Annotated in this window: 59 protein-coding genes, 1 tRNA gene, 1 pseudogene and 1 riboswitch (2 of these 62 only partly in view); of the genes and pseudogenes, 35 read left to right on the top strand and 26 right to left on the bottom strand. The window is 60.2% G+C overall.

Translation table 11 applies throughout. From position 1 onward, the window contains the following. From ACOQFT_RS12335 to ACOQFT_RS12320, 4 genes are all read right to left on the bottom strand, one after another. Positions 1-610 carry the 5' portion of a trypsin-like serine peptidase gene (locus ACOQFT_RS12335; protein ID WP_421598211.1) on the bottom strand. 128 nt of this gene lie to the left of the window's left edge, so 610 of the gene's 738 nt are visible here — the first part of the coding sequence; the start codon lies at positions 608-610; its stop codon lies beyond the left edge, outside the window. A 32-nt stretch (positions 611-642) separates the two neighbouring features. Then, positions 643-1,197 carry a polyhydroxyalkanoate synthesis repressor PhaR gene (gene phaR, locus ACOQFT_RS12330; RefSeq protein ID WP_421598210.1) on the bottom strand — a complete coding sequence of 185 codons (555 nt, stop codon included), beginning with the start codon at positions 1,195-1,197 and terminating at the stop codon, positions 643-645. Positions 1,198-1,331: 134 nt separating this feature from the next. Beyond that, positions 1,332-1,778 carry a phasin family protein gene (locus ACOQFT_RS12325; protein ID WP_421598209.1) on the bottom strand — a complete coding sequence of 149 codons (447 nt, stop codon included), beginning with the start codon at positions 1,776-1,778 and terminating at the stop codon, positions 1,332-1,334. Positions 1,779-1,908: 130 nt separating this feature from the next. Then, a complete protein-coding gene (locus tag ACOQFT_RS12320) occupies positions 1,909-3,711 on the bottom strand; it encodes a PHA/PHB synthase family protein (RefSeq protein ID WP_421598208.1) in 1,803 nt (600 codons plus the stop codon). Between the two features lie 113 nt (positions 3,712-3,824). Between ACOQFT_RS12320 and phaZ the strand changes: the two genes are divergently transcribed. Together phaZ and ACOQFT_RS12310 are read left to right on the top strand one after the other, a co-directional pair. After that, complete coding sequence (gene phaZ, locus ACOQFT_RS12315; RefSeq protein WP_421598207.1) at positions 3,825-5,096, top strand: polyhydroxyalkanoate depolymerase; 1,272 nt, start codon at positions 3,825-3,827, stop codon at positions 5,094-5,096. A gap of 29 nt (positions 5,097-5,125) precedes the next feature. Beyond that, positions 5,126-5,686, top strand: coding sequence for a DUF6151 family protein (locus ACOQFT_RS12310; RefSeq protein WP_421598206.1), 561 nt, complete (start codon positions 5,126-5,128; stop codon positions 5,684-5,686). On the opposite strand, the gene ACOQFT_RS12305 is transcribed toward ACOQFT_RS12310, so the two are convergent. The 4 genes from ACOQFT_RS12305 to ACOQFT_RS12290 form a co-directional block, all read right to left on the bottom strand. Next, positions 5,677-6,393 (bottom strand): alpha/beta fold hydrolase, encoded by a 717-nt coding sequence (locus ACOQFT_RS12305; protein WP_421598205.1) that lies wholly within the window; start codon positions 6,391-6,393, stop codon positions 5,677-5,679. The two genes, ACOQFT_RS12310 and ACOQFT_RS12305, sit on opposite strands and share 10 nt — an antisense overlap. Positions 6,394-6,478: 85 nt before the next feature. Beyond that, a complete protein-coding gene (locus tag ACOQFT_RS12300) occupies positions 6,479-7,093 on the bottom strand; it encodes a hypothetical protein (RefSeq protein WP_421598535.1) in 615 nt (204 codons plus the stop codon). Positions 7,094-7,113: 20 nt separating this feature from the next. Further along, entirely contained in the window at positions 7,114-8,106 is a 993-nt protein-coding gene (locus ACOQFT_RS12295; protein WP_421598204.1) for an alpha/beta hydrolase, read from the bottom strand. Next, on the bottom strand, positions 8,106-8,855 hold the full coding sequence (locus tag ACOQFT_RS12290) for an alpha/beta hydrolase (RefSeq protein ID WP_421598203.1): 750 nt from the start codon (positions 8,853-8,855) through the stop codon (positions 8,106-8,108). The genes ACOQFT_RS12295 and ACOQFT_RS12290 overlap by 1 nt, the downstream gene beginning before the upstream one ends. A gap of 212 nt (positions 8,856-9,067) precedes the next feature. On the opposite strand from ACOQFT_RS12290, the gene thrS reads away from it, so the two are divergent. From thrS to ACOQFT_RS12265, 5 genes are all read left to right on the top strand, one after another. Continuing rightward, positions 9,068-11,026, top strand: coding sequence for a threonine--tRNA ligase (thrS, locus tag ACOQFT_RS12285; RefSeq protein ID WP_421598202.1), 1,959 nt, complete (start codon positions 9,068-9,070; stop codon positions 11,024-11,026). 222 nt (positions 11,027-11,248) lie between these two features. Continuing rightward, the gene (locus ACOQFT_RS12280; protein WP_170325388.1) at positions 11,249-11,536 is read left to right on the top strand and encodes a DUF2282 domain-containing protein; all 288 of its coding nucleotides are present in this window, start codon (positions 11,249-11,251) and stop codon (positions 11,534-11,536) included. A 70-nt stretch (positions 11,537-11,606) separates the two neighbouring features. Next, positions 11,607-12,464, top strand: coding sequence for a DUF692 domain-containing protein (locus tag ACOQFT_RS12275; RefSeq protein ID WP_421598201.1), 858 nt, complete (start codon positions 11,607-11,609; stop codon positions 12,462-12,464). Further along, positions 12,461-13,222 carry a DNA-binding domain-containing protein gene (locus ACOQFT_RS12270; RefSeq protein ID WP_421598200.1) on the top strand — a complete coding sequence of 254 codons (762 nt, stop codon included), beginning with the start codon at positions 12,461-12,463 and terminating at the stop codon, positions 13,220-13,222. The genes ACOQFT_RS12275 and ACOQFT_RS12270 overlap by 4 nt, the downstream gene beginning before the upstream one ends. Continuing rightward, positions 13,219-13,737 (top strand): DoxX family protein, encoded by a 519-nt coding sequence (locus tag ACOQFT_RS12265; protein WP_421598199.1) that lies wholly within the window; start codon positions 13,219-13,221, stop codon positions 13,735-13,737. The genes ACOQFT_RS12270 and ACOQFT_RS12265 overlap by 4 nt, the downstream gene beginning before the upstream one ends. A 1-nt stretch (position 13,738) precedes the next feature. Here ACOQFT_RS12265 and ACOQFT_RS12260 read toward each other — a convergent pair whose 3' ends face one another. Next, a complete protein-coding gene (locus tag ACOQFT_RS12260; RefSeq protein WP_421598198.1) occupies positions 13,739-14,107 on the bottom strand; it encodes a hypothetical protein in 369 nt (122 codons plus the stop codon). A 41-nt stretch (positions 14,108-14,148) separates the two neighbouring features. Next, positions 14,149-14,466, bottom strand: a complete 318-nt coding sequence (locus ACOQFT_RS12255) for an ArsC/Spx/MgsR family protein (protein ID WP_421598197.1) — start codon at positions 14,464-14,466, stop codon at positions 14,149-14,151. Positions 14,467-14,682: 216 nt separating this feature from the next. On the opposite strand from ACOQFT_RS12255, the gene ACOQFT_RS12250 reads away from it, so the two are divergent. Then, positions 14,683-14,889, top strand: a complete 207-nt coding sequence (locus ACOQFT_RS12250) for a cold-shock protein (RefSeq protein ID WP_138839651.1) — start codon at positions 14,683-14,685, stop codon at positions 14,887-14,889. A 426-nt stretch (positions 14,890-15,315) separates the two neighbouring features. Here ACOQFT_RS12250 and thyX read toward each other — a convergent pair whose 3' ends face one another. Further along, positions 15,316-16,227, bottom strand: coding sequence for an FAD-dependent thymidylate synthase (thyX, locus tag ACOQFT_RS12245; protein WP_421598196.1), 912 nt, complete (start codon positions 16,225-16,227; stop codon positions 15,316-15,318). Positions 16,228-16,403: 176 nt separating this feature from the next. Here thyX and ACOQFT_RS12240 point away from each other — a divergent pair, with 176 nt between their 5' ends. Next, the gene (locus tag ACOQFT_RS12240; RefSeq protein WP_421598195.1) at positions 16,404-16,832 is read left to right on the top strand and encodes a VOC family protein; all 429 of its coding nucleotides are present in this window, start codon (positions 16,404-16,406) and stop codon (positions 16,830-16,832) included. Next, positions 16,829-17,563 (top strand): DUF1194 domain-containing protein, encoded by a 735-nt coding sequence (locus ACOQFT_RS12235; protein ID WP_421598194.1) that lies wholly within the window; start codon positions 16,829-16,831, stop codon positions 17,561-17,563. Before ACOQFT_RS12240 ends, ACOQFT_RS12235 begins: the two co-directional genes overlap by 4 nt. On the opposite strand, the gene ACOQFT_RS12230 is transcribed toward ACOQFT_RS12235, so the two are convergent. From ACOQFT_RS12230 to ACOQFT_RS12220, 3 genes are all read right to left on the bottom strand, one after another. Further along, positions 17,564-18,055, bottom strand: coding sequence for a MarR family winged helix-turn-helix transcriptional regulator (locus ACOQFT_RS12230; protein ID WP_421598534.1), 492 nt, complete (start codon positions 18,053-18,055; stop codon positions 17,564-17,566). A gap of 83 nt (positions 18,056-18,138) precedes the next feature. Next, a complete protein-coding gene (locus ACOQFT_RS12225) occupies positions 18,139-18,396 on the bottom strand; it encodes a succinate dehydrogenase assembly factor 2 (protein ID WP_421598193.1) in 258 nt (85 codons plus the stop codon). Then, positions 18,393-18,785, bottom strand: a complete 393-nt coding sequence (locus ACOQFT_RS12220; RefSeq protein ID WP_421598192.1) for a helix-turn-helix domain-containing protein — start codon at positions 18,783-18,785, stop codon at positions 18,393-18,395. The genes ACOQFT_RS12225 and ACOQFT_RS12220 overlap by 4 nt, the downstream gene beginning before the upstream one ends. Before the next feature lie 92 nt (positions 18,786-18,877). Between ACOQFT_RS12220 and ACOQFT_RS12215 the strand changes: the two genes are divergently transcribed. Together ACOQFT_RS12215 and ACOQFT_RS12210 are read left to right on the top strand one after the other, a co-directional pair. After that, positions 18,878-20,080 (top strand): pyridoxal phosphate-dependent aminotransferase, encoded by a 1,203-nt coding sequence (locus ACOQFT_RS12215; protein ID WP_421598191.1) that lies wholly within the window; start codon positions 18,878-18,880, stop codon positions 20,078-20,080. A gap of 13 nt (positions 20,081-20,093) precedes the next feature. Next, positions 20,094-20,495, top strand: coding sequence for a hypothetical protein (locus tag ACOQFT_RS12210; protein WP_421598190.1), 402 nt, complete (start codon positions 20,094-20,096; stop codon positions 20,493-20,495). Positions 20,496-20,502: 7 nt separating this feature from the next. Here ACOQFT_RS12210 and ACOQFT_RS12205 read toward each other — a convergent pair whose 3' ends face one another. Both ACOQFT_RS12205 and ppk2 read right to left on the bottom strand, forming a co-directional pair. Then, on the bottom strand, positions 20,503-21,855 hold the full coding sequence (locus ACOQFT_RS12205) for an MATE family efflux transporter (RefSeq protein ID WP_421598189.1): 1,353 nt from the start codon (positions 21,853-21,855) through the stop codon (positions 20,503-20,505). Positions 21,856-21,966: 111 nt separating this feature from the next. Then, a complete protein-coding gene (gene ppk2 / locus ACOQFT_RS12200) occupies positions 21,967-22,887 on the bottom strand; it encodes a polyphosphate kinase 2 (RefSeq protein ID WP_421598188.1) in 921 nt (306 codons plus the stop codon). Positions 22,888-23,010: 123 nt separating this feature from the next. On the opposite strand from ppk2, the gene ACOQFT_RS12195 reads away from it, so the two are divergent. After that, a complete protein-coding gene (locus tag ACOQFT_RS12195) occupies positions 23,011-23,886 on the top strand; it encodes an alpha/beta fold hydrolase (RefSeq protein WP_421598187.1) in 876 nt (291 codons plus the stop codon). A 4-nt stretch (positions 23,887-23,890) separates the two neighbouring features. Here ACOQFT_RS12195 and ACOQFT_RS12190 read toward each other — a convergent pair whose 3' ends face one another. Beyond that, complete coding sequence (locus ACOQFT_RS12190) at positions 23,891-24,499, bottom strand: peroxidase-related enzyme (protein WP_421598186.1); 609 nt, start codon at positions 24,497-24,499, stop codon at positions 23,891-23,893. A 129-nt stretch (positions 24,500-24,628) separates the two neighbouring features. Between ACOQFT_RS12190 and ACOQFT_RS12185 the strand changes: the two genes are divergently transcribed. The 4 genes from ACOQFT_RS12185 to ACOQFT_RS12170 all read left to right on the top strand — a co-directional run bounded on the left by ACOQFT_RS12185 (position 24,629) and on the right by ACOQFT_RS12170 (position 29,128). Then, complete coding sequence (locus ACOQFT_RS12185; RefSeq protein ID WP_421598185.1) at positions 24,629-25,462, top strand: class I SAM-dependent methyltransferase; 834 nt, start codon at positions 24,629-24,631, stop codon at positions 25,460-25,462. Positions 25,463-25,623: 161 nt separating this feature from the next. Further along, positions 25,624-27,582 (top strand): DNA topoisomerase IV subunit B, encoded by a 1,959-nt coding sequence (gene parE, locus ACOQFT_RS12180; protein WP_421598184.1) that lies wholly within the window; start codon positions 25,624-25,626, stop codon positions 27,580-27,582. 11 nt (positions 27,583-27,593) lie between these two features. Further along, complete coding sequence (locus tag ACOQFT_RS12175) at positions 27,594-28,658, top strand: GTP pyrophosphokinase (RefSeq protein WP_421598183.1); 1,065 nt, start codon at positions 27,594-27,596, stop codon at positions 28,656-28,658. Between the two features lie 188 nt (positions 28,659-28,846). Beyond that, the gene (locus ACOQFT_RS12170) at positions 28,847-29,128 is read left to right on the top strand and encodes a hypothetical protein (protein WP_421598182.1); all 282 of its coding nucleotides are present in this window, start codon (positions 28,847-28,849) and stop codon (positions 29,126-29,128) included. A gap of 18 nt (positions 29,129-29,146) precedes the next feature. Here ACOQFT_RS12170 and ACOQFT_RS12165 read toward each other — a convergent pair whose 3' ends face one another. Further along, a complete protein-coding gene (locus ACOQFT_RS12165) occupies positions 29,147-29,917 on the bottom strand; it encodes an alpha/beta hydrolase (protein WP_421598181.1) in 771 nt (256 codons plus the stop codon). Positions 29,918-30,158: 241 nt separating this feature from the next. Between ACOQFT_RS12165 and ACOQFT_RS12160 the strand changes: the two are divergent. Beyond that, a pseudogene (locus ACOQFT_RS12160) lies at positions 30,159-30,905 on the top strand (hypothetical protein); the annotation flags it as partial. A gap of 7 nt (positions 30,906-30,912) precedes the next feature. On the opposite strand, the gene ACOQFT_RS12155 reads toward ACOQFT_RS12160, so the two are convergent. Then, the gene (locus ACOQFT_RS12155) at positions 30,913-31,587 is read right to left on the bottom strand and encodes a TIGR04283 family arsenosugar biosynthesis glycosyltransferase (RefSeq protein ID WP_421598180.1); all 675 of its coding nucleotides are present in this window, start codon (positions 31,585-31,587) and stop codon (positions 30,913-30,915) included. 73 nt (positions 31,588-31,660) lie between these two features. Between ACOQFT_RS12155 and ACOQFT_RS12150 the strand changes: the two genes are divergently transcribed. Together ACOQFT_RS12150 and ACOQFT_RS12145 are read left to right on the top strand one after the other, a co-directional pair. Then, on the top strand, positions 31,661-32,398 hold the full coding sequence (locus ACOQFT_RS12150; protein ID WP_421598179.1) for a YgfZ/GcvT domain-containing protein: 738 nt from the start codon (positions 31,661-31,663) through the stop codon (positions 32,396-32,398). A 105-nt stretch (positions 32,399-32,503) separates the two neighbouring features. Further along, positions 32,504-33,448, top strand: a complete 945-nt coding sequence (locus ACOQFT_RS12145) for an ABC transporter transmembrane domain-containing protein (RefSeq protein ID WP_421598178.1) — start codon at positions 32,504-32,506, stop codon at positions 33,446-33,448. 56 nt (positions 33,449-33,504) lie between these two features. Here the strand turns inward: ACOQFT_RS12145 and efp are convergent, their stop codons facing one another. Further along, positions 33,505-34,068 carry an elongation factor P gene (efp, locus tag ACOQFT_RS12140; protein ID WP_170325421.1) on the bottom strand — a complete coding sequence of 188 codons (564 nt, stop codon included), beginning with the start codon at positions 34,066-34,068 and terminating at the stop codon, positions 33,505-33,507. Between the two features lie 218 nt (positions 34,069-34,286). Here efp and ACOQFT_RS12135 point away from each other — a divergent pair, with 218 nt between their 5' ends. Next, positions 34,287-34,607: a DUF6280 family protein gene (locus ACOQFT_RS12135; protein ID WP_037310273.1), complete on the top strand. Its 321-nt coding sequence runs from the start codon at positions 34,287-34,289 to the stop codon at positions 34,605-34,607. A gap of 66 nt (positions 34,608-34,673) precedes the next feature. On the opposite strand, the gene ACOQFT_RS12130 is transcribed toward ACOQFT_RS12135, so the two are convergent. Further along, positions 34,674-35,243, bottom strand: a complete 570-nt coding sequence (locus ACOQFT_RS12130) for a cobalamin biosynthesis protein CobQ (protein ID WP_421598177.1) — start codon at positions 35,241-35,243, stop codon at positions 34,674-34,676. Between the two features lie 60 nt (positions 35,244-35,303). Between ACOQFT_RS12130 and ACOQFT_RS12125 the strand changes: the two genes are divergently transcribed. Further along, positions 35,304-36,761 carry a cobyric acid synthase gene (locus ACOQFT_RS12125; RefSeq protein ID WP_421598176.1) on the top strand — a complete coding sequence of 486 codons (1,458 nt, stop codon included), beginning with the start codon at positions 35,304-35,306 and terminating at the stop codon, positions 36,759-36,761. Positions 36,762-36,764: 3 nt separating this feature from the next. On the opposite strand, the gene ACOQFT_RS12120 is transcribed toward ACOQFT_RS12125, so the two are convergent. The 3 genes from ACOQFT_RS12120 to ACOQFT_RS12110 form a co-directional block, all read right to left on the bottom strand. Beyond that, positions 36,765-37,496, bottom strand: a complete 732-nt coding sequence (locus ACOQFT_RS12120) for a hypothetical protein (RefSeq protein ID WP_421598175.1) — start codon at positions 37,494-37,496, stop codon at positions 36,765-36,767. Between the two features lie 74 nt (positions 37,497-37,570). After that, positions 37,571-38,989: a TolC family outer membrane protein gene (locus ACOQFT_RS12115; RefSeq protein WP_421598174.1), complete on the bottom strand. Its 1,419-nt coding sequence runs from the start codon at positions 38,987-38,989 to the stop codon at positions 37,571-37,573. Between the two features lie 96 nt (positions 38,990-39,085). Then, positions 39,086-39,739 carry a protein-L-isoaspartate O-methyltransferase family protein gene (locus ACOQFT_RS12110; RefSeq protein ID WP_421598173.1) on the bottom strand — a complete coding sequence of 218 codons (654 nt, stop codon included), beginning with the start codon at positions 39,737-39,739 and terminating at the stop codon, positions 39,086-39,088. Positions 39,740-39,966: 227 nt separating this feature from the next. Between ACOQFT_RS12110 and ACOQFT_RS12105 the strand changes: the two genes are divergently transcribed. Next, positions 39,967-40,040, top strand: a tRNA-Cys gene (locus tag ACOQFT_RS12105). Positions 40,041-40,083: 43 nt separating this feature from the next. On the opposite strand, the gene ACOQFT_RS12100 is transcribed toward ACOQFT_RS12105, so the two are convergent. Next, positions 40,084-41,040 (bottom strand): NAD(P)-dependent oxidoreductase, encoded by a 957-nt coding sequence (locus tag ACOQFT_RS12100; RefSeq protein ID WP_421598172.1) that lies wholly within the window; start codon positions 41,038-41,040, stop codon positions 40,084-40,086. A 103-nt stretch (positions 41,041-41,143) separates the two neighbouring features. Between ACOQFT_RS12100 and ACOQFT_RS12095 the strand changes: the two genes are divergently transcribed. From ACOQFT_RS12095 to cobJ, 8 genes are all read left to right on the top strand, one after another. Beyond that, the gene (locus tag ACOQFT_RS12095; protein WP_421598171.1) at positions 41,144-42,019 is read left to right on the top strand and encodes a LysR substrate-binding domain-containing protein; all 876 of its coding nucleotides are present in this window, start codon (positions 41,144-41,146) and stop codon (positions 42,017-42,019) included. Positions 42,020-42,091: 72 nt separating this feature from the next. Beyond that, a riboswitch (cobalamin riboswitch) is annotated at positions 42,092-42,300 on the top strand. Positions 42,301-42,394: 94 nt separating this feature from the next. Beyond that, the gene (locus ACOQFT_RS12090) at positions 42,395-42,775 is read left to right on the top strand and encodes a DUF1636 family protein (protein ID WP_170400121.1); all 381 of its coding nucleotides are present in this window, start codon (positions 42,395-42,397) and stop codon (positions 42,773-42,775) included. Further along, entirely contained in the window at positions 42,772-43,827 is a 1,056-nt protein-coding gene (gene cobW / locus ACOQFT_RS12085) for a cobalamin biosynthesis protein CobW (protein WP_421598170.1), read from the top strand. Before ACOQFT_RS12090 ends, cobW begins: the two co-directional genes overlap by 4 nt. Before the next feature lie 3 nt (positions 43,828-43,830). Further along, positions 43,831-47,124, top strand: coding sequence for a cobaltochelatase subunit CobN (cobN, locus tag ACOQFT_RS12080; RefSeq protein ID WP_421598169.1), 3,294 nt, complete (start codon positions 43,831-43,833; stop codon positions 47,122-47,124). Continuing rightward, a complete protein-coding gene (locus tag ACOQFT_RS12075) occupies positions 47,121-48,248 on the top strand; it encodes a cobalamin biosynthesis protein CobG (RefSeq protein ID WP_421598168.1) in 1,128 nt (375 codons plus the stop codon). The genes cobN and ACOQFT_RS12075 overlap by 4 nt, the downstream gene beginning before the upstream one ends. Continuing rightward, a complete protein-coding gene (locus tag ACOQFT_RS12070; RefSeq protein ID WP_421598167.1) occupies positions 48,248-48,877 on the top strand; it encodes a precorrin-8X methylmutase in 630 nt (209 codons plus the stop codon). Before ACOQFT_RS12075 ends, ACOQFT_RS12070 begins: the two co-directional genes overlap by 1 nt. After that, on the top strand, positions 48,874-49,602 hold the full coding sequence (locus ACOQFT_RS12065; protein WP_421598166.1) for a precorrin-2 C(20)-methyltransferase: 729 nt from the start codon (positions 48,874-48,876) through the stop codon (positions 49,600-49,602). Before ACOQFT_RS12070 ends, ACOQFT_RS12065 begins: the two co-directional genes overlap by 4 nt. Next, positions 49,599-50,351, top strand: a complete 753-nt coding sequence (gene cobJ, locus ACOQFT_RS12060; RefSeq protein WP_421598165.1) for a precorrin-3B C(17)-methyltransferase — start codon at positions 49,599-49,601, stop codon at positions 50,349-50,351. The genes ACOQFT_RS12065 and cobJ overlap by 4 nt, the downstream gene beginning before the upstream one ends. Here cobJ and ACOQFT_RS12055 read toward each other — a convergent pair. After that, positions 50,324-51,073 carry a cobalt-precorrin-6A reductase gene (locus ACOQFT_RS12055; RefSeq protein ID WP_421598164.1) on the bottom strand — a complete coding sequence of 250 codons (750 nt, stop codon included), beginning with the start codon at positions 51,071-51,073 and terminating at the stop codon, positions 50,324-50,326. The two genes, cobJ and ACOQFT_RS12055, sit on opposite strands and share 28 nt — an antisense overlap. Here ACOQFT_RS12055 and cbiE point away from each other — a divergent pair. The 4 genes in view from cbiE to ACOQFT_RS12035 are tightly spaced (each overlapping or abutting the next) and all read left to right on the top strand, a layout consistent with a single transcriptional unit that may run on beyond the window. Beyond that, positions 51,072-52,271 (top strand): precorrin-6y C5,15-methyltransferase (decarboxylating) subunit CbiE, encoded by a 1,200-nt coding sequence (gene cbiE / locus ACOQFT_RS12050; protein WP_421598163.1) that lies wholly within the window; start codon positions 51,072-51,074, stop codon positions 52,269-52,271. The genes ACOQFT_RS12055 and cbiE overlap by 2 nt on opposite strands. Continuing rightward, a complete protein-coding gene (locus tag ACOQFT_RS12045; RefSeq protein ID WP_421598533.1) occupies positions 52,268-52,636 on the top strand; it encodes a cobalamin biosynthesis protein in 369 nt (122 codons plus the stop codon). The genes cbiE and ACOQFT_RS12045 overlap by 4 nt, the downstream gene beginning before the upstream one ends. Further along, complete coding sequence (gene cobM, locus ACOQFT_RS12040; protein ID WP_421598162.1) at positions 52,633-53,427, top strand: precorrin-4 C(11)-methyltransferase; 795 nt, start codon at positions 52,633-52,635, stop codon at positions 53,425-53,427. Before ACOQFT_RS12045 ends, cobM begins: the two co-directional genes overlap by 4 nt. Next, a protein-coding gene (locus ACOQFT_RS12035; protein WP_421598161.1) for a cobyrinate a,c-diamide synthase crosses the window boundary here: on the top strand, positions 53,420-53,694 show its start. It continues 1,042 nt past the right edge of the window; the window shows 275 of its 1,317 coding nt (coding positions 1-275); it begins with the start codon at positions 53,420-53,422; its stop codon lies beyond the right edge, outside the window. Before cobM ends, ACOQFT_RS12035 begins: the two co-directional genes overlap by 8 nt.

Genomic DNA, 53,694 nt, shown 5'->3' with positions numbered 1-53,694 from the left:
CGGAATCCCCCATCATCACAGGGCAAACCGCCAACAGAATCCCGCCCTGATACCGGCGCGGCGGACAGGCCCCGGTTCGGCTGAGCACATGAGGTCGCACCCCGGGATACCCCGCGACAAAGGCCGACGGATCATCAGCGCTTGCAAGCGGCAGATACCCGACATCCTGACCAATCGGCTCGCTCAGTTCCAGAACCGCCCAATCCAGATCAGCACGATCATCAAACGCCCCTTCGACGTCTTGTTCAGGATGCACCCGATACCCTGCTACGTCCGACACTGCGGCGGCTGATCCACGCTGATACCCGGCGGCAAACCGGATGCTGGAGGGCGGGATCCACCGTTGCCGAGGCGCGTTATAGAGGCAATGCGCAGCGGTTAGCACCAACCTTTCCGCCACCAAAACGCCAGTGCAATGGGACCTCTGATCGCGGCTGGCAAAGTTGATCCGACCAACGGCACGCCACGGGGGCTGGCCCGCATCCAAAATCTCGCGGCTGCGGATAGCGTCACACCCGGCCCCGGACTGGGTCCCCAGCCTGCAGACCAGAGACCAGTTTTCCGAATAAACGCCCTGCGACAGCGCGGGCTGCATCCAAAGCAATGCCATACTCAGAACCAGCCAGCGCATCCTAGACGCGGTCAGTTCAGTTTGGAGAGTTTCTTCTGCAGCTCGGCAAGCTGCTTCTTGATGTCGTCCAGGTCTTCTTTGGAGTCCGGCTTGCCTTCGCCATCCTTGTCCGGCCCGGACCAGTTGCCCGACAGACCACCCGTCATCGCCTTCAGAAACGCCTGTTGCTGCGCCTGCATCGCCTCGAACCCAGGCATCTGCGACATCGGGTTCATGGCGTTCATGTTTTCCATCATCTTGCTTTGGCTTTCGCGCAGCATCTCGAACGAGCTTTGCAGGAATTGCGGCATCATCCCACCACCCGGGATCATGTAGCTGCGAACCAGATCGTTAAGCACATTTACCGGCAGCACGTTTTCGCCCCGGCTTTCGTGTTCGGCAATGATCTGCAGCAGGTATTGCCGGGTCAGATCGTCCCCGGTTTTCAGATCGATGATCTGCACCTCACGCCCGTCGCGGATGAAGGCCGCGATATCCTCCAGCGTGACATAGTCGCTGGTCTCGGTGTTATACAGCCGGCGGCTTGCATAGCGTTTGATCAACAGCGGTTTTTCTTGTTCCGACACCGTTTGCCCTCCCCAAGGATGATGCGTTGCAGCAGAGATTATGCGACCGCAGCACAAAAAGAAAGGGCAGGTCAAAAGACCTGCCCGACGCGATTGCACCAGATGGGAGGAACGGGTGCGCCTCGCGGCCTTACTTATTTTGCAGTTGCGGCTTTCTTGGCAGCAGCTGTCACGTCGTTGGTTGCTTTCTGGACGGCAGCAGTTGCGTCTTCAGCAGCTTCTTTGCCTGCAGCCATCAGCAGCTCGACGGTTTCGGTCTGCAGTTTTTTCGCGATTTCAGCGAAAGCAGCCATGTTTTCAGCAGCAACTTCGGCCGAAGCGCTTGCGAAATCGGTTGCCGCTTTTGCGTAGTCAGCCGGCTCGGCCTTTGCTTTCGACATCTCGGTCAGCTTGGACAGGGTGTCCTTGGTCCATTTGTTCGAGATTTCAGCCGACTTTTCGGCAGCTTCCAGAGCAACGCCCGAAAGCTTTTCGTTCAGCGAAGCGGTCGATTTGAAGGCACCTTCCAGAGCGGTGGTGTCAACGGGGAACGCGCCCATCATTTCTTTCATGGTCGCGGTAAAGTCTTGGGTCTTTGCCATTGTCTCAATCCTTTTTGCCGAACCGGGCCCACCCCGGTTTTCCTCAGCTTGAGGACAATATGAATGCTGCGTCGCAGCATTTCAAGTTTTTTCTTGCTGCGCCGCAGAATTTTTTAGTTTCAAAATGAAATCAGCCGTTTGGGTTGGCCACGACATATGTGCCAGGTGCCGGGGTCAAACGAGGATGATCCGAATCACCGGTATCGCGGGCGGGCACCTGCTTGCCTGAACGTTTCTTCAGCCATGCCTCCCACAGGGGCCACCACGAGCCTTCGTGGAATTCAGCCTCTTTCAACCAGGTGTCGGCATCCGCCTTCATATCCGGGTTGGTGTAGTGACCGTATTTCTTCTTGCTGGGCGGATTGATGATGCCCGCGATATGGCCGGACTCGGAGACCACGAAAGTCTTGTTCCGCGACCCCATCTTCTGAACGCCGCGATAGCAGTCTTTCCAAGCCGCAATATGATCCGTCTCGCAGGTGATTGCCATCAGCGGCACGTCCACGTCGCTGAGTTTCAGCTTGTGACCCAACAGCTCAAACCCGTCAGCGGCGAATTCGTTGCGCTGGCACAGGCCACGCAGATATTCGACCGTCATCTTGGCCGGCAGGTTAGCCCCGTCACCATTCCAGTACAGCAGATCAAAGGCGGGTGGCACTTCACCCAGCATATAGCTGCGGATCGCCGGGCCATAAACCAGATCGCGTGAACGCAGGAAGGACATGGTGCGCGCCATGATCCATGACCGCAGCACGCCCTCTTTGTTCACCTCTTCCTCGATCCCGTCGATGAAGTCGTTCTGCAGGAAAGGTGTGAACTCGCCCTGTTCAGAGAAATCCGTCAGTGCAGTGAACAGTGTTGCCGACTTGACCGATTTGTCGCCACGTTGCTTCAGCAGCGCCAGCGTCAGGCTCAATGTGGTGCCCGCAATGCAATAGCCGATCGCGTTCACCTGCTTGACCTCGCAGATCTTCTTGACCTCTTCGATCGCGGTCAGGAACCCGTCCTGAATATAGTCCTCCATCCCGGTGTCCGCGTAACTTTCATCGGGGTTGACCCAGCTGACGACGAACAGGGTATAGCCCCGCTCGGTCACCCATTTGATCAGGCTGTTCTGCGCCTTCAGGTCGAGAATGTAAAATTTGTTGATCCAGGGCGGGAACAGGACAATCGGTGTTTCATGGACCGTTTCGGTCGCCGGCTTGTACTGGATCAGTTCCATCATGCGGTTGCGAAAAACCACGTCACCGGGCGTCGTCGCCAGGTTGCCACCGACTTCGAATGCATTCTCGTCGGCCAGTTTCACCACCAACTCGCCATCATTGGCCTCAAGGTCCGAAACGAGGTTCTCAAGCCCCTTGATCAGCGACTGGCCTTCGGTTTCGACAGCCTTTTGCAGCGCGTCCGGGTTGGTCGCCAGAAAATTCGTGGGGGCCATCATGTCGATGATCTGCTGCGAGAAGTAGCCAAGACGCTGTCTGTCCTTGGCATCCAGATCTTCGACCGAGGCGACGGCCTGGGCGATGGCTTCGGAATTGGTCTGGTATTGCTGGCGGATCAGGCGGAAATAGGGGTTGGTTTCCCAAAGTGGGTTGGAAAATCGTTTGTCGCCGGGTTTCGCTTCCTCGTCATCGACCTCGCCCTTGGTCAGCGCCTGCTGCGCTTCGGCAAAGTTCAGAACCGATTTTCCCCAGAATTCTATCTGCCGCTCCAGCAACTTTGCGGGATTTTGCCATGCGTCGGCCCAATATGCCGTTGCTGCCTTTGCAAAAAGCTCCTGATTCGGGCCGTCCAATGCGGCGGTATGCGGCTTTTTCACAGCCATCACTTCGATCAAGCGCTTCGACAATTGCTCGACCTTTTCCATATTTTCCTTAAGGCGTTCAATGTTTTCTTCGGTCACTTCAGGCATCTGGCCGTCACTTGTTGTCATTTTAACAATTCCCGCTTAATCTCGCTGCTATGCAGAATAACGTCGTAAGTCTCAGGGGGCAAAGCGGCGAATGGTCCGAACACCCAGGCTGACACGCAGGAGGCCCCTTTTTCATGCGCTACATGATGACTTACGACTTGATGGAAACGATGCGCAACACCAACCAGTGGATGGGCGCAACTGCCAGCGCCGTTGCATCTTACCCCGTCTTCTCGATGGTTCCCAACCCCGCTTTCAGCATGATGGCAGCTTGGGGTGAAGTGACCGAACGGACATTCCAGCGAATGATCGTCAAACCTGATTGGGGTATCCGCACCTTTACCTGCGAGGACGGCAAGGACCATCTGGTCGATGTGACCACCGTTGTCGAACGCCCCTTTGGCGATCTGGTCCATTTCCGGGTGAACGGCCGCGAGGAACAGCCCCGCAAGGTTCTGCTGGTTGCGCCGATGTCGGGGCACTATGCGACGCTGCTGCGGTCGACTGTGAAAAGCCTGCTGGTCAATTGCGAGGTTTACATCACCGACTGGCATAACGCGCGCGACATCCCCGTGTCCGAAGGCAAGTTCGATGTTGAGGACTACACCCTCTACCTTGTCGATTTTATGAAAGAGCTTGGCCCGGACACTCATGTTGTGGCCGTCTGCCAACCGGTTCCGCTGACGCTGGCCGCGACCGCCTATCTGGCCGAGGTCGAGCCCAAGGCGCAGCCCAGCACCCTGACCCTGATTGGTGGCCCGGTCGATCCCGATGCCACCCCGACCGACGTGACCGATTTTGGCCGCCGTGTCACCATGGGCCAGCTGGAAGAAACCATGATCCAGCGCGTCGGCTTCAAGTACAAGGGCGTAGGCCGCATGGTCTATCCCGGCCTGCTTCAGCTGGCATCGTTCATGTCGATGAATGCGAATCGCCACTCAAAGGCGTTCTCGGACCAGATCCAGCGCGTGATGCGCGATGAAGCGTCGGACCATGATGCCCATAATCGGTTCTACGACGAATATCTGGCCGTCATGGACATGACCGCCGAGTTCTATCTGTCCACGGTCGAACGTATCTTTAAAAACCGTGAAATAGCGAAGAATGAATTCGTGGTCGCCGGCCACAAGGTCGATATCGGCAAGATTACCGATGTGGCGGTCAAGACAGTCGAAGGCGCTAATGATGACATCTCGGCCCCGGGCCAGTGCATCGCGGCACTGAACCTGTGCACCGGCCTGCCGGACGCAAAAAAGGCCAGCCATGTTGAGCCCGGTGCCGGTCACTATGGCATCTTTGCCGGGCGCAGCTGGCGCGACAATATCCGGCCGCTGGTGATCGACTTCATGAACGCCAATTCGCGCAAATCCTCGCGCCGCGCCGCCAACAGCAACAAGGTGGCCTGACCATCATGCGCAGGAGGGCGGCAAAGGGAATGCCCTTCTCCTGCACTTGCGGCACCCTGACCGGGCACATCACCGTTGCTGGTGTCCAATCCGGTACCCATGTCGCCTGCTATTGCCATGACTGCCGCGCGGCTCAGCTGTATTTCGGACAGCCGGACCCTGCCCCCGGCCCGGTCGACATCCTGCAAATGAGCCCGGAAGACATCCGCATCGACAGCGGCGCAGAACGTCTTGCGCTGATGCAGCTCAGCCCCAAGGGGATGCTGCGATGGTACGCGGAATGCTGCAATGCCCCGATTGCGACGACATCACGGACGGCCAAGTTCCCTTTCGCCGGTTTCATCGTCAATCGCATCGCCGATCCCAACCTGCTTGGTCCGGTCACCACCCGTGGTTTTGTTCCACAGCCGGATGGCAAGCAGTCACACGAAAAACTGCGCTATGCAGCGGTGGGGCTGCTGACGCGCCTGACGAAATCCTGGGTGGCGGGCAGTTGGCGAAACACGCCTTTCTTCAACACCGACAGCGGTGAACCCGTGGTACCGCCAACGATCCTCAGCAAGGCCGAGCGCATGGAGCTCTACACATAGGCCGCCCGTGCGGGCGCGGTAAGCCATTCGGTCAACGCGTCATTCACAAATCGGGGTGCTTCCAGCGTCGGCAGATGCCCCGCCCCATCGACAACTTTCAATTCCGCGCCGGGGATCATATCCGCCATGAACGCGTGTTTTCGCTGCGGTATCAACGTGTCATGTGCACCGCACAGCACCAGAGTCGGCACCCGGATGCGCCGCAGCTCGCCCTGTTGATCCGGGCGCCGTTGCAGGGCGCGTATCTGTCGTTCGAATACCGCAGGCCCCAAATCCAGCGCCATTTCAATCAACCCGTTCAAAATGGGAATGCGTTTTGGCCCTGGGGCCAGCGTGTCAGACCCGATGATCCGCCGCATCACGTCCTCAAGCCGCCCCGCCTTTGCGCCGACCAAATGCTCCTCACGCGCGACAGCCAACTGCGGCGTATCGGCCTGCGCATCCGTCGCCATCAGGCACAGGCGTGACACCCGGTCCGGCGCGCGGCGGATAAGCTCCAGCGCCACTACACCGCCCATCCCCAGCCCGCCCAGCGCAAAGCGATGCGGCAACTGGTCCAGCAGGACCGAGGCGATTTCTTCGATCCGCTCCCCCAGTGAAACCGGAGCAACCATCACGGCGCGCTGACGCGACAGACAGTTGATCTGGGGTTCAAAAATCCGTGCGTCACACATCATTTCGGGCAATAAAACCAGCGGCTCGATCACGCGGGGCCTCGTAAAATTCGACCTTTTCGGCCTGTACTCATTGATAGCAGGATGAGACGTTTTGCTGCTTCGGGCAAGTTAAACTTCAGGGATATTTGATGCCCCGGAAGGTCGGGAAATCCGCGTATCTCCGGCGTCGCGCCGACAAATCCTCGTTTGGCTCAGCCCCAGGACGCAGCAGACAGCCGCGCGGCACAATATAGCCGTCTATGCGACGGAGCGGTTTAGGTCTCCAGACAAGGTTGAAGGCGCAGAGTTTGGGAAAGAACCATATCTCGGAAAATGCCAGATGGTCGTGCATCCACCACGCCAGATCGCGCCAGTCCCGCCCGGCCTCGAACTGATCGGCAAACCACGGAATGACGATCGACGCACCCGCAATCCGCGCATCACCCTCTCCCCTGTCCCAGATATGGCATTCCAGAGGGTTGTCGTTCCGGGCGCAGTTCAAACGGTTTTCATTCCCGAACCGGTTCAGCGAAGGCGAGCGATACCCGGACCGAACCGCGACGCGCCCAAAGGTTTCCTCAAGCGGGTCCAGCAGGGACTGACAAAAGGCCCGGCCGGTTTCGATGGCCAGATCGGGGTTGTCGGGAAGGTTCTGTTTTTCATGGAAATTCCCGATCTCGGAATACAGGAAATCGCGCATAAAGAAATGCCGGGACAGACGCACGCGGCCAAGCGTTTCAAGGCTCCACATGCTGCCAGGCTTGCGCATCGCTACTCGACCCCTATCCCTTTTAGCCAGTCCAGAATGCCAGTCACCGTTGCATCCGTCTGCCCCGGAGACATCAACCGCCCCGCAATAACATGCGACGCGGGATCATCCCCCGGCCCCATCGTCACCAGATTGACGGTTGAGGTACCACCCCAGCTTTCGGCCACCTTATGCGTCCGGTCGGGCCGCACCACCTGATCGTCATCCGAGAACCAGAACAGCGCCGGCACCTGCGCGCCCGAGAAGTCCAGCGCATAGACGGTTTCAACCAGCACAGTCATCGGCACGACGGCCTCCCACGGATAGACCGACGTCCAATAGGTGTCCTGTTCGGGGTTCGGGCCCGAGACATCCCGCTCCTCGCCCATCACCAACGGCAACCATTCGCGCGCCCAAGGCAGACCGGGCAGCCACGCGCCGGGCGTGTTCACTCCGAAGTTGGGCGAGACAAAGACCATCGCCGCAACGTCCTGGCTGAGTTCCGCATCCAACGCGGCGGCCGCAGCCAGTGTTCCACCGGTCGATGTGGATATGACCACAACCTTGTCGCCGACCGCCCGCGCCGCAGCCAGCCCTTCGGCCATGTCCTGCATCCAGCCTGTCGCGGTCGCCGCGCCCATCGCGCTGCCGTCCCGCCCATGACCCTGCAACCGGGTGTAGACCAGATTGGCCCCCAGCGCATCGGCCACGCTATCCGGCACAGGGCGAATTTCTTCGGACGATGCCGAAAAGCCGTGCACATAAAGAACCGAGATTGGCGTGCGTTGTTCCTTGAAACCGTCCTGCCAGATGACCCGTTTCTCAACTCCGGGAACGATGTCGTCAAATGCGGATTCCGTGCTTTCAAAATAGACCTGAACCCCCTCGCCGAATTTGCCGGGATCAAAGCGCGGATGCAGATCAACCTCGTCACGCGGCCCGAGCCAGTAGATCAGCCCACCAAGGACAATCAGCACCAACAGCAGGCGACCAAGGACCCGTCCAAAGCGCTGCATCAGGATGGCTCCATAACCTCAAGCACCGCATTTTCGATCAGTCCCAGACAGGGACCGTCCGAGAAACGGTGATCAGCATCCTTGACCAGCAACAAGCGCATATCATCCCCGCTGGCATGATCCAGCAACCGCACAGCCGTTTCGGTGGTCACCGCCGTATCTGCCGTGCCCTGCAGGCACCGGACCGGAAAAGGCAGGTCCAGCGCATCGCGCAATACCAACTGTTGCCGCCCATCTTCGATCATCCGCTTGGAGATGATGTAGGGCTCCATGTAATCCGAGGGCAGTTCGACATGACCGACGGTGTCCAGTGCCGCCTTTTGTTCATCGCTAAATGAGGCCCAATAGCCGTCTTCGGTAAAATCCGGCGCAGCCGCGATGGTGACCATACCCGCAATCCGCTCGGGCATCGCCTTGGCCAGCAACAGCGCCTGCCACCCACCCATCGACGATCCGACAACAATCAACGGTCCCTCGGTCAATTCTGATAAGGCCACCACCGTGTCCTGATGCCAATCACCGATGCACCCTTCCTCGAACGTCCCCGAGCTTTCGCCATGACCGGAATAGTCAAACCGCAAAAACGCCTGCCCGCGCGCCTGCGCCCAGGCCTCTAGATGCACCGCCTTGGTGCCCTCCATGTCCGATTTGAGGCCACCCAGGAAAACAATGGTCGGGCCAGTGCCTTCGCTCTTGTGATAGGCCAACCGCCGCCCCTGCGGTGTTTCCAGAAAGTCCGTCGCCGCCATGAAATCCTCTTTCCTTTTCCAGCATCATGCACGCCGCACCCCCAAGTGCAATTCCGCGACCTTCATCTTTTCCGAAATACTCCGGGGAGCGCGAGGGGCAGCGCCCCTCGCTCCGACCCTTGACACGCGCACCACCACCTGCCAAAGCAGCCCGACATATATAACCCGCAACCGGGCGTTCAGTGGGCGCCAAACCGACGAGGAGAGCCGATATGGCCCTGGATTCAAAATCCGTCTCTCTCACTTTTCCCGATGGCAATGCACGTTCTTATGACGCAGGCGTCACGCCCGCGCAGGTGGCTGCCGATATCTCAACCTCGCTGGCAAAAAAGGCCATATCGGCCACGGTAAACGGCAAGCACTGGGACCTGCAATGGCCCATCGAAGCCGATGCCGACATCGCCATCCACACCATGAAGGATGAAGAGCAGGCCAATGAGCTGATCCGTCACGACCTGGCCCATGTCATGGCACGCGCGGTGCAGGAAATCTGGCCCGCCACCAAGGTCACTATCGGCCCCGTCATCGAGAACGGCTGGTATTACGACTTTGACCGCGAAGAGCCATTCACGCCCGAAGATCTCGGCCTCATCGAGAAAAAGATGAAAGAGATCATCAACAAGCGCGACCCCGTCACCACCGAGGTCTGGGATCGTCAGCGCGCGATCGAGTTCTACAAGGCCAACAACGAGCCCTACAAGGTCGAGCTGATCGAAGCCATTCCGGGTGACGAGCCACTGCGCATGTACTGGCACGGCCACTGGCAGGACCTGTGCCGCGGGCCGCACCTGCAACACACCGGCCAGCTGCCCGGCGACGCGTTCAAACTGATGTCCATCGCGGGCGCCTATTGGCGCGGCGACAGCGACCGCGCCATGTTGCAGCGCATCTACGGCGTTGCTTTCACTGGCAAGGAAAAGCTGAAAGCCCACCTGCACATGCTGGAAGAGGCCGCCAAACGCGACCACCGCAAGCTGGGCCGTGAGATGAACCTGTTCCACATGCAAGAAGAAGCCCCGGGCCAGATCTTCTGGCACCCGAATGGCTGGAAAATCTACACCACCCTGCAGGACTATATGCGCCGGATGCAGGAGCGTGACGGCTATGTCGAGGTGAACACGCCCCAAGTCGTCGACCGCAAATTGTGGGAGGCCTCGGGCCATTGGGACAAATATCAGGAAAACATGTTCATCGTCGAAGTCGACGAAGATCATGCCCGCGAAAAGGCGATCAACGCCCTGAAACCGATGAACTGCCCCTGCCACGTGCAGGTGTTCAATCAGGGTCTGAAATCCTATCGCGACTTGCCCCTGCGCATGGCCGAGTTCGGATCCTGCGCGCGCTATGAACCGTCGGGCGCGCTGCACGGGATCATGCGCGTGCGCGGGTTCACGCAGGACGATGGCCACATCTTCTGCGCCGAGGATCAGATCGAATCCGAGACCGCCAAGTTCATTGCCTTCCTGTCCAAGGTCTATGCGGATCTGGGTTTCCACGACTGGACGATCAAACTGTCCACCCGCCCCGAAAAGCGGATCGGCTCGGATGAAAGTTGGGATCTGGTCGAAAGGGCCCTTGGCGATGCCTGTAAGGCGGCCGGGTACGACTATGAAGTCCTTGAAGGCGAAGGCGCGTTCTACGGCCCCAAGCTTGAGTTCACTCTGACCGACGCCATCGGTCGGACATGGCAGTGCGGCACCTTGCAGGTTGACCCCAACCTGCCCGAACGTCTGGATGCCAGCTTTATCGGGGCCGATGGTGCCAAACACCGCCCGTTCATGCTGCACCGCGCGACACTGGGTTCGTTCGAACGCTTTATTGGCATCCTCATCGAAGAGCACGCGGGCAAGCTGCCATTCTGGCTGGCGCCGCGTCAGGTTGTTGTCGCCTCGATCACTTCCGAGGCGGATGAGTATGTGTTGGAAGTCGTTGAAACCCTCAAGGCGGCAGGTGTCCGCGCCGAGGCGGATACCCGCAACGAGAAGATCAACTACAAGGTCCGTGAACACTCGGTCGGCAAGGTGCCGGTCATTCTGGCCGTCGGCCACCGCGAGGTGGAAGAACGCACCGTCAGCGTTCGGCGTTTGGGCGAAAAACAGACGCAGGTTCAGTCGCTTGAGGCTGTAACAAATGAGCTGTCGCAGGCGGCAACCCCGCCCGACCTGCTGTAACATTCGGCAGCAAATTGTCGGAAATCCGGCCCCGATATCGGGGCCGGATTGAAATAATTATCATTTTTCAATTCAAAAACAATTTGTTACCCTGCAAGGGGGCATAACATGTCCTGACGGGGTTGTGAGACACGGGCTCGTGAATTCAACTGCAGCCCTGCAAGCACTACCTTTGTCATTGTCACAAGCAGACATACGCAGTCATCAAAAGGGATTACCGAGATGTCGAACACCGCAAAAACCCTGGTTATCGCAAGCGCAGTCGCAGCCGCCGTTTCCGGCGCCGCAACCACTGCCACCGCACAAGCCAAAGAGAAATGCTATGGCGTATCGCTGGCCGGTCAGAATGACTGTGCCGCTGGACCCGGCACCACCTGCGCGGGCACCTCGACCGTGGACTATCAGGGCAACGCATGGACTCTGGTCGACGCGGGCACCTGCGCCGATATCGAACTGCCGGACAACCGCAAGGGCTCGCTGGAACCGCTGGACCGCGACCTGCCGGCATAAGCCCAGGCTTTCAAAAACCGAAGGGGCGGGCCATATCGCCCGCCTCTTTTCGTGATCGGAGGGCACGCACATGTTGGACAATTCGACCAGATCGAACAGGCTGCCAGCCGCGCCCGGCGTTGGCTACAAACCCCAGCACTTTGCGCAGATTCTGGATCACGCGAATCCCGTCGCCTGGCTTGAGATTCACGCCGAAAACTACATGGGCGACGGCGGGCGACCGCTGGCCCAGCTGCGCCACCTGTCCGAACAGTTCCCAATTTCCGTCCACGGCGTCGGTCTGTCAATCGGCGGCGAAGGCCCGTTGGACCCCGACCATCTGGCCCGTCTGAAACATCTGGTCGGCTGGCTGAACCCCGCCAGTTTCTCGGAACATCTGGCCTGGTCGACACATGACAGCCATTTCCTGAACGACCTGCTGCCCCTGCCCTATACCGACGCCACGCTGCACCGCGTCTGTGACCATATCGACAAGGTGCAGGACACCGTTGGGCGGCAAATGCTGCTCGAAAACCCCTCCAGCTATCTAGCGTTCGAGGAAAGCACGTGGTCCGAACCGGACTTTCTGCACGAGATTGCACGCCGCACCGGCTGCGGCCTGCTGCTGGATGTGAACAACGTCTTTGTCTCGGGGACCAATCTGGATTTCTCGCCGCAGGGTTATATCGACGCCTATCCGCTGGACAGGGTGGGCGAGATTCACCTGGGCGGCCATGATGAGGATCAGGACGACCACGGCCACCCGCTGTTGATCGACAGCCATGGGCGCGAAGTGGTCGATCCGGTCTGGGCCTTGCTGGATTACGTTCTGGAGCGCTTGGGCCCGAAGCCGGTGCTGATCGAGTGGGATACGGACATCCCCGACTGGCCCATTCTGCAGGCCGAGGCAGCGCGCGCACAGGCGGCCCTGGACCGCATCCCGGCATGAGAGTCTCGCAAACAACCTTCAGCGCCGCGCTGCTGGACCCGTCCGCAGCGATACCCAAGGGGCTGCTGGACGCCGCCGCGAAACCCGCCGGGCGCCGGTTCAGTGTATACCGCAACAACGTGGCCGTATCCCTGACCGAGGCGATGCATCAGGCCTTTCCGGTAATCACCAAGCTATTGGGGCCGCAAAACATGGATGGGTTGGCGGGAATATTCCTGCGTAAACATCCCCCCTCGTCGCCACTGATGATGTTCTATGGCGACGCGTTTCCGGATTTCCTGACCGGAATGGAGCAGCTTTCCCATCTGGGTTACCTGCCCGACGTTGCGCGGCTGGAACTGGCGCTGCGCCGGTCATACCACGCAGCCGACAACACACCCGCCCCGGCCGAGGCTCTGGCCGTGCCGCCGGAAGACATCATGCGGGCCCGGCTTGGGTTTGCCCCGTCGATGCAGGTTCTGGCCTCGGACTGGCCGATCTTTTCAGTCTGGCGCTTCAACACTGAAGAGGATGCGCCCAAACCCGCGCCCGGCCCCGAGGCCGTTTTGATCACCCGACCTGATTACGACCCGGTCCCGCACCTGCTGCCCGACGGCGGCGCGCATTGGATCGCGGGCCTGCAGGCCGGACACACCATTGGTGACGCGTTTGAAGAAACCGCGGCCAAATTCCCCGATTTTGACCTTGGGGCCACTCTGGCGCTGCTTTTGCAGGGCGGCGCAATAACCTCTGTGACTATCGAAAGGCTGGCGACATGACTGCCCTGATCTCATTGCACAACAACACCCTGGGCCGGTTGGAAATGACCGCCGGCTGGTTGACGCCGACATTGGCGCGCGTTGTTTTTATCGCGGTCCTGCTGTTTTATTTCTGGAATTCGGCGATGACAAAAATCGACGGCTCGATTTTTTCACCTTCGGCAGGCGCATTTGGACAGATTTTTCCAAAAGCCGCCGAAGCGGTTTTGTATGACGTATCACAAATGACCTTGTTCCAGCGCATCGTAATTTTCTTTGGCACCGTTGCCGAATTTGTACTGCCTGCGCTGCTGCTTGCAGGTCTGTTCACACGACTGGCCGCTGTCGGGATGATCGGATTCATCTGGGTGCAGACAGCCACTGACGTCACCGGCCATGGTGTAAAGCTGGGCAGTTTGTTCGACAATGCAATCACGCTAATGGACCAGCGCGTGATGTGGACTTTCCTGTTCTTGGTCATCTTGATCAACGGTGCAGGACCGCTGTCGCTGGACCGTATTCTGCGCATCAAGTGATCTAGAAATGTGCCTTGGGCTCGTCCGGTTTACCCGCGGCCAGCCCAAGTATGCCGGCCACGGCCGCAAACGCCACCGGGAACATGGTGAATACGTTGAAGCCAAAGGCGTAATACATTCCGGCGGCTGAGATCAGCAGCAACGCGCCTCCGACCAAGGCCCGTGCATGGGCCATCGCACCACCGGCAATGGCCAGCAGAGGCGCGATGATCGAGGCCATTTGTATGACCTGCGCGTTGTCCACTTGCTCGGCCAAGCCCTCAATCTCACCATAGGTGTCGATCAGTTCGACATAGCCATAGCCGACAAAGCCCACGATCATCCCGATCAGACCGGCAATGACGCCCAGAATCATAGCTGCGTTGCGCATTCAAAACCCTCTAACTTGCGTCAATTCACATAGTTACCCGGTCACGCAACGCCAAGCCCCTGTTTCGTTTCTGCGGTCCAGCCCAGATACAGCGTGCCGTTATGCTCGATCAGAGGGCGCTTCATCAGGGTCGGGTGATCCGCCAGCAGTTCCAACACAGGTCGCGCGCGTTCCGCATCGTCCAATCCTCGCCAGGTTGTGGAACGGGTGTTGAGCAAAGCCTCGCCGAAGGCGTCAAAAGCCCGCGCAAGCACCGATTCCGGCACGCCGTCGGACCGAACATCGGCAAATTCAGCATCTGGCAGTGACTTCAAGGCCTTACGGCACGCATCACAAGTCTTCAGGCCAAAAAGGCGCATCTGCGGGGGTCTCCTGTATCTGGTTCAAATTTTGGCAATTTTGCCTGATCGTTTCGGTAATTCTTGATTTTTTACTTCACCGTGCAATGTTGAAAAAGACGAAACACGCAATCCGGGCTGTATCGTGTGGGCGATACGGTGACGTGTTGCGGTGGCGTCAACCACCACCCCCACCAATTTTGTGGGACAACGTGAAAGTAGAAGGAGACACGGGAAATGCCAACTGGCACCGTGAAATGGTTTAATACCACGAAAGGCTACGGGTTTATTGCCCCCGATGAAGGCGGCAAGGACGTATTTGTTCATATCTCGGCCGTTGAACGGTCCGGTCTGACCGGGCTCGCTGACAATCAGAAAGTCTCGTACGAGCTGCAAGACGGACGTGACGGCCGCCAAATGGCTTCTGATTTGAAGCCACTGTAAAACAACCGCATTCTGCGGGTTATCAAAACAGACCAACGGCCAATTACCGGCCGTTGGCCGACTTTCAAAGGTGAGCGAACCTTACCCTCGTGCCGGATCAACCTTGGCATGAGTGAATCAGCTTTCGCCCATCGCCACGATGCAGGATGCCCCGGTCGCATAGGTGACCACCATCGTCCAGTCACCGGATTTGCTGGTTCAGACCTCCATCACTTGCTCAGGCCCGCGAATACCGGTCGCCGCACGTACCGCGCCAAACTGGCGTTCAATCTTTTTGTGCATCCGGTCCGTCGGCTCGCACATCACCTCGGCAATCGGAGATTTGGCCTGCTCAAGGCACAGGCAAGTGGCTCGGATAATCCGAAAAGAGCCAAGAAGTGAATGGAACCGCTTGATGGCGCCTTGAGCCTGCAGGCGATTGCGGGGTCAACCTTCGCGGATGACGGCCTCGAACTCACGCCATTCTCGTGCGGTCATGCCCGAGTTCTCTTGCGTGACCGTCTCACCCGCCAGCATCCGACGCAGGCTGTCGACCATCTGCGCCGAGAGGTTGACCGCGCCCAGGCGGTAATCCTCGAATGCTCTGTAGGCGAAGGGCACCCAATCAGCGACGATCTTGCACATGGTCTCGGCATAGACGCGGATTTCGTATTGAGCATGCGGGTCAGCACGCAGGCGCAGGAAATGGAACAGGTTGTGCAGGTCTACCTTCCAGTACCACTGCGTATAGATATTCGCGGGCAGGTTCATTCGCGCCAGTTCACGCGCCAGCCCCTGCTGGCCATCCTGGCTGATCATCGCCTCATAGTTGTCGTAGCACCGCGCGCTGTCGGCCTTTAGCATTTCAAGAACGCGCGCAGCCTCTTCCCCTTGCAACGCGTCGCCACGGCCCTGATTGTTCACCTCGGACTGCGCGGCAACATGGTCGGGTGCGGGGATATAGAATTCCCGGTCCAGGATCGAATAGCGGGCGGAGTATTCGTTCACATTTGCCGTTCGGTGGCGAATCCATTGCCGAGCCACAAAGACGGGTAGTTTGACGTGCAGCTTGATTTCGCACATCTCGAACGGGGTCGAGTGCCAGTGACGCATCAAATAGCGGATCAGGCCCTCGTCGTTCTGCACCGATTTGGTGCCTTTGCCATATGATACCCGCGCCGCCTGACAGATCGCCGCGTCATCGCCCATATAGTCGATCACACGCACAAAACCGTGGTCCAGCACCTGATGCGCGGTGTACAGATGCTCTTCCATACCCGCAGCCACAACGCGGCGTGTTTGATGCGATTGCGCCCTTTGCGCTTCGATCTCGGCCAGTTGGTCAGAGGACAGCGGCATGAAATTTCCTTTCCAGCAATGAGTCGTGCACCACTATATCTCGGCAATTCCCGGACCGGAACCGCGATATATGCGCTCATTCCCGCAAATTTCAAAATGTGTCCGTGCTGCCCCTCGACTTGCATAACCTGCGCGCTAAGCTGCTGCGCATCACCTGAACAGAAAGGAAGCCACACATGGGGCTGAGATATCTTCACACCATGGTCCGCGTGAAGGATCTGGAGAAGTCGATTGCGTTTTATGAGTTGCTGGGCCTGAAGGAAACCCGCCGCTACGACAGCGAGCCCGGACGGTTTTCGCTGATATTCATGGCGCCTCCGGGGCAAGAGGATCGGCCGATCGAGCTGACCCATAACTGGGACGGCGACGATACCCTGCCCAGTGACAGCCGCCATTTCGGGCACCTGGCCTACGGTGTCGATAACATCTACGAGATCTGTCAGCACCTGCAGGACAATGGCGTCGTGATCAACCGCCCGCCGCGCGATGGCCGCATGGCCTTTGTGCGGTCCCCCGACAATATCTCGGTCGAGCTGCTGCAGAATGGCGACGCGCTGGAACCTGCTGAGCCCTGGGCCAGCATGGACAGCACCGGGCACTGGTGATCCGCTGGCTGACAGCATTGGGGCTGGCCGCCTTGGCCAACCCGCTTCGGGCCGAAACCTGCCGTCTGGCCCTGGCTTTGGCCATGGATATCTCGACCTCGGTGGATGCAAACGAAGACGCCCTGCAGCGGCAAGGGCTCGCCGCCGCCCTGGTTGCGCCCGAGGTGACCGAGGCCTTCTTTTCCTCGCCCATGCCGGTGGCGCTGGCCGTGTATGAATGGAGCGGTCGATCCACGCAGCGCGTCATTCTGAACTGGACGATGATCAACACGCAGGCCGACCTGCTGGCGGCGGCAACAACCGTGCAGCAATCGATTCGGTCCGACAGCAGCTCGGCTACGGCGATGGGATATGCGCTGGCCTTCGGTGCGACCCTGATGCAGCAAGCCCCACCTTGTCTGTTCCAGACCATCGATCTGTCGGGGGACGGGTCAAACAATGACGGCTATGGCCCGGACTCGGCCTATCGGCACTTTCCCTTTCAGGACACCGTGGTCAACGGGCTGGTCATCAATGCCGCCGATTTCGAGGGCGAACTGTACCTGATCCCCTTTTTCGAAAACAACGTCTTGCACGGGTCCGGAGCCTTTCTGGAAATCGCGCAGGGGTTCGAGGATTTCGAACGCGCGATGCGGCGCAAGCTTGAGCGGGAACTGACGGGGTTGCAAATCGGCGCGCTGCAGGAAGGGACGCGGGGGCAGGCCCCTCGCAAGTCCACCAAGCACCCCTGATCAGTAGATATACCGGATCTGGTCCGTCCAGTAGCGTTCGACCCGGCGCAGAGAGGTCGTGATATCGTCGATCCCTTCCAGCCCCAGCACGCCGCGGGTCTGCAATCCTTCGGCGTGGCGCGAGAACAGCTTGGAGACGATATCGCGGATTTCCCGCCCGCGCGGGGTCAACCGCACCCGGACCGAGCGCCTGTCAATCTCGCATCGCTGGTGATGCATATAGCCCATTTCCACCAGCTTTTTGAGGTTGTAGCTGACATTGCTACCCTGATAGTAACCGCGGCTTTTCAATTCACCCGCGGTCACCTCATGATCGCCGATGTTGAACAGCAGCAGGGCCTGAACGGCATTGATCTCCAACACCCCGACACGCTCGAACTCATCCTTGATGACGTCCAGCAGCAGCCGGTGCAGACGTTCGACCAAAGCGAGCGCCTCGAGATAGCTGGTCATAAACCCCTTGGTTTCCGGCGCGGAGACCTGCAATTCCATACTCATCCGATCCTCCGATTCAGTCGCGCTGTTTCAGGCAGCATGAATCGAAATCCCGAAAAATCGGTTAAGCCGGATTTTCTTTATTTTTGAAAGGTCTGCGCAATGTCCGCGATTAGGTCGGCAAAAACTCCGGGCGGGTGCACCTGTCCCGTGACCCATTGATAGAGGTCCTGATCGTTTTCACGCAGCATGGCGTCGTACAGATCCAGACCGGCCGTATCCATCTGTTCTAGGTTGCGCGCGGCATAGGCCGAAAGGATCAGGTCCATCTCTTTGATCCCACGCCGCATCGACCGCATCTGCATACGCTTGATCCGGACCTCTCTTGTTTCGGTCACTGGGCCTGCTCCAACATCAACCGCAGCCGCTTTTCCAGCCGCGCGGCGCGTTCGGCGCTGGCGCGCATCTCGCCGCGGATGGCGCGCAGTTCCGCAACCGCGTCCACCAGTTCCAGATCGCCCTCGCCCTCTTCAACCGGGGCTTCCATACCTTCGCCTTCACCGGTCAGCAGCCACATGATTGAGACGTTGATCATGCCCGCCATCATCGACAACCGGTTGGCGCGCGGCTCGGACAGATCGTTTTCCCAGGCCGCGATCGTCGCCTTTTTGACCCCCAGGCGCCGGGCCAGTTGGGACTGTGACATACCGGCGGCCTCACGCGCGCCTGCCAGCCTGTCCCCGAATGTCGCTGCGTCTGCTCCGTACCAGTCGTTTTCTTCGTTCATCGGGGTCTCCTAATTCTGTTTTTCATACGGCTTGATCGTCATTCAGGCGCACCCTATGACAGTCAGGTTGAACATACAAACCGAGGCCGACCATGAGTTTCCTGTCTGCGACACTGTCACGCGTAAAACCCTCTCCGACCATTGCGATGACAGCAAAAGCGGCTGAGCTGAAAGCCGCCGGTCGCGACGTGATCGGCCTGAGCGCAGGTGAGCCCGACTTCGACACACCGCAGAACATCAAGGACGCAGCGGTGGCCGCCATCGCAGCGGGCAAGACCAAATACACAGCGCCCGACGGCATCCCCGAGCTGAAACAGGCTGCCTGCGCCAAGATGAAACGCGACCACGGGCTGGATTACACGCCTGCGCAAATCTCGGTCGGAACCGGTGGTAAGCAGACGCTGTACAACGCACTGATGGCCACCATGAACGACGGCGATGAGGTCATCATCCCCGCGCCCTATTGGGTCAGCTATCCGGATATGGTGCTGCTGGCCGGGGGAACTCCGGTTGTGGTCGAAACGACGCTGGAGAACAGTTTCAAGCTGACCCCAGATCAGCTTGAGGCAGCGATCACGCCAAAGACCAAGTGGTTCATCTTCAACTCTCCGTCGAACCCGACCGGCGCCGGGTACAGCCGCGCGGAATTGAAAGCCCTGACCGATGTGCTGATGCGCCATCCGCATGTCTGGATCATGTCCGACGACATGTATGAACACCTCGCCTATGACGGGTTCGAATTCTGCACCCCCGCCGAGGTCGAGCCCGGCCTCTATGGCCGCACACTGACCTGCAACGGTGTGTCCAAAGCCTATGCCATGACCGGATGGCGCATCGGCTATGCGGCCGGCCCGGTCGAGATCATTGCGGCGATGCGCAAGATCCAGTCGCAGTCGACCTCGAACCCCTGCTCGGTCAGCCAATGGGCGGCGGTCGAGGCGCTGAACGGCACACAGGCGTTTCTGGCCCCGAACAACGAGACCTTCAAACGCCGCCGCGATCTGGTGGTACGGATGCTGAATGAGATCGACGGCGTCACCTGCCCCACCCCCGAAGGCGCGTTCTATGTCTACCCCTCGATCGCCGGTCTGATCGGCAAGATCACTCCGGCTGGCACCGTGATCGACTCGGATGAGGCCTTCGCCACCGCCCTGCTGGAAGAGGCAGACGTGGCCGTCGTGTTCGGCGCCGCCTTCGGCTTGTCGCCGAACTTTCGCGTCAGCTATGCAACCTCGGACGAGGCCCTGTCCGAAGCCTGCACCCGCATCCAGCGCTTCTGCGCGTCCCTGACCTGAGCCGGAGAAACCGATGACCGCAGAACTTCCAGAATACTATTTCCGTATCCGCGAGAACGGCGCGGTGGTTTTCAGGATTGACACCGAAAACCGCCAGCGGCGGATCGAAATGGATCAGATCGCGGTCATCAACATTCGTAACGGCGAGGTGAAACCGCAAGGCCAACGCACCCTGACCGAGGCAGATCAGGCGGAAATCGCGCGCTGGATGGAGGACCGCAAAGCTCTGCTGACGCAGCGCGATATCGACGATATTCATCGCGCCGTCGACTACATGAACCTGACAACACAATGGGCGCAGTCCAAGGCGACGGACGAGCAGCTAGAGGATGTCACCGACCGATTGCTGCTGGCGATGCACGATCTGCGCAGTGTTCTGGTGCGCAAAAAGGCGGATCGGCTGACCAAGGGCTGAGTGGGCGCTATTCGGCCGGAACGCCAACAGCGCGGACCGAACGCATCCAGAATCGCGCCATCAACAGAACGGCGGCACAGGCAAGGCCCAGCACGAGGCCCAGCCAAATGCCGATCCCGTCCATGCCCTGCACGAAGCCAAAGTAATACGACGCCGGAATCCCCACGACCCAATAGCTGAGCCCCGCCATCACCATCGGTATCTTGGCATCCTGCAACCCGCGCAACAGGCCCAGCGCAATCACCTGCGCCCCGTCCACCAGTTGGAACAGCGCAGCCATGGCCAGCAGCCCGGTGCCGATCGCCAGAATCTGAGGACGCTGCGGATCGTCAGGTTCCACAAAAATGGAAATCAGCGGCTCGGCGCAGGTCACGAACAGTGTGATCGTCAGGACAGACACCAACAGAGACATTACAGTCACCGCTTTCGCGCCTTTTTCAAGATGTGGTCGATCTTTGCGTCCCAAGGCGTTCCCTGCGCGGATCGTGGCGACATTGGACAGGCCAAGATGAACCATGAACGTGGCCGAAGCCAGATTTAGTGCAATCCCGTGCGCCGCCAGCGGCACCTGCCCTATCCACCCCATCATGAAGGCCGACATGGCGAACAACGACACCTCGGCAAGAAGTGTAAACCCAATGGGGATACCAAGGCGCAGCACACTGAACAGCATTTCCCAGTCCGGGCGCCAGAATCTTTGGAAAAGACTGTGTTCGGGCAATACGCGCACAGCGTAGACCACTACCGCAACTAGCGACACCATCTGCGTCACCACCGAGGCAATCGCCGCCCCCATCACGCCCAGTTCGGGCGCGCCCCAGTTTCCGAAGATCAGCGCATAGTTGGTCAGCGCGTTGACGACAGCGGCCGTCACAGTGATCCACAATACGATCTGGGTCCGCTCCAACGCTGCCAGATAGGATTTCAGCACCATGACCACCAGCGCGGGGAACAGACCCCAGCCTGCAACACGCAAGTATTGTGACGCTATTTCAGCCACTTGCGGATCTTGTCCTGCGGCGGTCAAAATCGGATGGGACCACCACAGCAAAGGCATAACAAGCACCGCATACAGCAAGGAAAGCCACACCCCCATGCGGGTCGAGCGGCGAATGCTGGTCTCATCCTCTTCGGCCGCCGCGGTTGCCACCATGGGCATCACCGCCAGTCCAAAACCGCCGCCAAACAGGAACAGCACAAAATAAAAGCTACTGGCCAGAGTCACCGAGGCCAGCGCCTCGACCCCGTACCAACCCAGCATGATCGTGTCGGTCAGGCCAATCGCAAACTGTGCCAGATGCCCGCCGATCAGCGGCAGGCCCAGCACAGCGATGGCCTGGAAATGGCCGCGATATGTCATCACCTTGTTCATCCCATCAGCCTTATGCCCGGCCAGAGGCCGGGACAAGAGGTGATAAAGGAAATTTCAGGTTGAGACTATCCGAGCGCGGCCAGGTGGCTTAGCCGGTCATTACGTTTCCGGGTGCAGGGTATTGCCCAGAATATGCTCGGATCTGTGGATCACGTGATGCGCCTGCCCCACGATCAGAGGATCGGGTTGCCCCACGATACCGTGATCCTTGTCCGGGTAATCCAGCGTCGACAAGAAGTGGCGCATACAGTTCAGACGGGCGCGTTTCTTGTCGTTCGACTTGACGATGGTCCAGGGCGCATCGGCGGTGTCAGTGTAGAAGAACATCGCCTCCTTGGCCTCGGTATAATCGTCCCATTTGTTGAGGCTGGCCTTGTCGATCGGCGACAGTTTCCACTGTTTCAGCGGGTCGGTCTCACGGCTTTTGAACCGGCGCTGCTGTTCGGACTGCGTCACGGAGAACCAATATTTGTAAAGCTGTATACCCGACCGGACCAGCATCCGTTCAAGATCCGGTGTCTGACGCATGAATTCGAGGTATTCATTGGGCGAACAGAACCCCATGACCCTCTCAACGCCCGCGCGGTTATACCAGGACCGGTCGTAAAATACCATTTCGCCAACCGTCGGAAGCTCTTGAACATAGCGCTGGTAATACCACTGACCCTTCTCCTCCCAGGTCGGTTTGTTCAGCGCCACAACGCGCGCCTGACGCGGGTTCAGGTGCTCCATGAACCGTTTTATCGTGCCGCCCTTGCCCGCCGCGTCACGGCCTTCGAACAGCAGAACGAACCGCTGACCGGTTTCCTGCGCCCACAATTGAACCTTCAGCAATTCGGCCTGCAATTGGGCCTTTTGCGCCTCATAGGTTTTGCGAGCCATCTTGCGGCCATAGGGGTATCTGCCGCTTTCAAACGCCTGCCGGATTTTTTCGGGGCTGGGTTGAGCGGGTTCGAGATTTTGCGTCGGAGAGGATTTAACAGGGGATTGGTTTTCTTCGATTCTTGCCACTGCGTCCATTCAGTTTTTCCTTTTCTCACCATCCGCAAACACGGCTAGCAGAAGACGCAGTTTTTCGCTTTGATTGGTGTCAAATTGATGCCTGAAATACCCATCATTTCGAGGATCAGAAGGAGGGTCACAATGAAAACGGATGTCATCGAGTTGAACGGCCAGTCCTTCTTTCTGCGGCGCTGGGGCAATCCTGACCTGCCGCCCCTTCTGATGTTGCACGGCTTTCCTGAATATGGCGGAGCCTGGAGCGAATTGGCCTCGCATCTGGCAGATCATTTTCATTGCATCGCGCCGGACCAGCGCGGCTATGGGCAAAGCTGGTGCCCAGAGGGTGCGGGGAATTACAAATTGTCTCAGTTGGTGTCGGACATGGCGGCGCTGATTGCCCAGCTTGAAGGCCCGATTTGCATTCTGGGGCACGACTGGGGTGCGTCGGTGGCGTATGGGTTGGCCATGTTCCACCCCGAACTGGTCAGCCGCCTGATCATCGCAAACGGCGTTCACCCGGTGCCGTTTCAACGCGCCATGGCCGCCGGAGGGGCGCAATCCGAGGCATCACAATATATCAACGCCCTGCGCGCGCCGGATGCCGCATCGCACTTCTCGGCCAAAAACTTTGCAAGGCTCGAACAGTTCTTTCGGTTCGGCATGGGCGTCGACTGGCTGTCGGAACGGCGATTGCAGGAATTTCGCACCGAATGGGCCCGCTCCGGTCGGCTTGAGGCGATGTTGAACTGGTATCGCGCCTCCCCTCTGGTTGTCGCCAAGCCCGGAGAGCCACGCACCGATCTGCCCCAATTGCCACTGGATCGTCTGATGGTCCGTTGTCCGCACCTGCTGTTGTGGGGGCCGGATGACAAAGCCCTGCTGCCCGAGGCCACTGCGGGGCTGGAAGAGTTCGCACCCGACCTGACCCGCGTCGTGATCCCCGGCACTGACCACTGGCTGCATCACCAGAAGCCGAAAGCCGTCGCACAGGCCATTCAGGACTGGATCGCGGACTGACCGCTTAGGTATGCCCCCAATCCGCGGGGTCGTCCGAGTTGTTGGGCGACAGGCCCAGTATGTCGCCCTCGGTCGAGCACCCCAACCCAAGAACCGTCCGGTTCGCGTAAGCAAAGTAAGCGCAGACCTGATTGATTTCGAGGATTTCACCATCGTCCCAGCCTGCATCCCGCAGGGCCTGAATATCCGCCTTAACCATTTCAGCCGGTGCTTCGGTAAGCTTGCGCGCATAGTTCATCGCCGCGATCTGCGCCCCATCCAACGGGGCCGCGCCTGGCGTTTCCGCCTCAATCGCGCTGCGGATAGCCCGACCCCGATCCGGGTCTTTCAACAACCGTTGCAGGCCGTTGAAATGATGCTCGATACAATACCCGCACTGATTCAGCGAACTGACCCAGACGCCCAGAACCTCGAGAAACCACTTGGGCACCTTGTTGGCCGAATGATGCAGCACGTTCTTGTACAGCGCCATATGGCCTTCCATCGAATGCGGCCGCAGGGAATGCGCCATCATGATGTTGTCCACGTTGTTGCCCGGCCCCGTGACCCGTTCGTACAGCTTCCGCAGCTTGCCGCTGGCCAGGTCGAATGGAACAGTCTTGATCCAGCTCATGCGGTTCCCCTTCTTGTTGTCGCACCGTCACCACTCCGGCTTCGCGCCGACCATCGACAAGACGAAACTGGATTGACCAACCATGTCAGGCTAAGCTGACGTAAGGCAAGGGGGGAGTATCCGATGGAAATGGCGGAACAAACTGTCGCGGACTGGTATGCCAATCACCCCATCTCTGCGCCGCATATTCTGACAAAGCTGAAGCACATCCGCGGTTCGCTGGAGGGGGTGACGCCGCAGGACCTCTACCCCTATGATCAGGATCACTATGACGGGCTCAAGGCGAATACCCGATTGGCCGACAAGGCCCGGATGAACGCCGGTGACAGCGTTCTGGATGTCTGCGCCGGGTTGTGCGGCCCTGCGCGCTGGTACGCGTCCGAGCGCGGCGTTCAGGTGACTGGTGTCGACATCAGCCCCAACCGTGTCGACGGTGCGCAAGAGCTGAACGCGCTGGTCGGGCTGCAGGACCGGATTCACCCGGTTCTGGCCAGTGCAATGGAAATGCCCTTTGACGATGCGCAGTTCGACGCCGCAGTCAGTCAGGAATCCTTCCTCCATATCCCCGACAAACCAAAGGTCCTGCACGAAGTGTTTCGTGTCCTGCGCCCCGGCGGTCGCTTTGCCTTTACCGACTGGGTGATGCATACGCCTTTGCCGGAAGATGAGATGGAACAATACCGTCAGCGTTTTGCCTGCCAGTCCCTGCTGAGCATTCCCGAATACGAATCCCAGCTTGGGCAAGCCGGATTCGAGGTCGTCTCGGCCGATGATATCACCGGACCCTGGGGCGATATTCTGGCGCGGCGTCTGAGTATGTATCAGACCCTGGACGCCGAGGCCGAACGCGCAGGCAACCCCTCGAAAGGGGATGAATTCCTGAAGATGTACGCGAAATTTGTCGGCGACGTGCAGCAACGGCGCATCGGCGGCGTGCGCCTGACCGCTGAAAAACCTCAATAACCCCGCAAAGATCGGTGCCATTGCCTCTGTGACCGCAGGCGCCGGGCAGTGTGTTTTGTGCGTTCCATACGGCCAAATGCCCACAACACCTCGCGCCCCTCTTCCCCCGGACCACATCACCTGCCATAATGGCCCCCAACCCAAAAACAAGAGCAGCACCGATGCCCGACGATCTGTTGACGCCCAGCGCGACCGCCACCTACGACGCCTCCTCGATTGAGGTGCTTGAAGGGCTGGAACCGGTCCGAAAACGCCCCGGTATGTATATCGGCGGTACGGATGAGCGCGCGCTGCACCATATGGTGGCCGAAATCCTCGACAACTCGATGGACGAAGCGGTCGCCGGTCACGCCAACCGGATCGAGGTTGAGCTGCACGCCGACTACGCCCTGACCGTGCGCGACAACGGGCGCGGTATTCCGATCGACCCGCACCCAAAGTTTCCGGACAAATCGGCGCTGGAAGTGATCCTGTGCACCCTGCACGCGGGCGGCAAATTCTCGGGCAAGGCCTATCAGACCTCGGGCGGTCTGCATGGTGTGGGCGCGTCCGTTGTGAACGCCCTGTCGGATTCGATGGTCGTGCAGGTGGCACGCGACAAGACGCTGTTCGAACAACGCTTCTCGCGCGGTGTTCCTTTGGGTCCGGTCGAAAAGGTCGGCGCAGCCCCGAACCGGCGCGGCACCACGGTCACGTTCCACGCGGACGAAGAAATCTTTGGCCATCATCGGTTCAAACCGGCGCGGCTTTTCAAATCGATCCGCTCCAAGGCGTACCTGTTCTCGGGCGTCGAAATCCGCTGGAAATCCCACATTGACGACGGCGAGACCCCGACCGAGGCCAGCTTTCACTTCCCCGGCGGCCTGTCGGATTACCTGAAAGAGACAATGAACGGCTCCTCGACCTATGCCGAGCAGCCCTTTGCAGGCACCGTGGACTTTAATGAGAAATTCGGGACCCCCGGCAAGGTCGAATGGGCGATCAACTGGACGCCCTCACGCGACGGGTTCATCCAGTCCTACTGTAACACCGTCCCCACCCCCGAAGGCGGCACCCATGTGGCCGGGTTCTGGGCGGCGGTTCTCAAAGGCATCAAGGCCTATGGCGAACTGATCAACAACAAAAAGGCCGGTCAGATCACCCGTGACGACCTGATCACCGGCGGTTGCGCACTGGTCAGCTGTTTCATCAGCGAACCCGAATTCGTCGGCCAGACCAAAGACCGCCTCGCCACGGTCGAGGCGCAGCGGCTGGTCGAAAACTCGGTCCGCGACCATTTCGATAACTGGCTGGCCGCGGACACGAAATCTGCTGGCGCCATTCTGGACTTCCTCATCCTGCGGGCCGAGGAGCGCCTGCGCCGTAGGGCCGAGAAGGAAACACAACGCAAGTCCGCCACTAAGAAACTTCGTCTTCCCGGCAAGCTGGTGGACTGTAGTAGTTCAACACGCGACGGCACGGAGTTATTCATCGTCGAGGGCGACTCGGCGGGCGGCTCGGCCAAAATGGGTCGGGATCGCAAAACTCAGGCCCTGCTGCCCCTGCGCGGTAAAATCCTGAACGTGCTGGGTGCGGCCAGTTCGAAACTGGGCACCAATGCCGAAATCAACGATCTGACGCAGGCGCTGGGTGTCGGCCTTGGCACCAAATTCAACGTCGATGACCTGCGTTATGACAAGGTCATCATCATGACCGACGCGGATGTGGACGGGGCGCATATCGCCTCGCTGCTGATGACGTTCTTCTTCACCCAGATGCGCCCGATGATCGACGCGGGCCACCTGTACCTCGCCTGCCCGCCTTTGTATCGCCTGACCCAAGGCGCGAAACGGGTTTACTGTCTGGACGAGGCCGAGCGCGACGAGTGGTTGGAGAAAGGTCTGGGCGGCAAGGGCAAGATCGACGTCTCCCGCTTCAAAGGTCTGGGTGAAATGGACGCTAAGGACCTGAAAGAGACCACGATGGACCCGGCCTCGCGCAAACTGATCCGCGTCACCATAGACGAGGACGAACCCGGCGAGACAGGCGATCTGGTCGAGCGGCTGATGGGCAAAAAACCCGAACTGCGGTTCCAGTACATTCAGGAGAACGCGCGGTTTGTGGAGGAGTTGGATGTTTAAGGAAAATAGCATTGAAGTCTGACGAAGTTAAAAAGATCTACCAACAAAACGAAAGTAAATTTGAGCAGCTAAGAACAACGGTATTTGGAATAATTCAAAATGCCTTAAAAAGCGGCAATCTAGAACACCTGCCAATAGAAAGCAGAGTGAAAAAAGTGGATAGCTGCCTAGAGAAAATTGCTAAGAAAAAATACAGTAATCCGATCGAAGAAATGACCGATTGGGTTGCGTTTCGTGTGATTGTTTATCTAGAATCGGACATCAAGAAGGCTTCCGAAACATTATCAGACCTCTTTGAAATTGACGTCAAAAATAGCATCGACAAATTAACGCCAGATAAGGTTAACGAAGTGGGGTATCGTTCTTACCACCTCGTATGCTCCTTAGGTAGCGGAAGGGCACAGTTACCGGAGTATGATGGCTTATCTGAGTTAAAGTTTGAAGTACAAATCCGAACAGTTTTGCAACATGCTTGGGCGGAAATTGAACACAAGCGAAACTACAAGGGAAAATCGACACTCCCTCAAGAATTGCAACGGAGGTTAATGACAGCTGCTGGTACACTGGAGATTCTGGACAAAGTGTTTTCCGACATTGCCAAAGACGCTGAACTATATGCCGCTGAAGTTGAGCAAGAAAATGAAAATGTAGCAAGTGACCCAATAAATGCAATTGCTCTAATCGCTACCTACAACAAAACCTTGAAAAAGAACGGGTACCATTTCAAGAACATCAATTTTGGCGACGAAAAGCTAGCAGATAAAGTAGTATCAGAATTGTCTAGATTTGGCGTAAACTCAATTACCGAACTGCAAGAACTGATCAACAACAATGATGCAGAAGCACTACTGCGCATACACGCTTCTTTAGGCAAGTTACCTTCCGCGGCAGGTTTTTTTCGCCACGCAATGATAATTAGTGACCCTGAACGATACTTCAGAGAGGCTTTTGACAACAATTTCCAACGCATGAAAGCAGAGACAATTGATTTCCTCAACGCACTTTCGAAAAGGGACGACATAGAACAATTGGCTACCAATGCTGGGGTCGAAATTAGGGACAATCGAGAGAACTAAAATGAATGTAGGTAGCAAGTATAGCATTGCGTTTGCGCATAAGACCGCAATGAAAATGCCAGAAAGCAATTGCCTAACCTGTTGATCTCCTTCACACTTACCCTCGAACCGTCATTCAAGAACGACATTTGAGGCACCGAGCTTCCAAGGCCGAATAAGACCAACAAATATTCGAACGGGAGGACGACATGAAAACATTAACCCTCGGGCTGGCCTTTGCCCTGCTGGCCACGCAAGCTTCTGCACAGCAGACGCTCAGCACTGCATCGCCGATACCTGACGGGGCCGAGTCTCGGTTCTGTTACTACAAGGGCCTGACCTATTCCGAGGACGCCTTTGTTCTGCTGGTCGGCGACAACACTGTCACCAGTACGGTCAGCACGGTGCAAGAGCGACTTCTGCGCTGTCATCGCGACGGTGACGGCACCCTGAAATGGAAACCGCAAAGCACGTTTTCGACCAACAACTGATCGCTTGGGGTGGGCGCGCTAGCCCACCTTATCCTCCAGCCAGTCCGCGATCTGCGCGGCGGGCTTTTCCCAGCCGGGCTCCATGAACAGAAAATGCGCGTGGTTTTCGACGGGCATGAATGTCGCACGGTCTTTGTACAGATCGGCCAACGCGCGGCAGGTGTTGGGGTTCACGGCACGGTCCTCAGTGCCCGAGACGACCAGAACCGGGCAGTCGACCTTGTCGATGTCGACCTTCATCGCGTGGTGGTCGTCGAACATCCAGAAGAACATCTCAAACATCACCCGCCCGCTTTCGGCCCCAAGGCGGTCGAAAACTGCGTGCTGTTGCGCCTCGGGCATTTTGTTCAGCGCAAAGGGGGCCATCAGGTCGAACTCGACCCGCATGGGCTGTTTCCAGAACGCCCCGCCCTCCATCAGTGCGCGCGGAATGGCACGTTCGTCGTCGGTTTCGGGTAAGGTGCCCCACGGGGCGTTCGGGTTGATCAGGACGATGGCGCTGGCCAGCCCACGAGCCGCCACCTGCTGCGCCACAACCCCCGCGATGGCGTGGCCCAGCAGCACGGGCTTGCTGTCCAGCCCCTGCACGAATTCGGCGATATCATTGGCATAGTCCATGACGCTGGTATCGGTCAGGCCGGGGTCGGGAGCCGCCTTGGGGTCGCCGCCATGGTAGCGCAACGCCGGGGTGTGCACCGTCCAGCCGCGGTCGCGAAAGAAGCCCGCGTAATCCTCCATACACCACGGCCCGGCAAAGGCCCCGTGGATCAGAACAATCTCGTTGGTCATGAAAATCTCCCTCACCTCTGATTAGTATGAGAGCTGTGGGGCGGGTTCGGCAAGCCCGTTACAGCGCGGCATTGAACAGGGTGGTCAGGTTGGCTTCGGTCAGTTCGGTCCGGTTACCGCCGCAGGATGGGTCGGTGATCGCACCATGCTGTTCAGGAAATTCGGCCAAAGCTCTGGCTCTTAACTACAACTGCCCGTGAGGGGTGTTGCCAGCGCGCCAGCAGGTGGTCACTTTGATGACATGACATTTGTGACCGAAAACCAGTTGCCGCTGCTGATCCTGTTCTTTCTGGTCGGGTCGACTGGCACCGCGTTCCTGTTTCGCAAACCGGCGAGGCACCGGGCGTGGAAACTGGCGGATTTGGTCTGGGTCGTGCTGGGTGGCATCGGTGCATTGGTGGCGGTTCTGGCCGGGCTTTATACTTCGGACAGTTCCCGGTTGGATCGCCAGATCGACGTGGCCTATGCGGCAACGCTGGCCTTCGACCGCGACGCCGCACGGTTCCGGTTGCGGTTCTGCGATCCCGCCTATGATCCGGACACCGCCGTGTTGTGCGACCGGGTCGAGTTCCTGTCCGCCTCAACCGCCAGCAATGCCGATCTGCCCCTGTTTATCGCCGTGACCAATGAGGTCGCCCCGTTGCAAGGTCTGCATTTCCTGTTCGGGCGGCAGGAAAAGGACGAGATGGAGCAGATGGCAGCCAAGGCGGATGCGTTCAATATCGACCAGTTTCTGGTCTTCACCACGCTGGACGACAAAACTCAGGCCGCGATAAACAATATGCGCCGCAAGGTGCCCGCGATTGCCGGCGACTATATGATCCTGGCGCAAAGCTATGATGATCTGGTCGACCAGGTCGGCAAGCTGAAAGACGAATGGGAATACCTGCAGGCCAACGCGCATATTCTGGTGTTGCAGATCATCGCGCTGTGTCTGGTCAGCTTTGCCGCGCCCTTCCGCCTGGGCAAATCCATTGTCGAGCTTCGCACAACCCTTACCGCCGATACGCCTGCGCCAGTTGCTCTGGATCGGCCCCAAGAAAATACCGGGTCAGAGTCCACAGATTCCGCGTCCCCCGACGCAGCCACCCCACACGCGCATAGCGGTCCGCACTCGTAACCGCGCGGGCGTTCAGCAAGGTGACGCGGGGCAAGGCGCGGACCAGTGCCACGTCTTCCATCAGCGGTTGATCGGAGTAACCTCCGGCCTTCTCATACATGCGGCGCGGCACCAGAAGGCCCTGATCCCCATAGGGCAGACCAAACACCCGGCTGCGCAGATTGGCCCATCCCGCGACCCACGTGGGCCAGAACCCTTTTGCCCCAAAAGCCAGACGAAATGCCGCCGGTTTGCCAGTGGCAAGGTGTTCGCCTACCTCCTGGCCCCACCCCGCCTGCAGCACGGTATCGGCGTGCAGGATCAACAACCACTCGGCCCGGGCCACCGCGCAGCCCCGCCGCAATTGCCCCCCGCGTGAGGGCGCGCCGGTCATGATCTGGGCCCCGGCCTCAACCGCGATTTCAAGTGTCGGGTCGGTTGATCCGCCATCGGTCACAATCAGTTCGCGGATCAGCCCGGTATGCAGCCCCTCCATCAGGGCAGGCAGGGATTCAGACAGGGCCTCGCCCGCGTTCAGGGTCGGGATGACGATGCTGATCGGTGCTGGCAAGGCGGATACCCTCTGGTCATGGCGGCGGGAACTCCTATATCACGGGGCCGAGGGAAATGACGAGGACCACCCAATGCCCAATCGCCGTATTCTGCGCCTTAGCGGTTCGGACACTGACAGCTTTCTTCAGGGGCTGGTGACCAATGACATTTCCGGGCTGGACACAGGGCTGGTCTATGCGGCCTTGCTGACCCCTCAGGGCAAGTATCTGGCGGATTTCTTTCTGAAACGCGACGGAGATGCGGTGCTGCTGGATGTCTCTGAGGATATCGCCGACAGCTTTGTCAAACGGCTGGGCATGTACAAACTGCGCGCTGATGTTGTGATCGAGGACAGCGGTCTGAACCTGCAACGCGGCACGGGTCAGGCACCTGAAGGCGCCCTGCCCGACCCGCGCCACCCGGATATGGGCTGGCGGGCCTATACCCCCAAGCCCGAAGCGGATGACGGCACCGACTGGGATGCCATCCGTGTGCGGCACTGCATCCCAGAAACCGGCATCGAGCTGACGCCCGACAGCTATATACTCGAATCCGGGTTCGAAGCGCTGAACGGCGTCGATTTCAAAAAGGGCTGCTATGTCGGGCAGGAAGTCACCGCACGGATGAAGCACAAGACCGAATTGCGCAAAGGGCTGCGCAGCGTCCGCGTTGAAGGCTCGGCCCCGGTCGGAACCGAGATCCTTTCCGGCGGTAAATCGGCGGGCACATTGTTCACCCAGGCGAATGGCCAGGGCATCGCCTATCTGCGCCTTGACCGCGCGACCGGCGACATGCAGGCGAATGGGGCTGCGGTCAGCCTGACCACCTAACATGTTGCCATTCCGGCACGGCTGAGACGCGAACGGGTCCACCACCGTTTGAACAAGACTCATGGCGCTGCCACACTGGCGCCAGTTCAAAGACCCGGGTGGCATATGTTCAAGTTGTACCGAGCGATCTGGCGCGCCAGCGCCGGGCGGCAGATCGTCCTTATTATCCTGTCCATCGCCATCGCGGGTCTGGCCGCGGTCCCGCTGGAGTTTCAGCGCGACATCATCAATCACCTCACGACAGACGATATCGCCACCGAGCGGCTGATCTATCTGGGCGCGGGCATGATGTCGGTCATCCTGCTGAGCCTCGCCCTGAAATGGTTGCTGGGCTATCGCGCGGGCACACTGGGAGAGGACATGATCCGCATGATCCGGCAGCGGCTGCTGGTCCGCGCATCGGACATCCGTGAAACGGGCGAAACCGTCCGCAAGGGCACCATGACCACTGCCATCTCGGCCGAGGCGGAAGAGTTGGGCAAGTTTGCCGGGGGCGCGTTCTCGGACCCGGTGGTGCAGATCGGCACGCTGATCAGCGTGATCGGCTATATCTCATCAACCCAGCCCGGCCTGGGCATGATCGCCTTTTCCATGATCGTGCCGCAGATCGTCATCGTGCTGTTCTCACAGCGCAAGGTGAACATCTTCGTGGCCGAGCGCGTTCGCATTCTGCGCAACGCCACCGACAAGCTGACGATCGAAGATATCAACGATGTGGTGCGCGATATCGACGCCCATTTCGACGATATCTTTGAAACCCGTCGCCGCATGTTCCTGTGGAAACTGTCGGCCAAATTCCTGCTAAGCGTCATCAATGGCGCAGGCACGGTCGGCGTCCTGATGCTGGGGGGCTATTTGGTGCTGCAGGGACGAACGGATGTCGGCACCGTGGTTGCGGCCACCAGCGGTCTCAGCCGCATTCAAGGGCCTACCGCCTTTCTGATCGCCTTTTACCGGCAGGTCAGCGCCAACCGCATCAAATATGAGCTGATGATGGAACTGTTCGGCCCCCACCCGGAACGCTACCGGTATATAAAAGACCGGCATTAAAAAGACCGCGCGGCCGGTGCCTGCGCGGTCTTTCCCTGTTCCGAACAGACGCGAGGTTACGCGCGCTCGGAATATTCCATGGTCTCGGTGTTCACCACGATCATCTCATCCTGGCCGATGAACGGCGGCACCATGACCTTGACACCGTTGTCCAGAATGGCCGGTTTGAACGAGTTTGCAGCAGTCTGGCCTTTGACGACCGGCTCGGTCTCGACAATCTTGCAGGTCACTTTTTGCGGCAGCGTGGCGTTCAGCGCCTCGGATTCGTAAAATTCTACGACAATGGTCATGCCGTCCTGCAGAAACGGGCGGCGCTCGCCCAGCAGTTCGGCGGGCAGTTCAATCTGCTCGTAGGTTTCGGAATCCATGAACACCAGCATCCCGTCGGATTCGTACAGGAACTGCTGATCCTTCTGCTCAAGGCGTACACGCTCGACCTTGTCCGCCGAGCGGAAGCGTTCGTTCAGCTTCGAGCCATTGCGCAGGTTGCGCAGTTCGACCTGCGCAAAAGCACCGCCTTTACCGGGCTTTACGTGGTCAACTTTAACTGCGGCCCACAGCCCGTCGTTATGCTCAAGCACATTGCCGGGGCGAATTTCGTTCCCATTTATCTTGGGCATTACATAAATCCTTCACAAACGGTTGATGCGTCAGTTCCCGTCCCTATATCTGGCAGGACACCACCTGACAAGACAACGAGACCTAGTGCTGCACTTGCAGCGAGCCATGCACATGACGCAACGCAACTATGCATTTTAGCTGTATCCGAATCACGTCGAATAGGTCATAAGAACCGTCACGCCGAAAATGCAAGAGCAAGAACAACAAGGAAGACGAGATGAGAGATTTCGTTGACGGCACTGCCTTTAACAACGAGCAAGGCAATCGTGCACGCAAACTTTTCGCGGCCGTTGTTTTGGCTGCACTTGATGACGCTATCGCCGATGACAAGAAATACGGCAATGGCCCGGAACAAATTGCCCGCTGGGCGCGCTCGCGCGATGGTCGCGAAGTGCTGTCCTGCGCGGGTATTGACCCGAACGAGCGGGTTGTCAGCGGACTGATGGAGTTCGTTGGTCGTGGCGTGCGGACCTCGGTCGCGCTGTCGCGTGAAGAAAGCGAGCGCCGCAATGCCGCTCAGCAGGCAGAAGCCGCATAAATCAGGCGACTTCTGAGGGAAAAAACGCGCTTCCGGACTTCCGGGGCGCGTTTTTCTTTTACCCTGTCAAAAGAACAGCAGCCATTGGCGGATGACCCAGATTTCGGCCCCTAACAGGGCAGCAAAGAACAGTTTCGCGGGCACGGACAGCCCCCTGTTCCACAGCACAACATAGCCCCCTGCACAAACCGCAACGGAAACCGGTGCCACCCAAAGCGCGTGATGAGCGCTGTCCCAATAGCTGACCGGGCTGTGAAAGACCCAATCGCTCAGCGGCCAGAATTGCGGCCGTCCGTCCCCTGCGTGCAGCAGGAAATCCATCGCCAGATGTAATAGCCCTGCCGAAGCGGCGACAATCAGGACCCGCCACTTGCGCCAAAGACCGATCGCCAGTGCAAACGCCCACAGAAAGAACGAGTTGTCGATGGCGAAGACCGTCTGCCACGCGGGCGAAAAGTAAAGTTGATCGAACACCACCTGCTCGGGAATACCCAGAATGAACAAGGATACCCCCGCCATCACATAAAGCGACAGGTCAGGCAGCAGCGACCCCAGCACAGCCGCCGCTAAGATTCGCCCGCGCGCAGGACGCGCAAAAGCAGCGGCACCGATCAAAAGATGCGCGGGCGTGTTCATCCGCTCTTTCCCTTTGAGCTCAAATCAGGTCATTTGCGCGTCAACGTATAGGAGACGGCTATGGTTCGCGCCATCATGATTCAGGGCACCGGCAGCAATGTCGGAAAATCGGTTTTGGTCGCCGGGCTGGCGCGCGCCTATACGCGGCGGGGACTGAAGGTGGCTCCGTTCAAGCCGCAGAACATGTCGAACAACGCCGCCGTGACCGAAAACGGGGGCGAGATTGGTCGCGCACAGGCCCTGCAGGCGCGCGCCGCCATGCGTCCCACCCACACTGACATGAACCCGATCCTGCTGAAGCCGGAAACCGATACCGGTGCGCAAATCATCGTTCAGGGCCAGCGTGCGGGCACCATGAAGGCGGGCGATTACCGCAAGGACAAATCCAAACTGCTGGGCGCTGCGTTGGAGAGCTTTGACCGGCTGTGCAGCGACGCCGATCTGGTGCTGATCGAAGGCGCAGGCAGCCCGGCTGAAACCAACCTGCGCAAGGGCGACATCGCTAATATGGGCTTTGCCTGCGCCGCAGACGTGCCGGTCGTTCTGGTCGGCGATATCCACCGCGGTGGCGTGATCGCTCAGATCGTGGGCACGCAGGCGGTTCTGGAAGCCGGCGACCTGGAGATGATCCGCGGCTTTGCCGTCAACCGTTTCAAAGGCGATGTCTCGTTGTTCGACGAAGGGCGCGATGACATTGCCGCGCGCACCGGCTGGCCTTGCATGGGCGTTGTGCCGTGGTTTCACGACGCCTGGAAACTGCCCGCCGAGGACATGATGGACATACGGTCCCACAGCGGCGGTTCCTGCAAGGTTGTGGTGCCGCAACTGGAACGGATGGCCAATTTCGACGATCTCGATCCGCTGTCCGCCGAACCCGGCGTCACGGTCGAGATCATCCCCGCCGGACGCCCGCTGCCCGGCGATGCCGACCTTGTATTGCTGCCGGGCAGCAAGTCCACCATCGGCGATCTGACCTATTTCCGGGCGCAAGGCTGGGACATCGACCTTTATGCCCACGTTCGCCGGGGCGGCCATGTGCTGGGCCTGTGCGGAGGCTACCAGATGCTGGGCAAAACCATTGCCGATCCCGATGGCGTAGACGGCCGCCCAGGCACGGTTGAGGGGTTAGGGCTGTTGGATGTGACCACCATGATGGCCGGCGAAAAGCAGGTCACTCTGCGCAAGGCCAGCACTGTTCCCGAGAAGGAACCGGTCACCGGATACGAGATACACATGGGCCGGACCGAAGGCCCCGATTGCGATCGTGCATGGCTTGAGATCGAAAACCGTCCCGAAGGCGCTGCCGACCAGACTGCCCGTATTCGGGGCAGCTATCTGCACGGTATTTTCTCGTCCGATACGTTCCGCGCCCGCTATCTGCAACAGCTGGGCGCGACCTCGGACCTGTCATACGAAGACGGGGTTGAGGAAACACTGGACGCGCTGGCGGACCATCTGGAACGGCATATGGATCTGGACCGCCTGCTGGATCTGGCCCGGCCGCCAAAACAGCCCTGAGGCTTAATCCAGTTCCCGCTCGGCCAGTGCCCGGTAAATCTCGCGCCGCACCATTTTGCGGACATTGCGGGTGATGCGCTGGCCCAGAACGCCTTGCAGTTCCTCCCGTACGACCTGAGCGATCAGGCCACGCAGCGCATCCGCGTCCATGGTCAGAGTGTCGGGTTGCGTCTCGGGGGCCTGCGGCTTGGCAGAGGCCGCAGCGTCTGGATCACGGATAAAGGTTGCCGTGGTCTCGGCCTCTTCGGCCTTGGCACCTTCGTCCCCGGCCTCTTTGGTTTCAGCTCGGGCGCTCCAGGCAAGCGGTCTGTTTGGCGTGCCTGAATAGGCGTCGTCGCTTTCACCGTCCGGTTCCCACTGATCTTCAGTCCGCGCAATCGCGGCTTCCAGCGCTTCGATCTTGGCGCTCAGGCTGCCGGCAAGACCGTCTTCGGACTCGGCCTTTTCTTGCTGTTCGATGGCGGGTTCGGCATGTTTGACAATATCGCAAGCCCGCAGAAGCATCGGCTTGACGGAATCCTCGGCCTTGTAGGCCGATTCCTTATTTCCTGGCTGAGGCCGTTCGTACACCGCCGGTTCATTGACTCGAAGCGCGTCGGTCAGAACCAGCCTGCCAGGCTTTTTTGAAAGGGACGTCGCCAGTATTCCCGGCGCTTTTCGGTCGTCTTCGGTGACCAGACGTTTAATCGAGGACAGGACGTCCTCGATTCCCGCTTTTACGACTTTATCCGTCATTGTTCTCTACCGCTCTATCCTCAGGATCGAGTGTAGCCAAACAAACCGGACCTCACAACAGGTAGTATTGGCCCTTAGTCGCGACGCAACGCTTTGAGGACCCGATCCAGATCCCTGCTTTGCCGGCTGATCTGCGCCGGAGCCTTCTTCACCAGGTTGTAGTAGAGGGTCGGATCATAAATCTGCACTGCCAGACCCAGACGTTCCGCCGTCAACAGGCCCTGCGCCTGCAGCAGCTGATACGCAGCACGGGACCGTTCGGTGCGCGATGCGACCTCGGCCAGTTGTGCGTCCAGCAGGTCTTGCTGAGCGTTCAGCACGTCCAGAGTTGTCCGCGCGCCCAGCGTTGCCTCTTCCCGGATACCGTCAAACGCAACCTGCGAGGCGCGGACCCGTTCGGTCGACGCTCTCAGGCTGGCAGTCGCGGCCTGGAATGCGGCGTATGCGTCGGCGACACCCTGAGTGATGTCTTTCTGCACGTTCAGCAGGTTGGCGCGCGACGCATCCCGCGTTGCCATTGCCCGGCGGACCGTGGCAGCCAGTCGGCCACCAGCATAGATCGGCTGTTCGAGGCGCAGTGCGATGGTTGCATCTTCGAGGCTGTCATCGTTGTCATAGCTTTCGCGGATACCCGCATCAGCGTTCAGCCTGACATTCGGACCAAGATTGGCACGCTGCTGCTGCACGAACAGGTCAAGCGCGCGCACCTGGTGCTGAGCTGCCTGAATGGCCGGGTGGTTGCGTTGCGCGAGGCTAACAGCTTCACCCTCGGATCGCGGCAGATTCGGCAGGCTCGGCTGACCCGCTGTGCGTCCGGGGGCTTTACCGACCGCATTGACATATTCCGCCTGCGCAATGCTGAGGCTACCACGCGCAACCGCAAGGTCCGCTTGCGAGCTGGCCAGCTGCGCCTCGGACAGCGCGACGTCCGTACGGGTTACCTCGCCCACATCAAAGCGGTCCTGCGAGGCCCGTAGTTCTTCGGCCGACACATCAACGTTGTTCAGGCGAATCTGTACGGTTTCTTCCTGCAGCAATACACCCAAATAGGCGTTCAGACCGCGGAACAGGACCTGCTGTTCAACGTCCAGCAGGGTTTGCCGTGTTGCCAGAACCGTTTCCTGCGCCGATTGCTTGCCCAACACCGAGAAGCCACCATCATAGATCAGCTGGCTCAGCGTGAGTCCGGTAAAAAAGTTGGATGGTTCATTCCTGACCACGCCAGTGTCCGTTGAGGACCGCGTGTAGTCTTGGCTGACTTCGACCGCCCAGTTGATGATCGGGCGAAGTGCAGAAAGCGCGATCGCAACGTCTTCATCAGCCGCACGCAACAGCGCCCGGTTCTGTTCCAGCAAACCGCTTGTGTTATAAGCCCCGATAAACGCGTCGGTCAGGTTATCAGCCCAAACCGCTCGCCCCGGCACGACACTTAACGCGATACCCGCAGTCAGTGCCAATGCCTTTACAAACTTCCCCCCCGTCCATGAACGCATAACGAAATCCTTCTCAAACCAAAATTACGCTGCCCTGAGCGCAGTTTGCGCGTTTGTTTTCAACTAATCAAGGCAACAGAATAATATGAGAGAGAATTATAGCGAAAATGCACACTCTGCGCAAAAGGCCTGTAAAACCGGGGCGTTGGCGTTGAAGGCACGACGCCAGGTCACCCGGCCACCGGATTTATGCCCGATCCGGACGGTCCCAAGCTCTCCTTCCACGAACAGACAGGCGATGCGCCCATGGTCCTTGAGTTGAGCGATCAGCGCCTCGGGCACCTGCTCAACGCCGCCCTGAATCATGATGACGTCATAGGGGCCATGCTCGGTCGCGCCCTGCTCCAGCGGGCCGACATGCACGATCGCGTTGTCGGCGTCCGCCTCCATCAGAATCGTCTGCGCCTCGGCCGCGAGGGCTTCGTCCTCTTCCACGGCCACGACCAATTGCGCCATGCGCGCCGCGACGGCGGTGGAATACCCCATCGCTGGGGCGATATCCAAAACAACCTCGTCGTTCGAGATGTTCAGCACGTCCAGCATCTTGGCCAGCGTCCGCGGCTCCAGCAGGCAGCGTCCGTTCCCCAGTTCGATCACGCCCTCGGCATAGGCGGCCTCGCGCTGAGAATCCGGCACAAAGTTCTCTCTCTGGACGGTCAACATGGCATCAATGATGGGGAATTTCGTGACATCCGAGGGTCGGACCTGCGTGTCAACCATCGTGCGGCGCCGAGTTGCGAAATCTGTCATTGGATCGCTCATGTTAGTCCCAAGTATGTCCGGCTTGTGCCATATCCAGACGAAACCGGCAACGGCTTGGCGTCGAAAGTTTCGCCAGATCGCAGGAACTTGGTGTCGCACTGTGTAATATGGCGGCAGATGGGAACGGATTTTTCCAATCAACCCACTGGACGCCCCTGACGAAAGGTGTTAAAACGCCTGCCACACCACGGCAAGTATTTGATTTTATTTGAAAAGGCGAGTTGGCGGAGTGGTGACGCAGCGGATTGCAAATCCGTGTACACCGGTTCGATTCCGGTACTCGCCTCCACTCCTCTACGTCGGCAACTGGTTGAAATGGGACGCTGGGTGCGTCATTCCGCCCGTCGGCCCTGCGCGATCACTTCGTAACCCGGTTCTTCCGGCTCGTCGTCCAGCATCTGAGGCGGGAAACCGGGGGCCGTGATGTTCAGGCCGGTGGCCTCCTCTAACCGCTTGATAATGTTTGGTGACAGTTCGCGTTCGCCAAAACGGGCGATGCCGTCATCGATGATTTCGATCATCACAGGGTTGATCTCAAGCGGCACTCCGGCGCGGTCGGCGACATCCTGGAACAGGCCGATATCCTTTTTCACCAGGTCCATCGTGAACGAGATATCGCGCGATCCGTTCAGAATGACCTGGCTTTCGGTTTCATGCACAAACGAGGTGCCGGACGAGATCTTGATCGCCTCGTAAGTGGTGTTGAGGTCCATTCCGGCGGCCTTGGCGGTCACCAGTGCCTCGGCGCAGGTGATCAGGTTGGCGGTGGCCAGATAGTTTGTCAGAACCTTGAGGACCGAGGCCGTGCCCAGGTCTCCGGTATGCAGAACGCGGCGGCCCATCGTGGTTAGAAACGGCAGAATCCGCTCGAAGGTTGCGCGGTCGCAGCCTGCAAAGATCGAGATATTGCCGGTCGCAGCCCGATGGCAGCCGCCGGACACGGGGCAATCGACGGCTGCGCCTCCGCGTTCGATCACCATCGCACCCAGACGTTTGACCTCGGCCTCGTCGGTGGTCGACATCTCCATCCAGATTTTGCCCGGTCCGACCTCTGGCAGCATCTGCTGCATGACGGCATCCGAAGCGGCAGGGGAAGGCAGGCAGGTGATAACCGCATCGCAATCCCGCATCATCTGCGTTGGGCTTTCGGCCGCTTTGGCGCCTTGGGCCACGAATTCGGCCACCAGATCGGGATTGAGGTCATGGACCGTCAGATCAATTCCGTTTCGCAGCAGCGAGCCCGATAGTTTGCCGCCGACATTTCCCAGACCGATAAATCCGACTTTCATTTCACCCTCCCGAAGGTCGCTGTTTGCGCCAAGTATCCCTGTTGCTTGCCTACAGTGAAAATGAATAATAACACGCATTATGGGCAAAATTTTTTGGTGATAGATGGACCGCCTTCCTAATCCCGCTTGGCTACGCAGTTTCGAATCCGCTGCGCGTCATCTGAATTTCACCACCACCGCGCGAGAACTTGGCCTGACGCAGACGGCGGTTTCGTTGCACATTCGGTCCCTCGAGGCCGAGTTGGGGCAAAAACTGTTCACCCGGAATGCGCGGCGGCTGGAACTGACTGAGTTGGGACAATCCTATTCGCTGACGGTGCGGCGGGCGTTGACCGATATCGCGCTGTCCACCAACAGCTTGTTTGGCCCGGCCTCACGGCAGACCCTGACCATCCGTGCGGCCATATCCGCCGCCACCTATTGGATAGCCGCCGAACTGCCGGACTTCTCCACCCGGCATCCGGATATTCCGGTCCGTCTGGTCTCGCACATCTGGAACGACAGCGGGACGCCCGGCGATGTGGATGTGGAAATCCGGCTGGGGTATGGCGACTGGCCGGGGGTGCGGTCCGAGAAGCTTACCGATGAAAAGCTGGTCCCGGTCTGCCGGGCCGGGCACGGTTCGCCGAAACTGAATAACGGGCCACTGATTCACATCCTTGGGTACGAGGACAACTGGGCGCAGTATTTTCAAGCCATCGGCACTGCGCCACCCGGCCAACCGTCTCGATATTCGGTGGATACGACGGTGGCGGCGCTGCAACTTGTGATGGCCGGTGCGGGATATGCAACGATCCTGGAACGGTTCGCCAGAAACGCGATCCGCCAGGGTGCACCGATTGCGATTGCGGGTCCGGCGATTCCCTTTGCCCAGTCGCATTATCTGGTCAGCGCCCAACGGGCTGCCCGGCCCACAGCGGCGGCGGGTTTGTTCTGCGCGTGGTTGCGGGATCGGCTGGCAGCAGATGCCGCGGATTGACACAAGCTGGTCGCTTTTTCGTCCCAAGGGTTTCCCACCTCGGTCTGGCGCTTGACAAGGCCCCTGCCCGTGCCGCATGTCGCTTGCGTTGGTGTCCATCCCCGGATGGATGAAAAGGGAATGCGTCAGCGGTCATCCGTCAAACGCAGCCGCCCCCGCGACCGTGACCGGAGAGGGTGCCCACAGCCACTGGCCCAAAAGGCCGGGAAGGCGGGACATCCGACAGAGGCCCGCCTCTGACATCCTCAAGCCGGGAGACCTGCCAGCACCCGAAGATGAAACCGGGCGGGGTGTTCCGGTGTCGGGTCCATGTCGCAACACGTGGCCCGCATGAAACCCCGTCCCCCGCAATGAGGATTTGGGGGGATGAGAGACATGACCGAGACCGCACCCGTCGAGCTGCTGGTCTGTACCACGTGCCGCCGCGGCCTGCCCGTCGAGGACGACGCGCAACGGCCCGGCACCTTGCTTCACAAAGCGCTGGAACAGGCGGATCTGCCCGAGGGCATCACTCTGAAAGCCGTGGAATGCCTGTCAAACTGTGATGAAGGCTGTTCCATCGTGCTGCGCGGTGGGCCGGATCGCTGGACCTTTGTTTACGAACACCTCAACGAAAACGACCATGTCGAAACCATCGTCGAAGGTGCCACTAAGTATCTCGCCACCGAAGACGGTTTGGTCAAATGGCGCGAGCGCCCCGAACATTTCCGCAAAAACTGTGCGGCCCGCATTCCCCCGATTGGAGCCCTGAAATGAGCAATCTCGAGAAACTCCCCGTCACTGTGATCACCGGCTTTCTGGGTTCGGGCAAGACCACTCTGGTCAAGCACCTGATGCAAAACCCGCAAGGCAAGCGTCTGGCCGTAGTGGTCAACGAATTTGGCGATGTGGGCGTAGACGGCGACATCCTGAAATCCTGCGCCATCCCGGGTTGCCCGGCGGAAAACATCATGGAGCTGGCGAACGGCTGCATCTGCTGCACCGTGGCCGATGATTTCATTCCGACCATCGAAGCACTGATGGCGCTGGAACCGCGCCCCGATCACATCCTGATCGAAACCTCCGGCCTCGCCCTGCCCAAGCCGCTGCTGAAAGCGTTCGACTGGCCCGATATCCGCTCGAAAATCACCGTGGATGGCGTGATCGCACTGGCCGATGCCGAGGCCGTCGCCGCAGGTCGTTTCGCCCCGAATGTCGAGGCTGTGGACGCCCAGCGCCTGGCCGATGACTCGATCGATCACGAAACACCCCTTTCTGAGGTGTTCGAGGATCAGATCTCGTGCGCCGACATCATCCTGCTGACCAAGCCCGATCTGGCCGGTCCCGAGGGTGTGGCCAAGGCCAAAGAGATCATCGCCGCCGAAGCCCCGCGCCCCCTGCCCGTCGTCGAAGTGGCCGAAGGCGCCGTGGACGTGCGCGTCGTTCTGGGCCTGGAAGCTGCAGCCGAGGATGACATGGATGCGCGCCCCTCGCATCACGACGGCCACCACGATCACGAGCATGACGATTTCGAAAGCATCATCGTCGAACTGCCGGAACAGACCGATCCCGCTGATCTGGTCGCCAAGATCGAACGACTGGCCAATGAGCTGAACATCCTGCGCGTCAAAGGCTATGCCGCTGTTCAGGGAAAACCGATGCGTTTGCTGGTGCAGGCTGTTGGCGCCCGTGTCCGTCACCAATACGACCGCCCGTGGGAACCGGGTGAAGAGCGCCGCTCGCGTCTGGTGGTCATCGCCGAACACGACGACATCAAGGAAACCGCGATCCGCGACATCCTTGTTGGTGTGACCGAGGCCGCCGAGTAAGCCATGCACGTCGTCTTCCGCGAAAGCCACGGGTTAGAAGAAACCGAGACCCCAACCGATCTGGGCCAGAGCCCGGCGGATCTGGTGGTGCTGTCTTTTTCCGACAGCGACCTTGGCGCTTTCGCGGCAGGCTGGCATCGCGGTGGCGGTGTCGAGGGGCGGATGCCGACGATGCGGCTGGCCAACCTGACGGCGCTGAAACATCCTCTGTCCGTCGACACCTATGTCGAGCAGACGCTGGCGGGCGCCAAAGGCATTCTGATCCGCCTGATTGGCGGCGTGCCTTACTGGTCTTACGGGTTGCAGCAGGTTCTGGCACTGGCGCAGGCGAAGGGCATTGCGCTGGCCGTCCTGCCTGCGGATGGGCGCGAGGACACGCGGCTGGATGACTACTCCACCCTGCCCGTTTCGACCCTGCGTCGACTGGCGCATCTGTGCGACACCGGCGGAGAGGTTGCGGCACAGGCGGCACTGGCGCAGATGGCGCTGGCAGCGGGTCTCTATGCCGGTCCGGTGATGGGGGCGAAGACCCTGCCGGATTGCGGCGCATGGTGCCCGGATCGTGGCGTGATCCCGGCAGACGCAGCGTTCAGCGGTAAAGGCAAACGAATTCTCGTCACTTTCTACCGCGCCTATCTGACCTCGGCCGACACCGCTCCGGTCGCCACCCTGATCCGCAGCTTGCGGGACCGTGGGCTGGACGCGGTCGGGCTTTTCGCGCCCTCGTTGAAAGCCCCGGCAGCCGCCGAGTGGCTGCGTGAACAAGTCGTGGCGCTGAATCCGTCGGCGATTATCAACGCCACCTCTTTCTCGGGCAGGGGCGCGTCAGGCACATCGCCTTTGGACGCGGCGAATGTGCCGGTGTTTCAGGTCGCGTTGGCCACCTCGCGCCGCAAAGTCTGGGCCGAGGCGGAACGGGGCCTGTCGCCTGCCGACCTTGCCATGCATGTGGTATTGCCCGAGGTGGACGGCCGGATTTCAGCAGGCATTGCCTCGTTCAAGGAACCCGGCACGCGCGACCCGCATCTGGAATATTCTCGTTTCGCCCACAGGGCCGAACCGGATCGGATCGAGGCCATCATCGACCGGGTCAGCGGCTGGCTGAACCTGAACGACAAGCCCAGGTCAGAGCAGGTACCCGCACTGGTGCTGTCCACCTACCCCGGCAAGGATTGGCAGATGGCCCATGCGGTTGGCCTCGACGCGTTGGCCTCGGCCGAGGCAATGCTGTCTGATCTTCAGGGCGAAGGTTATGACACTACGCCTGCGGAACCGATTGCCCGGACCCTGTTGGACGCCCGCATTTCTTGGTCACTGGAAGACTATCGCGCCGCGTTGACGGACCTGCCGGAACAACTGCGTGCGGACCTGCAAACAGTGTGGGCCGCCCCTGAAGGCGACCCGGCCTTCGCGGATGGCGCGTTCCACTTTACCGCCCTGCGCCGTGGCAAGGCACTGATTGCGCTGCAACCGGAGCGCGGCACGCCCGAACTGCGCGATGACGATTATCACGACCTGTCACGCACTCCGCGCCACGGCTATGTGGCCTTCTATCTCTGGCTTCGCAAAGGATTGGGCGCGGATGCTCTGATCCATATCGGTGCGCATGGAACACTGGAATGGCTTCCGGGCAAATCGGTCGCCTTGTCCGCCGATTGCTGGCCCGAGGCGCTGGTCCGCGATCTGCCGGTGATCTACCCCTTTATCGTCAACGACCCCGGCGAGGCCGCACAGGCGAAACGCCGAATCGGCGCGGTCACGCTGGGCCATATCCCGCCTGCGCTGAAGGAAAGCGGCACGCCGGATCGTATGGTGCGACTGGAATCGCTGCTGGACGAGTTCTCGAATGCCGACGGGCTGGACCCCAAGCGCCGCGACCGCCTGCAGGAAGATATCCGCGACGAGGCGCAGGCGATCGGACTGGAAAGCGATCTGGGTCTGGATCAGGCCACCTGTACCGCCGAGGCGATCACCCGCATCGACCGCTTTGTCTGCGACATCAAGGAAAGCCAGTTTGGCGACGGCCTGCACATCTTTGGCCGGGTGCCGGACGTGACCGGCAATTTCGACCCCGCACCCTCGGCCCATGCCGAACGCCGCGCCCTGATCGATGCGCTGGCCGGTAAAAGGATCGAGGCCGGTCCGTCCGGCTCCCCCTATCGTGGCCGGTCCGATGTGCTGCCGACCGGGCGGAACCTCTATACCACCGATCCGCGGTCGGTTCCGACCCGCGCCGCCTACACGCAGGGCGTGAATTTGGCCGAGGAACTGGTGCGGCGTCACCTGCAGGAAGAGGGCGACTACCCCAAAGGCCTGATCGTCGACCTGTGGGGTTCGGCCACCATGCGCACGGCGGGCGAGGAATTTGCAATGGCCCTGCACCTGCTGGGAGTGAAACCGGTTTGGGATAAAGGGTCCGAGCGGGTCTCGGGCATCGAAGTGCTGCCTATCACCGACCTCAGCCGCCCGCGTCTGGACGTGACGCTGCGGGTCTCGGGCCTGTTTCGGGACGTGTTCCCGACGCTCTCGGCGCTGTTCGGTCAGGCCGTCCGGGCGCTGTCCGAACGCGATGAAGCACCCGACTGGAACCCTTACGCTGGTCAGGCCCCTTCCGCCCGCGTCTATGGTCCGGCCCCCGGCAGTTACGGCCTGAACATGACCCACCTGTCCGAAACCTATACGGATGAGGCTCGCATGCAGGCCGGTGAGGCGTGGCTGGATGCCAGTTCCTTCGCGCTGGAGGGCGAGCATATCGCGCAGGACAAAGACGGTATCACCCAGCGCGTCGCCAATGCAGACAGTTTTGTCCACCTGCAGGACCTCACCGAGACCGATCTACTGCTGGCCAATGACTATGCCACACATGAGGCCGGGTTCGCAGCGGCCAAGAAGATCACCGGCGGCAGTGCGCAGCTGTATCATCTGGACAATACCAACCCGAAAAACCCACGCGCCCGCACCCTGCCCGAAGAGATCAGCCGCGTCGTCCACGCGCGCGCTGCCAATCCCGGCTGGATCGCAGGGATGCAGCGGCACGGCTTCCGGGGGGCTGCCGAGATCGCGGCGACGCTGGATCACATGGCCTCGTTTGCGCATCTGTCGGGTACCGTCGCACCGCACCTTTTCGACCTCTACCACGATGCCACACTCGGCGACGCCGAGGTCGATGCCTTTTTGCAAGAAGCAAACCCGCAGGCGTATCGGGCCATGAAGGACAGGTTCCTGGCGCTGTTGGAGGCCGGGCTTTGGAACACGCGTCGAAACTCGATCCGCGCCGATCTGGAGGGCCTGAGATGAGCGCGCCTGTTGTCCAGGGCTGGTGCCCCGGAGCACACCGTCCGATGATGTCAGGCGACGGGCTGGTGGTGCGGGTGCGTCCTCGACTGGCCCGGCTGAGCGCCGCGCAGACGCTAGGGTTGTGCGAGCTGTCGGAACGGTTCGGCAACGGCACCATCGACCTGACCAACCGCGCCAACCTGCAACTGCGAGGCGTGAAAGAGGCCGATCATCAGCCCCTGCTTGCGGAACTGGCGGCGCTGGACCTGGTGGATGCCGAGCCCGGCATAGAAGTGCGGCGCAATATCCTTGTGTCACCTTTGTACGAAACAGGCGACCTGACCGCGCGGTTGACGCAACAGCTGATCAACCGGCTGGGCGAACTGCCTGCCCTGCCTGCGAAATTCGGCTTTGCCATAGATACGGGCTCTACCCGCCTGCTGGCGGCGGATTCTGCGGATATTCGGCTTGAAACAGGTACAGACGGCCTGATCCTGCGTGCAGACGGGTGTGAAACCGGATGCCGCGTGTCGGAAGCGGACGCCATCGACCGGGTGATCGCTCTGGCTGAGTGGTTCGCCGAGCATTTCACGCCTGAAACACGCCGCATGGCGCGGGTGGTTGCGGCGCAGGCCTTGCCGCAGGATTGGCAGGGCAGCGCCCCGGCAACTGTCGGCGCGCCTTTGCAACCCGGCGCCTGTGCGCTGGGCGGGCTTTACGGCGCGACCTTCGGCCAATTGCCTGCGCGGCGTCTATTCGGCCTGATCGAAGACACCGGCGCCTCGGCCCTGCGGGTCACCCCGTGGCGGCTGATCCTGCTGGAAGGCGGGGCGGCCATCCCTGCTTCGGCCTTTGTCACCGACGGCACCGACCCGCTGATGACCACCGACGCCTGCCCCGGCGCGCCGTTTTGCCCGCAGGCGCAGGCTGAAACCCGCGACATCGCCCGCGCATTGGCGCCGCGTGTCAGCGGCAGCCTGCACGTCTCGGGATGCGCCAAGGGCTGCGCCCGGATGGGCACTGCAGATGTCACTTTAGTCGGCCACAACGGACGATTTGATCTTGTCAAACAGGGTCGTGCGGGGGATGAGCCCTGCCAGCACGGCCTGACCGAAGAAACACTTATGACCATGGACTTCACCTGATGCCCTATGAATACGAAACCGACGGCGCCGCGATCTATAAAGAAAGCTTTGCCACCATCCGGTCCGAGGCCGATCTGGCCCGGTTCGACGCCGACGAAGAGCAGGTCGCCGTCCGCATGATCCACGCCGCCGGGATGGTCGGGCTGGAAGAGTTCGTGCATTTCTCGCCGGGTTTCGTGGCAACCGCCCGCACTGCACTGGAAAACGGCGCGCCGATCCTGTGCGACGCGCGCATGGTCAGCGAAGGCGTGACCCGTTTCCGTCTGCCTGCCGATAACGAGGTGATCTGCACACTGCATGACGAACGCGTGCGCCCTCTTGCCGCCGAGATGAGCAACACCCGCTCTGCCGCTGCGCTGGAGCTGTGGCGCCCGCATCTGCAAGGCGCGCTGGTCGCCATCGGCAACGCGCCGACCGCCCTGTTCCACCTGCTGAACATGCTGGAAGACCCCGATTGCCCGCGCCCAGCCGCCATCATCGGCTGCCCGGTGGGCTTTGTCGGCGCGGTTGAATCCAAAGACGCCCTGTGGGAGGCGCAGCCGGTGCCGTCCTGTATCGTCAAGGGCCGTCTGGGTGGCAGCGCCATCACCGTGGCCGCCGTCAACGCCATCGCGAGCCGCGCCGAATGAGCGCGGGTAAGATATACGGCGTGGGCCTTGGCCCCGGTGACCCGGACTTGATGAGCGTCCGGGCCGACCGCCTGTTGCGAAACGCCCGCCACGTGGCGTTCTTTCGCAAGCCCGGCCGCAGCGGTCAGGCGCGCAAAATCGTCAACGGCATGATCCCCGGTGACGCGGTTGAATTCCCGATGGAATACCCCGTCACCACAGAAATCCCAGTAACCGATCCGCGCTATAACGAGCTGCTCTCAGCCTTTTACAAGGACTGCGCCGCGCATCTGAAAACCCTGTCGGATCAGGGTGAGGACGTGGTGGTCCTGTGCGAAGGCGACCCGTTCTTCTATGGCTCTTTCATGCATATTTACAGCCGCTTGCGCGACGAAGCTGATATCGAGGTCGTACCCGCCATCACCGGCATGTCCGGTGCTTGGACAGCGACCGGCGACCCGATCACCTGGGGCGACGACGTGCTGACCGTGCTGGTCGGTACCCTGCCCGAAGACGATCTGGCGCAGCGCATGGCACAGACCGACGCTCTGGTCGTGATGAAGATCGGCCGCAATATCGACAAGGTGAAACGGGCGCTGAAAACGGCCGGACTGTATGACCGGGCGTGGATCGTGGAATTTGCCCAGATGCCGAACCAGACGGTGACGAAACTGTCCGAAGCGTGCGAAAAGGTCACCCCCTATTTCTCGATCATCATCGTGCACGGTCAGGGGCGGCGGCCATGAGCGGCTGGGTCAAGATCGCGGGCCTTGGACCGGGTAACGAAGACTTGGTGACGCCCGAGGTTTCCGCCGCGCTGGCCGAGGCCACGGATATCGTTGGCTATATCCCCTATGTCGCACGCGTGGCCGAGCGCCCCGGCCTGACGCTGCACGCCAGTGACAACCGGGTCGAGATCGACCGCTCGCAGCACGCGCTGCAGATGGCGGCCGAAGGGAAACGCGTGGTTGTGGTCTCTTCGGGTGATCCGGGCGTGTTCGCGATGGCCGCGGCGGTGTTTGAGGCGCTGGAGAACGGCCCCTCCGAGTGGCGCAATATCCCCATCGACGTACTGCCCGGCATCACCGCGATGCTGGCGGCGTCAGCACGGGCGGGCGCACCTCTGGGGCATGATTTCTGCGCCATCAACCTCAGCGACAATCTGAAGCCCTGGTCGCTGATCGAAAAACGCCTGCGCCTTGCCGCGCAGGGTGATTTCGCGATGGCGTTCTACAACCCGCGCTCAAAATCCCGCCCCGAGGGATTTGTGAAGACGCTGGAAATCCTGCGCGAGGAATGCGAGCCCGAGCGCCTGATCCTGTTCGCCCGCGCCGTATCCCGCGCCGATGAAGCGATCCGGATTTCAACGCTGGCCGAAGCCACGCCGGATATGGCCGACATGCAGACCGTGGTCATCGTCGGCTCATCCCTGACCCGCGTGATTGAAAGGGACAGCACCCCGATCGTCTACACCCCGAGGTTTACGCCCGAATGAGCCAGCCAGTCCAGAACCTGCGCGACATTCGACAGTTCGGTCCGCTGCGGCAGGGCCGGACGGTCGATCATCAGCACCGGCACGCCAAGCGCCCGCGCTGCGTCCAGCTTGGCGCGCGCGCCGGTGCCGCCTGCGTTCTTGGACACCACCAGTTCAATGCCATGCTGCTGCAACAACGCCTGATCCTCCGCAACGGTGAACGGCCCGCGCGAAACAACGACGTCACAGCTTGGCAATGGCAGGCCGTCCGGCTCATCCACCAGCCGCAGCAAATAGTGATGCTGGGGCTGGGCAGCAAAGTCCTCAAGATGCATTCGTCCAACGGCCAGAAAGACGCGCTGCGGCGCACCGGACAACGCGTCCACCGCGCCGTTGATATCCGCGACGTGGTGCCACCGGTCACCGTCCTGCGCATCCCATGCCGGGCGGGTCAGTGCGGCATGGGGCACGCCAGTTTCATGACACGCTGCAACAGCGTTTCCGCTCATCTGCGCGGCAAAGGGGTGGGTGGCATCAACCACATGGGTCACCGCGTGGTCGCGAAGATAGCTCGCCAACCCCTTGGCACCGCCGAATCCTCCGACGCGCACCGGCAAGGGCTGCGGACGCGGATTTTCCACGCGCCCGGCGTAGGAATAGGTGGCCGGAATGCCCTGTTCGGCCACAGTTTGGGCCAAGGCATTGGCCTCGGTAGTACCGCCAAGGATCAGGAGATGTGTCATGCATAAAGCTCCGTGGCTGACCGTTCTGGGTTTGGGCGAAGATGGACTGGATGGCCTGCCACCCGCAAGCCGTCAAATACTGGAACGCGCTGAAATCATCATGGGTCCACCGCGCCACCTGTCGTTGGTGCCCGAGACCGGCGCACAACGCGTGGAATGGCCCGTCCCGTTCGCGGATGGCCTGCCGATCCTGACCGAATTTCGGGGGCGACCCACCGTAGTTCTGGCGTCCGGCGACCCGTTCTGGTTCGGCGCAGGCTCGGTCATCGCGCGCAATTTCGAGGCCGGGGAATGGGCTGCCCTGCCCGGTCAGTCAACCTTTTCTCTGGCCGCCGCTCGGCTGGGCTGGCCGCTGGAAAGCACGTTGACCTTTGGCCTGCACGCCGCGCCTTTGACCCGGCTGCGGCCACATCTGTCACCCGGCCTGCGTGCCATCCTGTTATTACGCAACGGCGCAGCGGTGGCGGAACTGGCGACTTATCTGACCGAGACAGGATTTGCAGACAGCGCCCTGCACGTGATGGAGGCCCTTGGCGGCCCCCGCGAAAGATCGCGTTCTGTGTCTCTTACCGAAGCGCTTTTGGGTGGCTTTGACCACCCTGTTTGTGTCGGACTTGAGGTTGCGGGCGAAGGGCGCTCATTCCCGAAGGCCTCAGGCAAACCGGACGAGATTTTCGAGACCGACGGCCAGATTACCAAACGCCCGGTGCGGGCGCTGACGCTGTCGGCGTTGGCGCCGCAACGGGGTGAGCATCTGTGGGATATCGGCGGCGGCACGGGCTCGATCAGCATAGAATGGCTGATGTGCGACCCGACACTGACGGCCACCACGATCGAACCCCGTGCGGATCGTGCTGAGCGTATCCGCCGCAACGCCGATGCGTTGGGACAGGACCGGCTGAACGTGGTCCATGGTACCGCGCCGGATGCGCTGGATGGTTTGGCCCTCCCGGATGTTGTCTTCATCGGTGGCGGCCTCAGCTACACGTTGCTTGAATGGCTGTACGACATGCTGCCCACAAGTACGCGATTGGTCGCCAACGCAGTGACTTTGGAAAGCGAAATCCTTCTCGCACAATGGCAAGAGGAAATTGGCGGCGAACTTCTGCGGATCGAGCTGGCGCAAGCCGCTCCGCTGGGTCCTCGACGAGGTTGGAAATCCGCCTACCCGGTCGTGCAATGGAGCGTCACACTATGATCGTCGCGGGTTTGGGGTTTTCATCGGCGGCCACAGTGGACAGCCTGCGCGCAGCCTTCGATCGGGCCAGCGCGGGTCAGGCCATCGACGCGCTGGCCACTGTCGCCGACAAAGACGGTCACGCCGCGCTAACCGAATTCGCGGCGTCCACCGCCCTGCCCCTGCATTTCATCGCACCCGCCGATCTGGCCGGGCAGCGCACCCTCACCTGCTCGAACCGCAGCCGCGCCAGCTATGGCACCGGCAGTGTGGCCGAAGCATCCGCCCTTGCCGCCGCCGGCCCCGGCGCGCGGCTGACCTCACCCAGACATATTTCGGACGACCGGCTAGTAACCTGCGCCATCGCCATCGGAGGACAATCATGACCGTTCATTTCATCGGTGCCGGACCGGGCGCTGCCGACCTGCTGACCCTGCGTGGGCGCGATATCATCGCGTCGTGCCCCGTGTGCCTCTATGCCGGGTCGCTGGTGCCCGAGGAAATTCTGGGCCACTGCCCCGAGGGTGCAAAGATCATCAACACAGCGCCGATGGATCTGGATCAGATCATGGCCGAGATCGAGATGGCCCATAAGGCCGGTCAGGACGTGGCGCGGTTGCATTCCGGAGACCTGTCGGTCTGGTCGGCGATGGGCGAGCAACTTCGCCGTCTGAAACAGATGGGCATCCCGGTCAGCGTGACCCCCGGTGTGCCATCCTTTGCCGCTGCGGCGGCCACTCTTGGCACCGAGCTGACCCTGCCCGGATTGGCGCAGTCGGTGGTTTTGACCCGAACGCCCGGACGTGCGTCGTCGATGCCCGAGGGCGAGTCGCTGGAGAACTTCGCCCGCACCGGTGCGACACTGGCGATCCACTTATCGATCGGCAATCTGGACAAGGTGATCGCCGACCTGACCCCGGCCTACGGCGCGGATTGCCCGGTCGCTGTCGTCTACCGTGCCAGCTGGCCGGATGAGCGGATCATCCGCGCCACGCTGGCCACGCTGAAAAAATCGCTGGACGAGAGCATCTCGCGCACTGCTCTGATCATGGTCGGGCCAGCGCTGGCCGGTGAAGGCTTTGACGAAAGCTGCCTGTATTCCAAGGACTACGACCGCCGTTACCGCCCACAGAGCGCCGACAGCCCGTGGTCGAGCTGGAGCCACGGTGATGACTAACCCTCCGGGTCTTCTGATTTCCGCGCCCTCTTCGGGCACGGGTAAAACCACTGTCATGCTGGGCCTGTTGCGGGCGCTGGCCGAGGACGGATTGACCGTTCAGCCGTTCAAGAGCGGCCCGGACTATATCGACCCGGCCTTCCATCAGGCGGCGGCAGGACGAGCCTCGTTCAACCTGGACAGCTGGGCAATGGGTGACCCGCTGCTGAGCGCCATTTCGGCGCAGGCCGAAGGGGCGGATATCGTGGTCGCCGAGGGCTCGATGGG

The organism is Ruegeria sp. MALMAid1280 (assembly GCF_049195285.1).
Lineage (GTDB): Bacteria > Pseudomonadota > Alphaproteobacteria > Rhodobacterales > Rhodobacteraceae > Ruegeria.
The sequence above is the reverse complement of the archived record's forward strand: the minus strand, read 5'-3'. Positions and strand labels throughout refer to the sequence as shown.

What these genes read in the sequence shown, in the direction of transcription:
- ACOQFT_RS12325 (WP_421598209.1), bottom strand. Translation starts at nt 1,778, where the DNA reads ATGGCAAAGACCCAAGACTTTACCGCGACCATGAAAGAAATGATGGGC.
- ACOQFT_RS12320 (WP_421598208.1), bottom strand. Translation starts at nt 3,711, where the DNA reads ATGACAACAAGTGACGGCCAGATGCCTGAAGTGACCGAAGAAAACATT.
- phaZ (WP_421598207.1), top strand. Translation starts at nt 3,825, where the DNA reads ATGCGCTACATGATGACTTACGACTTGATGGAAACGATGCGCAACACC.
- ACOQFT_RS12310 (WP_421598206.1), top strand. Translation starts at nt 5,126, where the DNA reads ATGCCCTTCTCCTGCACTTGCGGCACCCTGACCGGGCACATCACCGTT.
- ACOQFT_RS12300 (WP_421598535.1), bottom strand. Translation starts at nt 7,093, where the DNA reads ATGTGGAGCCTTGAAACGCTTGGCCGCGTGCGTCTGTCCCGGCATTTC.
- ACOQFT_RS12295 (WP_421598204.1), bottom strand. Translation starts at nt 8,106, where the DNA reads ATGCAGCGCTTTGGACGGGTCCTTGGTCGCCTGCTGTTGGTGCTGATT.
- ACOQFT_RS12290 (WP_421598203.1), bottom strand. Translation starts at nt 8,855, where the DNA reads ATGGCGGCGACGGACTTTCTGGAAACACCGCAGGGGCGGCGGTTGGCC.
- thrS (WP_421598202.1), top strand. Translation starts at nt 9,068, where the DNA reads ATGGCCCTGGATTCAAAATCCGTCTCTCTCACTTTTCCCGATGGCAAT.
- ACOQFT_RS12280 (WP_170325388.1), top strand. Translation starts at nt 11,249, where the DNA reads ATGTCGAACACCGCAAAAACCCTGGTTATCGCAAGCGCAGTCGCAGCC.
- ACOQFT_RS12275 (WP_421598201.1), top strand. Translation starts at nt 11,607, where the DNA reads ATGTTGGACAATTCGACCAGATCGAACAGGCTGCCAGCCGCGCCCGGC.
- ACOQFT_RS12270 (WP_421598200.1), top strand. Translation starts at nt 12,461, where the DNA reads ATGAGAGTCTCGCAAACAACCTTCAGCGCCGCGCTGCTGGACCCGTCC.
- ACOQFT_RS12265 (WP_421598199.1), top strand. Translation starts at nt 13,219, where the DNA reads ATGACTGCCCTGATCTCATTGCACAACAACACCCTGGGCCGGTTGGAA.
- ACOQFT_RS12260 (WP_421598198.1), bottom strand. Translation starts at nt 14,107, where the DNA reads ATGCGCAACGCAGCTATGATTCTGGGCGTCATTGCCGGTCTGATCGGG.
- ACOQFT_RS12255 (WP_421598197.1), bottom strand. Translation starts at nt 14,466, where the DNA reads ATGCGCCTTTTTGGCCTGAAGACTTGTGATGCGTGCCGTAAGGCCTTG.
- ACOQFT_RS12250 (WP_138839651.1), top strand. Translation starts at nt 14,683, where the DNA reads ATGCCAACTGGCACCGTGAAATGGTTTAATACCACGAAAGGCTACGGG.
- thyX (WP_421598196.1), bottom strand. Translation starts at nt 16,227, where the DNA reads ATGCCGCTGTCCTCTGACCAACTGGCCGAGATCGAAGCGCAAAGGGCG.
- ACOQFT_RS12240 (WP_421598195.1), top strand. Translation starts at nt 16,404, where the DNA reads ATGGGGCTGAGATATCTTCACACCATGGTCCGCGTGAAGGATCTGGAG.
- ACOQFT_RS12230 (WP_421598534.1), bottom strand. Translation starts at nt 18,055, where the DNA reads ATGGAATTGCAGGTCTCCGCGCCGGAAACCAAGGGGTTTATGACCAGC.
- ACOQFT_RS12220 (WP_421598192.1), bottom strand. Translation starts at nt 18,785, where the DNA reads ATGAACGAAGAAAACGACTGGTACGGAGCAGACGCAGCGACATTCGGG.
- ACOQFT_RS12215 (WP_421598191.1), top strand. Translation starts at nt 18,878, where the DNA reads ATGAGTTTCCTGTCTGCGACACTGTCACGCGTAAAACCCTCTCCGACC.
- ACOQFT_RS12210 (WP_421598190.1), top strand. Translation starts at nt 20,094, where the DNA reads ATGACCGCAGAACTTCCAGAATACTATTTCCGTATCCGCGAGAACGGC.
- ACOQFT_RS12205 (WP_421598189.1), bottom strand. Translation starts at nt 21,855, where the DNA reads ATGACATATCGCGGCCATTTCCAGGCCATCGCTGTGCTGGGCCTGCCG.
- ppk2 (WP_421598188.1), bottom strand. Translation starts at nt 22,887, where the DNA reads ATGGACGCAGTGGCAAGAATCGAAGAAAACCAATCCCCTGTTAAATCC.
- ACOQFT_RS12195 (WP_421598187.1), top strand. Translation starts at nt 23,011, where the DNA reads ATGAAAACGGATGTCATCGAGTTGAACGGCCAGTCCTTCTTTCTGCGG.
- ACOQFT_RS12190 (WP_421598186.1), bottom strand. Translation starts at nt 24,499, where the DNA reads ATGAGCTGGATCAAGACTGTTCCATTCGACCTGGCCAGCGGCAAGCTG.
- ACOQFT_RS12185 (WP_421598185.1), top strand. Translation starts at nt 24,629, where the DNA reads ATGGCGGAACAAACTGTCGCGGACTGGTATGCCAATCACCCCATCTCT.
- parE (WP_421598184.1), top strand. Translation starts at nt 25,624, where the DNA reads ATGCCCGACGATCTGTTGACGCCCAGCGCGACCGCCACCTACGACGCC.
- ACOQFT_RS12170 (WP_421598182.1), top strand. Translation starts at nt 28,847, where the DNA reads ATGAAAACATTAACCCTCGGGCTGGCCTTTGCCCTGCTGGCCACGCAA.
- ACOQFT_RS12165 (WP_421598181.1), bottom strand. Translation starts at nt 29,917, where the DNA reads ATGACCAACGAGATTGTTCTGATCCACGGGGCCTTTGCCGGGCCGTGG.
- ACOQFT_RS12150 (WP_421598179.1), top strand. Translation starts at nt 31,661, where the DNA reads ATGCCCAATCGCCGTATTCTGCGCCTTAGCGGTTCGGACACTGACAGC.
- ACOQFT_RS12145 (WP_421598178.1), top strand. Translation starts at nt 32,504, where the DNA reads ATGTTCAAGTTGTACCGAGCGATCTGGCGCGCCAGCGCCGGGCGGCAG.
- efp (WP_170325421.1), bottom strand. Translation starts at nt 34,068, where the DNA reads ATGCCCAAGATAAATGGGAACGAAATTCGCCCCGGCAATGTGCTTGAG.
- ACOQFT_RS12135 (WP_037310273.1), top strand. Translation starts at nt 34,287, where the DNA reads ATGAGAGATTTCGTTGACGGCACTGCCTTTAACAACGAGCAAGGCAAT.
- ACOQFT_RS12130 (WP_421598177.1), bottom strand. Translation starts at nt 35,243, where the DNA reads ATGAACACGCCCGCGCATCTTTTGATCGGTGCCGCTGCTTTTGCGCGT.
- ACOQFT_RS12125 (WP_421598176.1), top strand. Translation starts at nt 35,304, where the DNA reads ATGGTTCGCGCCATCATGATTCAGGGCACCGGCAGCAATGTCGGAAAA.
- ACOQFT_RS12120 (WP_421598175.1), bottom strand. Translation starts at nt 37,496, where the DNA reads ATGACGGATAAAGTCGTAAAAGCGGGAATCGAGGACGTCCTGTCCTCG.
- ACOQFT_RS12115 (WP_421598174.1), bottom strand. Translation starts at nt 38,989, where the DNA reads ATGCGTTCATGGACGGGGGGGAAGTTTGTAAAGGCATTGGCACTGACT.
- ACOQFT_RS12110 (WP_421598173.1), bottom strand. Translation starts at nt 39,739, where the DNA reads ATGACAGATTTCGCAACTCGGCGCCGCACGATGGTTGACACGCAGGTC.
- ACOQFT_RS12100 (WP_421598172.1), bottom strand. Translation starts at nt 41,040, where the DNA reads ATGAAAGTCGGATTTATCGGTCTGGGAAATGTCGGCGGCAAACTATCG.
- ACOQFT_RS12095 (WP_421598171.1), top strand. Translation starts at nt 41,144, where the DNA reads ATGGACCGCCTTCCTAATCCCGCTTGGCTACGCAGTTTCGAATCCGCT.
- ACOQFT_RS12090 (WP_170400121.1), top strand. Translation starts at nt 42,395, where the DNA reads ATGACCGAGACCGCACCCGTCGAGCTGCTGGTCTGTACCACGTGCCGC.
- cobW (WP_421598170.1), top strand. Translation starts at nt 42,772, where the DNA reads ATGAGCAATCTCGAGAAACTCCCCGTCACTGTGATCACCGGCTTTCTG.
- cobN (WP_421598169.1), top strand. Translation starts at nt 43,831, where the DNA reads ATGCACGTCGTCTTCCGCGAAAGCCACGGGTTAGAAGAAACCGAGACC.
- ACOQFT_RS12075 (WP_421598168.1), top strand. Translation starts at nt 47,121, where the DNA reads ATGAGCGCGCCTGTTGTCCAGGGCTGGTGCCCCGGAGCACACCGTCCG.
- ACOQFT_RS12070 (WP_421598167.1), top strand. Translation starts at nt 48,248, where the DNA reads ATGCCCTATGAATACGAAACCGACGGCGCCGCGATCTATAAAGAAAGC.
- ACOQFT_RS12065 (WP_421598166.1), top strand. Translation starts at nt 48,874, where the DNA reads ATGAGCGCGGGTAAGATATACGGCGTGGGCCTTGGCCCCGGTGACCCG.
- cobJ (WP_421598165.1), top strand. Translation starts at nt 49,599, where the DNA reads ATGAGCGGCTGGGTCAAGATCGCGGGCCTTGGACCGGGTAACGAAGAC.
- cbiE (WP_421598163.1), top strand. Translation starts at nt 51,072, where the DNA reads ATGCATAAAGCTCCGTGGCTGACCGTTCTGGGTTTGGGCGAAGATGGA.
- ACOQFT_RS12055 (WP_421598164.1), bottom strand. Translation starts at nt 51,073, where the DNA reads ATGACACATCTCCTGATCCTTGGCGGTACTACCGAGGCCAATGCCTTG.
- ACOQFT_RS12045 (WP_421598533.1), top strand. Translation starts at nt 52,268, where the DNA reads ATGATCGTCGCGGGTTTGGGGTTTTCATCGGCGGCCACAGTGGACAGC.
- cobM (WP_421598162.1), top strand. Translation starts at nt 52,633, where the DNA reads ATGACCGTTCATTTCATCGGTGCCGGACCGGGCGCTGCCGACCTGCTG.